Origin of the sequence: Halorhabdus sp. CUG00001 (assembly GCF_009797925.1) — an archaeon.
Taxonomy (GTDB): Archaea; Halobacteriota; Halobacteria; order Halobacteriales; family Haloarculaceae; genus Halorhabdus.
In genome coordinates, this window is the sequence record NZ_VOLB01000001.1 from 2,539,810 (window position 1) to 2,594,815 (window position 55,006).

Genomic DNA, 55,006 nt, shown 5'->3' on the forward strand with positions numbered 1-55,006 from the left:
GGAAGCGACCAGTGAGGCCCTGCCCGTCTGGGAGCAGGCCCGCGAAGAGGATGATTTCGAGAGTTACGCACCCATCCTGGAGAAACTCGTCGACCTCCGCCGAGAGTACGCCCACGCGATCGACCCCGACCGGGACCCCTACGAAGTGCTCTTCGAGGAGTTCGAGCCGTACCTCGGGCTCGATACCGCCGAACGCGTCCTCGAACGGCTCCGGGACGAACTCGTCCCCCTGATCGACGACATCGCGAACAGTGACGTAACTCAGCCCCGGCCGTTCGACGGTACCTACGACGTCGAGGCCCAAGAGGCGCTGGTCCGGGACGTCCTGGAGGTCGTCGGGTTCGACTGGGATCGCGGCCGGCTGGACACCTCTGCCCACCCATTCACGTCGGGCACGCAGTTCGACGCCCGGATCACGACCCGCTTCGACCCCGAGAAACCGCTCGATTCGCTGTCCTCGACCATCCACGAGTTCGGCCACGCGAGCTACGCCCTCGGCCTGCCTGACGACGAGTACGGCACGCCACTGGGTGAAGCCCGCGACCTGACGGTCCACGAATCCCAGTCGCGCCTCTGGGAGAATCACGTTGCCCGCTCGGCGCCGTTCTGGGAGTACATTTTGCCGACCGTCAAAGAGCACCTCGGCGTCGAAGCCAGTCCCGAAGACGCCTACGGGGCGGCAAACCGCGTCTACGACGACAACCTCATTCGGGTCGAAGCGGACGAACTCACCTACCACATGCACATCCTCGTCCGCTTCGAGATCGAGCGCGACCTCATCGCCGGTGATCTGGACGTCAGCGAGGTCCCACAGGTCTGGAACGACAAGATGGAGGCCTACTTGGGCGTCCGTCCCGAGACCGACGCCGACGGTTGTCTGCAGGACATCCACTGGACGAACGGCACCTTCGGCTACTTCCCGACGTACACGCTTGGCAGCGTCCTGGCCGCCCAGCTGTACGACGCTGCCGACGACGAGATCGGCTCGATCGAGACGGACGTCCGCGACGGCGAGTTCGACCCACTCTACGAGTGGATGACCGAGCACATCCACAGCCACGGGAAACGCTACCGGACCGGGGAGCTGGTTGAGGAAGCGACGGGTGAATCCTACAATGCCGATCACTTCATCGACTACGTGACCGAGAAGTACGGCGCGCTGTACGACCTCTGAGGCGGCCTGTTCGCTCTTTTCGCACCGTGATCGGCTTTTCCAGCCAAGAGTTAAGTAGCGTCCCGAGCGTCCTGAAAGTGATGACAGACGACCCCGAGGAGGGGATGCTCTCCTGGGACGAGTCCGTCTTCCGGGACGAACACGTCTTCGAGATCGACCACGTTCCGGAGACGTTTCGCCACCGTTCGAGCCAGATGGAGAGCCTGAAGTACGCCCTCCGGCCGGCGGTGCGGGGCTCGCGACCGCTGAACGTGATCGCGCGCGGGCCGCCGGGGACCGGCAAGACGACCGCGATCCAGAAACTCTACGGCGAGTTGCGCGCCGAGACGGACGTCCGGGTCGCCCGCGTCAACTGCCAGGTCGATTCGACGCGATATGCCGTGTTCTCGCGGCTGTTCGAGGAAGTCTTCGAGTACGAACCGCCGACCAGCGGCGTCTCCTTCAAGAAACTGTTCGGCCAGATCACCGAGAAACTCGTCGAGGACGAGGAGGTACTGACGGTCGCCCTGGACGACGTGAACTACCTCTTTTACGAGGGCGAAGCCTCCGATACACTCTACTCGTTGTTGCGCGCCCACGAGGCCCATTCGGGAGCCAAGATCGGCGTCGTCGTCGTTTCTTCGGACCTCGATTTGGACGTCATCGAGTCTCTGGACGGGCGCGTCCAGAGTGTCTTCCGCCCCGAGGAAGTGTATTTCCCGAAGTACGACGAGCCCGAGATCGCCGATATCCTCGACGAGCGCGTCACACGCGGGTTCCACGACGGGGTGATCGACGCGCCGACGCTCGATCGCGTCGCCGAACTGACCGCCCAGCAGGGTGGGGATCTCCGGGTCGGGATCGACCTGTTGCGCCGGGCTGGACTGAACGCCGAGATGCGCGCAAGCACGGCAGTCCAACGCGAGGACGTCGAAGACGCCTACGAGCAGTCCAAACACGTCCACCTCTCCCGATACATCAAGGGTCTCTCCGAGAGCGAACGCGCGCTGCTGGCAGTGTTGGCCGAGCACGATGGTGACCTCGCGGGGGACATCTACGAGACCTTCCAGGCCGAGACCGATCTGGGGTATACGCGCTACTCGGAGCTCATCAACAAACTCGACCAGCTCGGACTGATCGAGGCTACCTACACGTCCGTCGACGGCCGCGGCCGTTCGCGGGAACTCTCCTTGGCCTACGAGGCCGACGCGATCACCGACCGGCTGTAGGAGCCGGTAGCGACGTCATCCGTGCAGTGAACGCCGGGCGATGGACGGAGACGGGCATCGACAACCATGGCTTTCGACTGCCAATCCGTTAGACGTTGGTGTGGGTTCGGCGTCGTAGTCCCGTAGATTCTTACTGCTCGTGGCCCTACCACAGACAGATGCGCCTCGACGACTACATCGAGGGATTCGAACGTGACGAGGCGGCCCAGAAGCGTCGCCTCGCCAAGGAGAAGTCCTACGCGATCACCGACCACCTCGAAGACGTCGAGCGCCAGCTGGAGGAGACGCTGTCGGGTGACGCCTTGTTTGGCTCGACGGCCCCGGAAATCTTCGTCGGCCGGTCTGGCTATCCGCAGGTCAACTCCGGCGTCCTCTCGCCCGTTACCGACGACCACGACCCGACCGACTTTGCCACGAGCGGGAACTGGTACGCCAAGGGGCTGGGCATCGAGGACGTCCTCCAGCGCCGGACGGGGCTGCTCAACTCACAGCGCTCGGCCAAGGTGGACGTCGAGGACGTTTGGGACGGGTTCGTCGGCACCCAGCGTGAGGTCGCCATCGCCGACCGGCCCGTCGACGTCGAACTCGGACTGGACTCGACGCCCGAGATCGACCTGAGTGTCGACGATATCTCTACGCCCACCGGTCCCCGCGCTCGGGCCGAGTCGGCCGACCTCGCCGAGAACCCCCACGTCCCGCGGCCGGTGAAAAAGACCCTCTCGGACGACGACTGGCGGGCCGAGGGCGCGATGACCTACCTCTATCGCAAGGGATTCGACGTCTACGACGTGAATACGATCCTCTCGGCGGGGGCGCTGGGCCAGGGGGCCAATCGCCGGCTGGTCCCGACGCGCTGGTCGATCACCGCCGTCGACGATACCGTCGGGCAGTACCTTCGGGGCCAGATCCGAAATGCGCCGACGATCGACGAGACGCAGGTCTGGTACAACGAGTACATGGGCAACAACTACTGGATCGTCCTCTCGCCCGGGCAGTGGGAGTTCGAACTCGTCGAGATGAAAGCCCCCGAAAGCGTCTGGAATCCAGTCGGCGAGGCCCACTACCTCGCCAGCGCCCACGAGGGCTACGAGGGCCGGACGGGCTACGTCGCGGAGACGGCCGGCGCGTATTATGCTTCGCGGCTGGGCGTCCTTGAACACTTGACTGACCTGGGTCGACAGGCAAAGTGTCTCGTTCTCCGTGAAGTCACCGACGACTACTGGGCCCCCGTTGGCGTCTGGCAAGTCCGGGAGGGTGTCCGCAACGCCTTCGACGATCCCGGGGGATTGCCAGAAGACATTGCGGGTCGGTACGGCGTCGCCGAGACGTTCCGCGAGGCGGTGACGGGCGTCGCCGAGCAACTGCCCGTCTCGCTGGCCGCCCTCCGCCGCAAATCGGAGATGGTCGCCGGCCTGCAGGCCCAATTGAGCGATTTTTGAGGACGCTCACACTGTTTGGGGTCCCTGCGTGACCGTGAGACGTCAGAGGTTCCCGTAGGCTTCCTCGACGAATTCGCCGGTCTCGTCGATGATCTCGGCCATCTGTTCGTCGTCGGGGGCTAGCCCGACCAACCGTGCGATTCGCATGATCGAGACGTGATAGACTTCCTGGACGCCCGGCTCGATCTCGTGGATCACGACGTTACACGGGAAGAGACCCCCGATACGACCCTCGGTGGCGTCCAGCGTTCGATCTGCGATGGTCGGGTTGCAGGCTCCGAGGACGTGATAGGGGTCTCTGTCGGCGTCGATTTTCTCGTTCAGCAATTCCGAGGGGGAGAACTCCGTCGCGACGCCGAATCCGGCGTCGGTGAACGCCGTCCGGACGTGCTCGATCGCTTCCTCGTGGGCCATTTCCAGTGTCGCGCGTTCTTGACCGATGTCCGCGGGATCGATTTCGGTCGGGTCGATCGGAAGTGCCATACTGTCCCACACGGCCGGCCGGGAGAAAAGTTTCCGTGTCTGTGGAGCACTGGCTCGTCGAAACACTGCGGTGCGTACCGTTTCTGTCTCCGATATGCTTGTCTCGTTCGAGCCGACACGTGTCGTCGATACCGCGCTCGAAAGTCTCCCGATTACGCTCGTCGCGATAGTGGCCCTCTGGGTCGTTGTCCGTGAGTTCGGTCCAGCGTGGCGGCTTCGCCGGCAACTGCTGTCGTCTCGTCTGTGAAAACCACTTACGAGCGATGTTGGGAGCACGCGAGTACTTACGTGTCTTGGCCTCCTCGTGTATCGTATGGCGACATATGTGAATCAGTACCGAGTTGACGCAGCCTTCGCGGAGACGATCGAGACGGTGACAGATGCACTCGCCGAGGAAGGGTTCGGTGTCCTAGCCGACATCGACATCCAGGCGGCCTTCGAGACGAAACTCGACGAGGACTTCGACCGATATCGGATCCTCGGTGCGTGTAATCCGGCTCTCGCGTCCGACGCTCTGGACGCCGAGTACGAACTCGGGGCACTGTTGCCCTGCAACGTCGTCGTCTACGAAGACGAGGCGGGCGTCGGCATCAACGTTGTCGATCCGGCGACGCTGTTCTCACTCACCGACAGTGACGGTCTCGAAGCGATCGTCGACGACGTTGCTTCGGGACTCGATGCGGCGATGCACGCTGTCCCCGAAGCGACGCCCGTCTCGCAGACGGACGCCTGACGACGAGACAGCCGGCAGCAGGCCAGATTCACTCGGTCGGCACTGGGCCGGTGCCGACGACCTCCCGGACGGCCGTCTCGAAAGACTGGCGGCGATCGAAGTACGTCTCGTCGAGTTCGTCCAGTACAGTCCCGAGCGGTTGCGGGCCGTCTGGCGTCCGGATCTCTGTCTCGCCCGCGCGTCGTCGGACCGTGCTCTTCTCGATCCCGTAGGACAGACGCGAGGACACACGCGCCAGGGGAACACCGGAGACTGATTTCCCCTCTCCCAGCGCCACTGCGGGACCCTCGCTGTCTTCGTCGTTGTCTTCGGCCATGTGCCGCGGTTGGCCGCCACGGCGATTAGTGTTTTCGGCCGCGACACTCCAGGGTCGTCCCTGGCGGGCCTCTCCCCACTCTGCGTGAGTGGAGCCAACCGATCCTGGCACGGTCAGCGATGCTGCAGGCCCGTCGTGTGTCATATCGCATGCCGGACGTCTGACGCAGAGTTTAGTGGATCCCCGTGGTAGGAGGCCGCATGACCAGTTTGACGGCCGTCTATCGGCACCGGGTGGGGGCGGTTGCCGATCGTCGTCGTATCCTCGTGGGCGGTGGCCTCTTCGGGCTCGGTGTGACCTTGACAGCGGCCGGTGTCGTGTTGGCAACGGCGGGCGTGGGCTCGTGGTTCGATCTGGGGACGTACGGAGCCCGCGAACTCGCTGGCATTCTCGCCGGGTTCGGCCTGCCAGCGACGTTCGTGGGTATCTTCACTGTCCTCCCGTCCAGTCGCGTGACACGTGCCGCAGCCGCTATCGGTGCCAGTCTCTGTGTGTTCGGGGTTGCTCTGTTCACGCATGCTTATCCGACTCAGTGGCCCGGTGCGCCGGCCGCCGATCCATTGCTCACACTGACGACGCTTTCTGTCTATTTCGTCGGCGCGGTCACGACCGGCTGGTGTCTGTTCGTCGCCGTGGCGACGTTCAAGACCCGCAAATCACCCGGCGGGACAGCTGAAATGCGAATCACCCAGGAAGGACAGATCGAACTCGTCCGGGAGACCGACGGGGCCGCCACGGCGACGGGTGGGGTCGGGCTGTTCGGGACCGATCCCGACGGCGAGGTGCCGACCCAGACCGGGCCAGTGGGACCGGCTGACCGGGAACACGAGGACTCGAACCGCGCGGCCAGCGATGGCGGCTCCGCGACGGCTGGCCCGGCCGATACCGAGGACACGGTTGTCGAGAGCGCGGCAACCCGCGGCCAGCCCGATCGCTACTGTGGCAACTGCGAGCACTTTCATTACGTTCGCGTCGACGAGGAGATCCAGCCGTTTTGTGCCCACGATGACCGATACATGGACGATATCGAGCCCTGTTCTGCGTGGTCGGCAAACAGCCACGACGATCGACGCTGAGTCGGCCCATCGACTGTCTGGTGAACTCCCGCCGACTCGATCGCCCTCAGGCGAGTTGTTCTTTGGCAAACTGGGCGAGCAACGGCACGTCCTGGACGTGGATCAACTTCGCGATCGCTCGCCAGCTGCCGTTGTTTGCGCGAGCCAGCGTCTCGTCGTCCAGCCCGTTTAGATCCAAGAGGAGCCGGTCGTACCGGTCGTTCGGGGCGAGATAGAGCATTTCAGTCAACCGCAGGCGCGCGTCCATCCGTGGGGCGACTTCCCGGTGCCAGAGCGTCTCGTAGAAGGCCATTGCCTCGGCGGACGTGTCCGGTTGGGCCGGTGTGAGTGATTGGTCGACAGTGACTGCTGCCGCCCGTCCGGATTTCATCGCGTTGTGGATGCCTTCGCCCCACAGTGGATCGATCGAGGGAACGGTGTCGCCGATCGCGATGAAGTTGTCCGTACTCATCTGGCCAGGGTGTTGGATGTGTGCTGACCCACGGTGTTGGTGACCTTCGATCTGCGTCGCGTCGGCGAACCGTGGATCGGTGTCGAGCCAGTGTTGGAGGTAGCCGTCGATCGTCCGATCGGTTTGGGCGTAGCGCTGATAGCTGTCGTTGTTGATGTAACACAGGCCAACTTTCGCCGTGTCTTGTCCGGTGTGGAAGATCCAGGCGTAGCCACCCGGCGCGTACTCGTGATCGAGCCGGAGCATCATCGCGTCGTTCAGGTCGGCATAGCCGTCGGGATCGAGATCGACGCCTGCCATCTCGTATTCGATACCGATCGCGTGTCGTTCCCGTTCGAGGTCCGACACACCGAGTTCCGACGCGATCGGTGCGGCCGGTCCCGTCGCGTCGATCACGACGTCGGCATGGACCTCTTTGGACCCGTTGTATCGGACGCCAGCGACTTCTCCGTTCTCCATGACTGGTCCGGAAACGCGGGCGTCGAACCGATAGTTCGCTCCGTTCTCGCGGCTGTCGGCGACGAGGAACTGTTTGAACGCAGCGAAATCAAGCACAGCCCCGGTCTGTGTTTGCCGGAGGTATTCGCTGGGCGATTCGATCACCACGCTATCGGTAAACTGCATGACGACGTCGTCCGGAATCCCGAACGAGGACAGCATCGACGGGAAGGTTCCGCCCGTGGACTTGTTGCTCTGTCTGGGAAAGTCGGCTTCGGCCTCCGTCTCGAGAACGACCACGTCGTAGCCCCGCCTCGCAAGGTCGCGGGCACATTGGGCACCGGCCGGCCCGGCACCGGCGATCACCGCGTCGTAACGCTCGGACATACATGGCCATCTAGCTTCGCCCTAATGAGTGTTCCTTCATCGTACCCCAATATTGGGGGGCTTCTTTATCTTCGATCGACACTGGCTGTGCTGTCGGTGGCCGCGTCTGATCGGTCACAGCGGACCTGCCGCGAGTACCGAGTCACTGTCTCCTCGGCTGTCCCACAGCCTCAGAACCCGATCGAGACAGCCGCCACCGGAGAGCTAGCCGTTTCCAGTGTCCCGTCGTGGACGGCTTTGCCCAACCCGGAGGAGTTTAGATCCCTGCTGACCTATCGGATGTGTATGCAGTGGCAACCGGACTGGGGCTTGCGCGGGCGCATGTTCGTCACCATGTTCCTGCTGTTCGTCCTGTACATCATCTTCGTCGGCGTCCTGGCGAGTGCCGGTGTTGGCCTCCTCGGGATCGTCGTCGTGATGGGACTGTTCTCGCTTGGTCAACTGTTCTTCAGCGACAAACTCGCCCTCCGGAGTATGGGCGCAACCACCGTCGACGAGAGTGAGTATCCCGATCTCCACCGAAGCGTCTCCCGCCTCTCTCAGCAGGCTGACTTGCCCAAACCCGATATCGCCGTGGCCGACTCGTCGGTCCCGAATGCCTTCGCGACGGGCCGCTCGAAGAACAATGCCACCGTCTGTGTGACGACGGGGATCATGCAGACTCTCGATCAAGAGGAGCTAGAGGGCGTGCTCGCTCACGAACTCGCCCACATCAAAAACCGGGATGTGGTCGTCATGACGATCGCCTCGTTTCTCTCGACGATCGCGTTCTTGATCGTCCGCTGGGGCTGGCTGTTCGCCGGCGGGCGGAACCGACGTGGTGGCGGTGGCGGGGTCTTCGTTGCCATCCTCGTCTCGATCGTGGTCTGGATCGTCTCGTACATCCTGATCCGTGCTCTCAGCCGCTACCGGGAGTACGCCGCAGACCGTGGCGGCGCGATCATCTCCGGCAAACCGTCGGCGCTGGCCTCGGCACTGGCGAAAATCGACAACCGCATGGACCGGGTTCCACAAGAAGACCTCCGGAGCGAGTCTGAAATGAACGCGTTTTTCATCATTCCCATCTCGAAAGGGATGATCGGCCGGCTCTTCCGGACTCACCCGACCACGGAAAACCGAATCGACCGCCTGCAGGAACTCGAACGCGAGATGGAAACGTCGTTTTGAACGGCGGGCACGGGCCGGCGCTGTCTTCATCTAGTCCTCGACGAGTTCGGCAAGCAGCGTCTCGAGATCGTAGGCTTCCAAGGCCCGCTGGCTATCCTGTAGCGTCGAGATGACGAACGTCGAGTTCGTTCGTTCGACCTCTTCTAAGGCTTCGAAGTCGCTGATGAGTCGTTCGACCATATCCGAGTCCGTCAGATGGGCGATCACGATGAAGTCCGTCTCGCCCATCGTCAGGTAGACCTGTGTGACGCCCTCGATCGCGCGGAACTTCTCGGCGACGGCGTCGTAGGTCCCACTGTACTCGGCGAGCACTTCGACGATGACTGTCACTCCCAGTCCGACCGCATCCAGGTCGATATCGTTGAGGTCGTTCTCGATCACGCCGTCCTCACGGAGATTGTTCAGTCGGTAGTGGATCGTCGAGACTGGAATGTCCGTCTCCTCGTGGAGTCGCTCCGGACTGTCGGTCCCGAGGTCGGCGATCGCCTTGAGGATCCGTACGTCGCGTTCGTCCATGCCTGGCACGGTCGGCGGTGATCGGTAAGTAAGCTCCGCTCCGCTTGCTCGAACTGTCTGCCGGCCCCTGTTCGGGATCCGACCCACATGAAATTGCCATTCATCCTCGCCCAGCTAGTTGAATCTATTTCGAGGATACGTTAGATTCTTATAGCTACATCCGGAAATACTGCGTAATGCGATCGAAGTCTCTCGTGCTCTCGCTGGTGGTCGGCGTCCTCTGGGGGAGTTCGTTCCTCGCGATCGACGTCGGCCTGTCGTATTTCCCGCCGCTGCTGTTTGCCGGGCTGCGATACGCGCTGGTTGGCGTCGTCGTCGTCGGCTTTGCGGCACTGTTGGTACAGCGGTGGCATCCACAGTCGTTGGCCGACGTCGGGAGTATTCTGGTCGCCGGGGCGTTCATGATCGCCGGCCACCACGCGTTTCTCTACCTCGGGATGGATCACCTCTCGGGGTCGAGTGCGGTCGCAGCCATCGTCGTCAGCCTCTCGCCGGCGTTGACGGCTGTGTTTGCCAGCGCGTTGCTCCCGGACAGTGATCTCACCGCGCTGCAGGTTGTGGGACTGCTCGTCGGGCTCGCGGGCGTCGTCGTCATCTCCGATATCGGCGTGGGCACAGTCGCGAGTGCGGACCTTCTGGGCGTGGGGCTGGTCATGCTCGCGACGGTCAGTTTCGCCTTTGGCTCGGTCGCGACGCGCCCCCTCCGAACGGATCTTTCGGCAGTCGCTTTGCAGGGCTGGGCAATGCTTCTGGGAGCGGGCCTGCTCGGGGTGACCAGTTACGCGACCGGAGAATCGGCCACGACGATCGTCTGGACGCCGCTTTCGGTCGCCTCGCTCGCGTTCCTCGTCGTCGGGCCGGGCATTATCGCGTTCTCGCTGTATTTCAGCCTGCTCGATCGGATCGGCCCGACCGAGAGCAATCTCATCGTCTACTTAGAGCCAGTCGTCGCGACCGCGCTGAGCTGGCTGGTCTTTGGCGAGGTGATCGACTCCCAGACAGTCGTCGGGTTCCTGGCGATCTTCGTCGGATTCTTGCTGGTGAAACACCGGTCGCTGTTACCCTCGTGGCACCGTGTTCGCGACGGCCTCGGATTGACCCACCCCGAAACGGGGTCGTCTTCCTTCGAGAACTCGGACTGAGCCACTTTTGCCTGCGTGGCCAAGGCACGGGACTGTAGCGTTTCACTCGCCTCCCTCGCCGGGCGTGACACAGCACAGGCGACTGGCCCACTACACTGAGATCCGCAGACGATCGCCCGGCAATCTGAGTCGGTGATCCCGCGGCTCCTAAGTACGTACCGTAGAAACAAACGCTATGGGACTGTTCGACGGTATCAAGTCTGCCCTCGGGCTGAAAGCCGAGGCGGACGCGACCAGCGCGGCCGATCCCGAGGATCTCTTCGGGATGAGTACCGCCTCCGTGACGATGGCGGCCGACCTGGGCTATGAGTCAGCGGGCGAGGCGGCGCTGTGTTTCTCCGAGGTCGACAGCACGGATTTCCGGGACGCTATCGCGGAGGTCCGACAGATCTTGGCTGCCGGCGAGGTCGAGACCGGCACGAGCGCCGAGTTCGTCGAAGACGCCCACGGCTACACCTGGGTCGTTCTCGAAGACACGGACGTCGAAGATCTCCTTACGAGTGTCCACTTTGCGGCGGACACGCTCGTCGAGAACGGCTACGGGTCACGGCTGCTGGCGGCCGTCTTTGCCTTTGCCGATCCCGAGGAGGCGACCGCCTGGGACGAGAGTGGCCGGTACGTCTACTGGATCTATTCGTTCCGGCGTGGGGCGTATTACCCGTTCGCGCCCGAACCGGGCGAGCGCGAACGCGACGCGACCGCGGAGTTCAAACTCCAGAGCGTGCTCGATGGCGAACTCGACCTCGAAGACGACGAGGCCTACTGGTATCCACTCTGGCCAGAGGACGAGGGCCATCCCTGGGAGTGACTGCGATACTCTCAAACGCCGGCTACTGCGTTTCGAGTAGTGATTCGACGGTTTCCTTGACGCTTTCACACACTGCCTCGGGCGAGCGCGTCGCGTCGATCCGGACGAAGCGCTCGGGCTCGTCGGCGATCAACCGCTCGTAATTCTCTCGGACGGCCCGCAACTGCTCAGTGCGTTCGAATTTGTTGGTGGCTCCGCTACGTTTGGCCCCTGTCTGGGCGTCCACATCGAGATAGATCGTCGCGTCCGGCGGCCGCGTCCAGGGCTGGTGGATCTCCCGGACGAATGCCAGCGGCTCGTCCAGCCGGTCGGCAAGCGTCGCACCCTGATAGGCGTACCGTGAGTCCGAGTAGCGATCGGAGATGACGACTTCGCCACGATCGAGCGCTGGCCGGACCGTCTTCGCGAGGTGGGCCGCGTGGTCGGCGGTGTACAGAAACAGTTCCGCCATCGGATCGGCGTCGTCGTCGCGGATCGAGCGCTGGACGGCCTCGCCGTACCACGTTTCGGTCGGCTCCCGGGTGAACGTCAGCGTCGCGTCGACGTCGGCGCGACGCTCCTGAAGGAACTCCTGGGCGGAGGTTTTCCCGCTCCCATCGATTCCTTCGAGCGTAATGAGCATACGGGATCCACGCAGTGGGGCCACGTAAACACCCTGTCTCGTCACCAACTCGCCCTCGCGCCCCCGTCGACTGGTGATTTCTCCCAGCGATTGCCGGGCACCGTACCTTTAGGGTTGTTCGATACCATGACACATACATGCACGTGCTCGTCACCGGCGGCGATGGCTTCATCGGACGGTATCTCTGTACCGAACTGGACGAACGTGGTCACGAGATCACCGTGCTCTCGCGGGCGCCGGACGACGACGTGTTGCCCGCCCGCGCTAACACCGTCTCCGGGGACGTGACCGATCCCGACACCCTCGAGGGGGCCTTCGAGGGCGTGGACGTGGTGGTCAACCTGGTGGCCCTCTCACCGCTGTTCATCCCGAGTGGCGGCAACGAGGCCCACGAGCGGATCCACCTCGGCGGCACCGAGAACGTCGTCGCGGCCGCCGAGGCTGCCGGCGTCGAGCGTCTCGTCCAGATGAGTGCCCTGGGGGCTGATCCCGAGGGATCGACCCACTACATTCGGGCGAAAGGGCGCGCCGAGGCAGTCGTTCGGGACTCCGAGATGGCGACCGTGATCGTCCGTCCGTCCGTGGTCTTCGGCGAGGGCGGTGAGTTCGTCTCGTTTACGAAGAAACTCACGCCGCCGCTTCTCGCGCCGCTGCCGGGCGGCGGGAAGACCCGCTTCCAGCCGATCTGGGTCAACGACCTCGCGCCGATCCTCGCCGATTGTGTGGCCGAGGAAGCGCGGGCGGGCGAGACGTACGAACTGGGTGGCCCCGAACAGTTGACGCTGAAGCAGATCGCCAAACTGGTCCGGGGCAGCGTCGCCGTCGTCCCGGTCCCGATGGTCCTGGCCGGGGTCGGGCTCTCGATCGGCGGGGCGATTCCCGGGTTCCCGATGGGCAAAGACCAGTATCGGTCACTGCGCTTTGACAACACGACTGCCGACAACGCCGTCACTGACTTCGGTGTCGATCCCGACGACATGCTGACGCTTGGAGCGTACCTGAGCCGACAATAGCTCGATAGCGGCTCTTTCTCGGCGAATCTGAACCGCAACGATAGACCCGAGCCCAATCCGTCAGAGCTATCTGTCAGATGCACGCACCCGAGATTATGCCGTCGATTCCTCGTCAGCTGTGGTCCTATCGGCGCGAGCGGCCGGTTTTCGTCCTGGTTTCGGTCGCGACGATTGTCACGCTGCTGTGCTGGCTTCTCGTCGAACACCACTTGCGACAGGGCGGGATCGGCCTGACCTACACTTTCAACGACTTCAGTGCCTACACGGGCGCACTGAACGGCTGGCTCGAGAACGGGCAGATGTACGTCGAACAACCCGACGGGGGCTACTTCGGGGAGTATCTGTATCCGCCGGTGTCGGTGCTGGTGTTTTACCCCTTCGAGACGACCGGCTTCGACGTCGGGGCGATGCTGTTTGGGTTCACGTCGATCGTCCTGCTGTGGCTCGGTCTCGACGCAGTTGCTCGGACCCTGGGGTACCAGTTGCGTCTCTGGGAGCGACTGGGACTGTTGGTAGCGATCTTCAGCTTCCAGCCTGCGATCCGGAACTTCCGGTGGGCCCAGACGGCGACCTTTCTGACTGCCTTCCTCTGCTTTGCTTTTTACTTTCAGGAACGAGCCGAGAGCATGGCGTCGCCGTACAGCGATAGCGAAGTCAGCGAGCGCACTCGGTCGCTGTTTCGCTATGCCAGCGGCGCGGCGACGACGATCGGGAGTAGCTTCAAACTGTTCTATGCGACCTCCGGAGCGCACCTGCTCCGTGATCGCAAGCGCTTGGCCGGCGCGATCGGGGCAGGGATCGTCTTACTCGTTGCTTCTCTTGGCATCTTCGGCCTCGAGACGAATCTGACGTACATCGATGTCCTCACCTGGGGGAAAGGCTGGGGCGAGAGCAGAGCGCTGTATCTCTGGGACACTGCTGCGGCCTATCGCCCGATGCACGTTTTCGGCGGGTTCGGGCTGTACCTGAAGATCCTGGGCATTCTCGGCGTGATCGGATTGACGCTTGCGACACGGGCCGAGGAGTCGGTCGCCGCGCGCCGGCTGACGTTCGCGCTCGGGATCGCCGTCATCCCGCTGTTTGCACCCAAGGCAGACAGCCACGATCTCATCGTCATGGTACTGCCGGCCGTGATCCTCCTCGCCCACGAACTCGACCGCCCCGATGGACATGCCTGGGTCCCGGTGCTCTCGGTGTTGCTCTTGCACCTGCATCGCTACGCCCTCGAACTCCTCACCAAGCCCGAAGGGAACTTTCCGGGCGCGGCGACGCTCTACGATGTCGGCGCGTTCCTCCAACCGGGCATGTGGGGGACTTTCCTCCTCGTGGGACTGGTCGGATATCGGGTCGCCGAACACGCAACTGTTCCCGATCTGCGAGCCGCCCTCGGCAGCGACGGATAGCGCGTGCCCGTCTGACGGACTGGTGAACTTAGGCGGGCTGGTCGGGATCTCTCGCCTTTGGCCGACTGCTACCATCCTGATAGTTACGTCTGTTGGTAGGATTCGTCGGTTGTGCAGTTCTCCCAGCAGGCACGCACACGTTTGCTGTATCGCGGGAGAGACGCGCACGCACGCTGGCAAAAAGCTTATACCCGTAATCCGACTGTCTTCACGACAAGAGAATCACTTATGAAACTCGCCATGATCGGCTTCGGGCAGGCCGGCGGGAAAATCGTCGACAAATTCCTGGAGTACGACGAACGAACCGGCAGCGGGATCGTCCGCTCGGCGGTCGCGGTCAACACCGCGAAAGCCGACTTGCTCGGACTCGACCGCGTTCCGGAAGAGAATCGCGTCCTGATCGGCCAGGCCCGCGTCAAGGGCCATGGCGTCGGGGCAGACAACGAACTCGGCGCGGAGATCGCCGAGGAGGATATCGACGAGGTTCAGGGGGCCATCGATAACATTCCGGTCCACGAGGTCGACGCGTTCCTCATCATTGCCGGTCTGGGCGGTGGGACCGGCTCGGGGGGCTCGCCCGTTCTGGCGAAACACCTCAAGCGTATCTACACCGAACCGGTCTACGGACTGGGGATTCTGCCCGGGAGCGACGAGGGTGGTATCTACACGCTGAACGCCGCTCGCTCGTTCCAGACGTTCGTCAGAGAAGTCGACAACATGCTGGTGTTCGACAACGACGCCTGGCGCAAGACCGGCGAATCCATGGAAGCCGGCTATGCCGAGATCAACGACGAGATCGTCAAGCGCTTTGGCATCCTCTTTGGCGCCGGCGAGGTCGAACAGTCCGGCGAGGTTGCAGAAAGCGTCGTCGACTCCAGTGAGATCATCAATACGCTTGGCGGTGGTGGCGTCTCGACGGTCGGGTACGCTGCCGAGGAAGTCGATCTCGACGATTCGGGGAGTGGCTTACTCTCGCGGTTCCGTGGCGACGAGTCCAGAGACAGCATGGACACGGCAAATACGACCAACCGGATCACCTCGTTGGTTCGGAAAGCCGCACTCGGTCGGCTGACCTTACCGTGTGAGATCGACGGTGCCGAGCGTGCGCTGCTGGTTCTTTCCGGTCCGCCCCGGGAACTCAACCGCAAAGGCATCGAACGCGGTCGCAAGTGGCTCGAAGAACAGACCGGAAGCATGGAAGTTCGCGGTGGCGATTACCCCGTCACCGACTCCAGTTACGTCGCGTCGGTCATCCTCCTGTCGGGCGTCCACAACGTCCCTCGCGTCAAGGAACTCCAGCAAGTCGCCATCGAAGCCCAGGACAACATCGACGATATTCGAGACGAAAGCGAAGAGAACTTAGAGGCGTTGGTCGAAGACGAGGAAGATGAGTTGGATCCGCTCTTCTAAGGGCGTTGCCCTGTTGGCGGTGCTGGTGCTCACGTTCGCTGCGGTCGGCGCAGTGACTGCCGCGTCCGTCCAGACGGACACACCAGATGAGGCACAGGTCGGCGAGGAAATTACGGTCTCGGCCACGATCACGAACGTCTATGAGACGTCCGATCAGTGGCGGCTCAACGGGACAACTGCACTCACAAACGTGACCGGCTGGACGGTGACGAAAGTCACACCCAGCGGCGAGGAGAACACCACCCAATTCGACGGGGCCACCGACTTCGAGGTGGCAATCAGCGGCGAGGAGAACCTCAAGCACGTCAACGTGACGATCACTGGTGACGTCCCGCCCGTCGAGGCGTATTCGTACGATCCGCCTCAGTCGTTCACTGCTGCCCAGTTCGATCGCGTCCAGGGCAACAACGTCAACGAGATCCGGACGATCTCTGTCCATCACTACACGCCGGACAGTCAATCGGCCCGCCAGTTGATCGACGAGGCCGACCAGGCCGTCAACGATTCCAGCAGCGACGACGCCCGGAGCGACCTGAACAGCGCAATCTCTGCTTACGAAAACGAAAACTTCCCGAACGCGGAGAACCTCTCACAGAGTGCGATCGACGCCGCCGAATCGGCTGAACAGTCCGCCCAGACGACCCAGTTGATCCTCTACGGTGCCGGTGGTTTGGTCGTTCTGGTACTGATCGGTGGCGGCATCTACTACTGGCGCTCCCAGCAGGAGAGCTACGACAAACTCCGCTAACCTGGCGGATTCCGCATGCGCGTTTTCGTTCCGTTCGACGCGAGCGATCCCAAGACCAGACTCACGTCTATCCTTTCGCCGGCCGAGCGATCGTCGTTCGCTCGAAGTATGTGCCGTGACGTCGTGCGTGCTGTCCGGGCGGCTGGCGGCCAGCCGGAGCTGATCGCGACCGATTCGATCGACAGCGACGCGCCCGTCACGGTCGACGACCGCCCGCTCTCGGCCGCTGTCAATGCCCGACTTCGCGAAATAGACGAACCAGCCGCCGTGATCGTCGCTGACTTGGCACTCGTAACACCTGCGGCGATCGAACGGCTGTTCGCTGCGGACAGTGGTGTCGTCCTCGCGCCCGGTCGCGGCGGGGGGACCAACGCCATCGTCGCTCGGCATCCTGACTTCCGCGTCGACTACCACGACGCCTCGATCCGTGATCATCGGGCGATCGCCGCCGACGTGGGCGCGGACGTGACGGAGGTCGACTCCTACAGGCTGGCGACCGACGTGGACGAGCCGGCCGACCTCGCGGAGGTCCTGTTACACGGCCAGGGCGAGGCGGTCGCGTGGCTTCGTGAGGCAGGCTTCGAACTCGCCGTCGAGAGCGGTCGCGTCGGCGTCGAGCGGTGAATATACCCCGCTGGCAGAATGCTTTTGTCCGGGCTGTGCCGAGCCACTGTATAGAATCGTGATCCCCAGCGCCGAGGCCGACGATGTCGGCCTCGAAATCGACCCCGACGAGCAGGAGCGACTGCTTTCGGTCGGTCCGGCGGACGTCTCGGCCGCACCGGAGTTGACCTTCGCCCGGAACGTCTTCGTCCCGCTGACGACCGCGTGCCGGTACACCTGCACCTACTGCACGTACTACGATCCGCCAGGGGAGGCGTCGCTACTCTCTCCCGAGGAACTGCGAGAGATCTGCCGGGAGGGTGCCGGTGCCGGGTGTACGGAAGCCCTGTTTACCTTCGGTGACGACCCGGACGATCGCTACGAGGCGATTTACGAGCAACTCCAGTCGTACGGCCACGACTCCATTCACTCCTATCTCCGGGAGGCCTGCGAGATTGCGCTCGAAGAGGGTCTCCTGCCTCACGCCAATCCCGGCGATCAGACCCGCGAGCAAATGAGCCAGGTCGCCGACGTCAACGCAAGCATGGGCGTGATGCTGGAGACGACCGCCGATGTCCCCGCTCATGCTGGGTCGCGCCGGAAAGAACCGGGTCAGCGACTCACGACGATCCGGACGGCCGGCGAACTCGGGATCCCTTTCACGACGGGGATCCTCGTCGGCATCGGCGAGGACTGGACGGATCGGGCCGAGAGCTTGCTCGCGATCGCACAACTCCACGAGCGATATGGTCACATTCAGGAGGTGATCGTCCAGCCCGTCTCGCCGAACGAACGCTGGGACGGTGGCCGACCCGACCTGGCGACCATGCGTCGGACGGTCGCGATGGCCCGGGCGGCATTGCCCGAAGAAATCAGCGTCCAGGTCCCGCCCAATCTCGCCCGGACGCGGGAGTTACTCGACTGTGGGGTCGATGACCTGGGTGGCGTCTCGCCGGTTACCGACGATCACGTCAACCCCGAATATGCGTGGCCGGCACTGGCGGAATTGCGTGCCATTGCCGATTCGGCTGGCGTCCCCCTGCGTGAGCGACTGCCGGTCTACGAACGCTACGTCGACGAGGCGTGGCTTGGAGAACCCGTATTGGAAGCGATCCGCGCAGAGGACGACGCTGGCGAGCGGTTCCGGGCGGTTCTAAGCGAGCACGACGGCTGAAACGGATCGACTGGGACGTGATTTGATACGTTCGGCGGCCCTAGCGCACGTATGCGCGAGTCACTCCGGAAGCAATTGATCTGGCAGGGGGCTGCGCTTGTGAGCTATTTTGCCGGCATGATCCTGTTTCTCGTCGTCGTGATGCGCATCGTTGGTGCGCCCGGGCAGTCACTGGCGACGCTGAGGACTGGTGATCTGCTCGCTCTCGTGGTGAGTGTGTTCCTCCTCGGCCTCGGTGGCTTGCTCAGCAGGAAACGCGGCGGGCCTGTCGGGGGTGGCATGGGGCCGATCCAGATGGATCCCACCCGAGGACCCGAACAGTCGAAACTCGAAGCACTGGGCTATCAGATTCCGCCCGAACACCCGGCCGAGAGCGAGCCGGCTCGTGACCAAACCATCGGCCACGACGAAGTTCGCTGTCCCGAGTGTGGCGTGGGGAACGACCGATCGTTCACCTACTGCAAGCAGTGTTCGAGCGAGCTTCCCGAGTAAGCGTCGCGCTTGACGCCTGTCGCCTGCTTACTCGATCAGCGGCGTCCCGTCGGCCTGTGGGCCGAGTCGCGGCCCCGGAGGTTCGCCCCGGATCGGTTCGCGCTGCCGGTAGTCCGTCGATCGTTCGACCGGAATCCGGCCGACCGACCGGACCAACTCCGCGTAATCCCCAAACGATCGAAACTGGCCGAACTCCCCGCCGGCCCGCGTCGTAATCTCCTCGGAGAGGATCGTCCCCATGAAGTCGTCGGCGCCACAGGAGAGCAGTTTCAGGCCGAACTCGTCGCCGTACTTGACCCAGGACGACTGGATGTGTTCGATATTGTCCAGGAACAGCCGCGAGACGGCGATCATGAGCTCGTCTTCGGCCCGGGTGGCACCGCTCTCGACCATCCCATTCTCGGCAAGCGGTGTGTTTGGATGGACAAACGAGAGCGGCACGAACTCCGTGATCGCGCCGGTCCGATCCTGGAGATCACGGACGCGCTCGAGGTGAATCGCCCGGTGGGCTTCGTTCTCGACGTGGCCGTACATGATCGTCGCAGTGGTGTCTAGGCCCACGTCGGCGGCGGCCTCCATCGCTGCGAGCCACTCGCTACTGTCGATTTTCGCCGGACAGATCACGTCCCGAACCTCGTCGACGAGGATCTCGGCGGCTGTCCCGGGCACGCTGTCGAGGCCAGCTTCCTGCAGGCGACGGTAGACCTGCTGGTAGTCCCAGTCGGTCCCCCGCTTTGCGTGTGCGGCCTCCTCGGGCGTCATCGAGTGGACGTGAACGCCGCCGACGGACATGGCCTCGATCTGCTCGACGTACGTGCCCGGATCGGTACTGTAGGTACCTGGCGATCGGTAGTTTACCCCCTCCTCGTCGCTCCCTTCGAGGATCGCGCGGTGTTCGTCGTCTAGCCCGAAGGCAGGGTGCAGTCCAGAGACGGACGTTACCTCGTAGATCCCGCGTTCGAGGGCTTTGGCGACGATCTCCCGGGACTCGGCGGGTGTCTTCGTAAATCCCGGATGATCGTCCGGCCGGTCGGCCCGGAACTGCTCGGCGCTGTCCTTGAAGTTACAGAACAGACAACCCGTATCACAGGCGGTCGTGACGTTGTTGTTGAGGTTCGCGACGACGGTCACCTCCTCGCCGACTATCTCGGCTCTGCGGCGATCGGCCGCTTCTAGGACGGCTTCTTTGCGTTCGGGGTCGATACCGTTGTGTTCAGAGCCAGTCGTGAGTAATTCGATCGCGTCCGCGACGGTCAACCGGTCGCGGTCCCGTGCCTTCCGGAGGGCGTTCTCGAAGTGCTGATCGCTCGTGGAGTGACGATCGAAGTCGAACTCCCCGCGTGGAACGTTCGTGCCGACCTGCTCAGCAGCCATCGGTTAACGACGGGTCGTCAGACACTTTAACATCGGGGGTCGCGTCGTCAAACGCCGGTGTCGAAGACACCAGTATCGAGGCACTAACACAACGTTAATCCCGCAAACTCTCCTCGATTAGGGCGTGACTGACCCTCCAGCCGACGGTGACCCATCGGCGCCCGAGACAGCCGATGGCGACCCACCGCCGGACGCTTCGCAATCGGACGGTCCGCCACCCGAGACACCGGCGGCAGAGTCGCCTGCCGACGACGCCGACGATCCGGACGACCACGGGAGCTCTTCGGATTCGATCACCGAGGGGGGACTCGTCCGCCCGTTGGTCTCTCTCGCCTGGCCGATCGTCGTTATCCAGCTCCTACAGGTAACGTACAACATCGCCGATACACTCTGGCTTGGGCGACTCTCATCGGATGCCGTCGGTGCGATTAGCCTCGCCTTTCCGCTGATTTTCCTACTGATCGCCGTCGCGGGCGGGTTCACGACCGCCGGCGCTATCCTCGTCGCCCAGCACACCGGCGCGAAAGGCGACCGGTCGGCCGGCCTCGTGACCGGCCAGACCGTCAGCTTCGTCAGCTTGCTATCGGTCGTCATCGGGGTTGTCGGCTTCTTCTACACCCGCCCGGCACTCGAAATCCTCCCCAGCGACGCCCAGACGGCTGCCTCGGTCATCCCGCTTGCGGCCGACTACATGGAAGTCATCTTCATGGGCATCCCGCTGATGTTCGGCTTTTTCGTCTTCTCGGCGCTCATGCGTGGCTACGGTGATACGCGCACCCCGATGTTCGTCATGGCCGTCTCGGTCGGCCTCAACGTCTTTTTGGATCCGTTTTTCATCTTCGGATTCGCGAACAACCCGCTGTTCACGTGGCTCGGTCTCGGCGGCTTGGAAGCCACCTTACAGGCTGCAACCGGCTTTACGGGCCTCGGTATCGAGGGGGCAGCACTGGCGACGATCCTCTCGCGTGGCGTCGGGACCGCAATTGGCCTCTGGCTGCTGTTTGGCACGGGGATCGGCCCCGCGGTCACGTTCGAGCATCTCCGGCCCGACTTTGGCGTCATCGAGGACATTGTTCGCCTGGGGACCCCGAGTATGGTCGAACAATCGACCAGCGCCCTGGCGATGATCACGCTGACGGCGATGATCGTCACGTTTTCGCCGCCGATCGTCGCCGCCTACGGGCTTGGCAACCGACTTATCTCGTTGGTTTTCCTGCCGGCGATGGGACTGGGCCGAGCCATCGATACGATGGTCGGCCAGAACCTCGGGGCCGACCGGGCCGATCGGGCCTCGCGGGCGACCTGGCTGGCCGCCGGGACTGGCGCGGCGGTGATGACAGTCGTCGCCGTGATCGCTGTGCTGTTCACTGAACCCATCATCGCCGTGTTCATGGGTGACGTTCCGGACGCGGCCGCGACGATCGCAAACGGCGTCGAGTACGTCCAGATTCGGTCGGTCGAGTTCGCGTTTATCGGCGTCAGTCAAGTCATCCTCGGCGCGTTCCGTGGCGCGGGTAACACTCGGACGGCAATGGTCATCTCCATTTTGACACTGTGGATCGGTCGTGTCGGAAGCGTCTACGCGCTCGTGTTCGTCTTCGAGTGGGGTGCGACCGGCGTCTGGGTCGGCATGGCCCTCGGCAATATCCTCGGCGCGGTCATCGGCGTCGCGTGGTTCCTCCGGGGCACCTGGAAGGATCGCTACATCGACGAACCGGCTGTCGAAGCCGACGAATCTGCCGTTTGAGAAGCGACGACGGACTATTTTAGGTGTTTGGCAGTAGATCGATGCCGACGTCGAGAGTTTCGAGGATCACCCAGCCGACGAACAGCACGTAGATCCCCAGCAGTCCGATCGCTTCCCGATCCGACAGCGAGAGATCCGTCCGGAGGACCGTAAAGAGCGCGATCGTCGCCACGGTGAGCACGCCGAACATCGGAACGGCCATCGCGAAGTCGATCGTCTCCTCGCCGACGAGGAGCACCCCGACGGGAATCGCCACCAGCAGATCGAAGGTGTTCGAGCCGAGGACGTTCGCCAGCGACGCGACCGGCCGATTGGCGCGGGCCGCCCGAACGCTGACCAGCGAGTCCGGCAGGCTGGTCGCGCCAGCGACGATCGTCACGCCAAGCAGGAACTCCGGCACGCCGAAGGTGACGCCCAACGAAGAGACAGCCTCGACGAGGAAGTGTACCGCCCCGACGATAGCGAGCAAGCCAGCCCCGAGCCAGCCCCACTGTCGTTTCGGATCGACGTTCACGGGACTGTCTTCACCCGGTACGTGATCGGCCGTGTCCTGATACTGGATGAAGACGTACAGTCCGTACAGCGCCAAGGGAAGCAATGCGAGGGGCCGGGTGATCGTCCCTTCCAAGCCGTCGCCGGCGGGGTAGTAGATGACGCCCAACGCAAACGTGATCAACAGCGCCGAGACGGCGAGCATGTAGAACTGGGCCTCCTTGTAGACGAGCGTCCGGTTGGACTCGATCGGGTCGTCGGTCAACAACCCCGCGAGCCCGGGGATGACGAGAACGTTGAAGATCGCCGAGCCGACGATCCCGCCGACCCCGATGGCCAGCGAGCCGCTCAGCCCGGCGATCACGACGGTTGCGAGTTCGGGCATGCTCGACCCGACGGCGACGACGATAGCCCCCTGGACAACCTGTGGGAGGCCGTAGTAGGCGGCCAAGCGGTCGCTGGCTTGTTCGAGCCAGCCGCTCCCGAGCCAGATCACTCCGGAAGCGAGAGCGATGATCGCGATATCGGCGAGCACTCCACCAGTACTCATCGGGAAGCACACTCCAGGTGTGGGCTCATAAGTGTTGGCCGAAATCGACTCACTGCTCTCGACAAAAGTCCATCCCCTCGCGGACGGCGTCGTCTTTCCCGAGGAGCGTCACCTTGTCACCGGACTCGATCGTATAGTCGGCGTCCGGAACGATGGTCTCGCCGTCGCGACTGACGAGCGCGACCAGACAGGACTCGGGGAGTTCCGGCCCAACCTCTCGGAGGGGGCGACCGAGTATCTCCTCGTTCGTGACCGTCACCTCCTGTACGTCGCCGAACCGATTCGTATCTGTCATCCAGTTGGCGATCGCCGGGCGTTCGATCTGGTTGTCGATCGCCCAGGCCGTCGCCATCGACGACGAGATCGTCTGGACGCCCAGATCTTCGAAGGGCCGAACGTTTTCGGGATCGTTCACCCGAGCAATCACGTCTTCGACGTCGAAGTGGGCGTCTGCAAGCTGGGAAACCAGCAGGTTGACATCGTCGTCGCTGGTGGCGGCGATGATCGTCTTCGCGTTCTCCGCGCCGGCGTCCCGCAGGACGTCCATGTCCGTCCCATCACCCGAAACGACGGTGTAACCGGCGTTGCGGACGGTCTCGATCTGTGACTCGTCACCTTCGACGATGACGACGTTTTCTCCCCGATCCTCCAGTCGTTCCGCGAGGGCCCGGCCGACGCGGCCGCCCCCGACGATGATCACTCGCATCGGTATCACGTCCAGGTATTGTGCGACGAAACGCGCCAGGCCGCCTTCGACTGCAGCCGTGACGAGAATAACTAGAAAGACGGTCCCGATGAGGATGTCCGCTTCGGTCGCCATCCCGACGCTGGGTGACTGCAACTGCAAGGCAAACAGCGTCGCAACCGAGGCAGGAATGATCCCCCGTGGACCGACGAAGCTCATGAACGCCCGTTCCTCCAGGGTGAACCGGCCGCCGACCGTCGAGAAAAAGACCAGTGCCGGTCGGATGACGCCGGCGACCGCGACGACGACGAGCAATCCGGGGACTCCAACTTCCACGAGCGTGTCAACCTCGAGAATCCCAGCGAGGACGATGAACACGAACGAGAGAACGAGTAGCGTCACGTCGCCTTTGAATGCCGTAATCTCTTCCTCGTAGGGATGGTCGGTGTTGCCCAGCAGAATGCCCGCCGTCGCGGCGGCGGCGACGCCCGCCTCGCTGGCGAGATAGTTCGCACCTGCGAACGCGAAGATCGCCCCAGCGAGCACGAGCAAGCGCGCGTTCCGGGGGGCGTCTCCCGGCGAGAGATCGACGTACCGTAGCAGGTAGAACACGACTGCGGCCACGATGATCCCGACCAGCAGTCCCTCGCCGAGCCGGGTCGCAAACGCCGTGATGAACTCTTCGGTGCTTGCCCCGCCCAGCAGGATCACCTCGAAGACGACGACTGCCGTGATCGCGGCCGTCACGTCGTTGACGATCCCTTCGGTCTCGAGGACCGCAGCGACCCGATCCCGGACGGGCACGACCTCGAGGATCGGGCTGATCACCGTCGGCCCGGTTGCGACCAGTAGCGCGCCGATCAGAAAGGCCAACGGCCAGGCGATCGGGAAGGCGAGTTTCGCGGCGATGGCTGTCCCGACGAGGGCGATTGCTGCCCCGGCGGTGACCAGTCGTAACGTCGCTGCCGGGGCTTCCCGGAGCCGCTCGATCCGGAGGTGGTAGGCCCCTTCGAAGACGATGATCGCGACCGCGAGCTCGACGATCGCCGCCAGCGGATCAGGGCCAAAGGTCGACAGCGAGAACGGCCGCCCCGGCAACGCCAAGCCGAACAGCTGATCGGGTATCAGTTCCCAGACTGGCCCGATGAGCAACCCGGCCACGATGTAGAAGATAATACTTGGGAGGCGAAGCCTGGCCGCCAACAACTGGGCACCGACGCCGAGTGCGAAGATGGCCGCGACCAGCAACACCACGATGTCGACCCCGGCACTCATTTCGACTCCTCCATTCCCCTCTGGATCCGCCGGCCGCAACCATAAAACGGACGGATGCGACGCCCGATCACGCCGTCTCGTCGAGATACTGGAGGACGCCCCGGACGTTCATCGCCGTCTCGCCACGCCCCTTCTCGTCCCCCCAGATCTCCGTCGCCTCGGTCTCGCTCGCGAAGTGTTCGATCACACTCTCGTCGTCCCCGAGCTTCTCCCGGGCCGTTGTGACGCTTTGCACCCACTCGCCCAACCGGCGCGCGTACCCATCGAGCTGGTGGGTCCGTCGAGCCGGCCCAAAGTGGGAGTACAGGAGTGTCTCCGGCGCTAACTCCTGTAGCATCTCGACGTCCTGTAGGGCCTGCTCGAGGTCGAAATCGGGCGGCGGCGAGGTTGGTTCTGCCCGATCGCGCTCGGGGACGTACAGTCCCGCCGCGTCGCCGGTGAAGACCGCGTCGTTGCTGGGGTCCTCGAAGACGACCTGATGGGGGGCGTGGCCCGGCGCGTGGTGTGCGATCAGGGCGTGATCACCGAGGTCGATCTCGTCGCCGTCTCCGATCCCGTGGACGCGTTCCTCGGGTACGGGGTCGGGTTCGACGTAATGCGTGATCTGGTCACCGACCGCCTGCTTGGTGCCTTCCCAGAGCCGACTGGGATCGACCAGGTGTGGCGCGCCGAGTTCGTGGGCAACAATCGTCGCCGACGGACACGCTTCGGCGAGAAACCCGGCTCCCCCCGCGTGATCCAGGTGGACGTGGGTGACCGCGAGTACTTCGATTTCCTCCGGAGCGAGACCAACGGCATCGATCGCGTCGAGAATCCGGCCGTGGTGGGTCCCGATCCCCGTCTCGACGATCGCCGGGCGCTCGGCGTCGACGATGTACACCGATCCGTAGTTTGGCACCTCGTACATACCGGTGTCGACGTAGTAGAGATCACTGCAACTGCCAGTAGTCACGTCGGTCACGTCGCCGATAGCCATGTCCGAACGGCGGCGAGCGTGAGAGAAAAGCCTTCCCAAACCCAGTGTGCTCGGAGTTCTCGCCGATCGCGTCTTCAGGCGCTACGGGGTTCTTTGGCCTTGGGCCGGAGATTCGCGTAGCCACACTTGCGACACTTCTCGGCGCGCTTTGGGTTGCGGGCGTTACAGCGCATGCAGATCTGTTTCTCGAGGGTGCGTCCCTCTGCTTTTTCGAATCGTGCCATCGTGCACCGGGCTAACCGGCGGGCGCGTTTAAGCGTTTCCGAGTCGGTGCGTCCCGGCCGGTCCATTGATTGCGCTCCCGCCCACACACCGTCGCATGGACTACGAGCGCGTCGCGGACCTCCCGGTGACTATCGACGGCTACGAGCTGTCTCAACACGACCGGCACACGTCGAGTGGATTCGAGCGGGTGACGACGACGGTCACACTCCGCGGTGAGGGGCTCGTCGGTCGTGGCGAAGACGTCACCTACGACGCCGAGGACCACCACGCGTTGGCGGCGAGTGCCCTGCCGGCACTCGCTGGCGAGTACACGATCGACTCCTTTTCCGAGACACTGAGTGAGATGAACCTCTTTCCCAGTGGCCCCCAGCGTCCCCCGTCCCGCCGATACCGACGCTGGGCCTTCGAAAGTGCTGCCTTGGATCTCGCTTTGCGCCAGGCCGATCGCTCGCTCGCGGACGTCTTCGAGCGCGACCCCGATCCGGTCCAGTTCGTCGTGAGTACGCGACTGGGTGAACCACCGACGATCGATCGCGTCGATCGCCTTCGTGAGGTCTCTCCCGATGTCGCACTCAAACTCGATCCGACAGCCGACTGGACGGCGGCGCTGATCGACGATCTTGCCGAAACTGAGGCCGTCGAGATTCTCGACTTGAAAGGCCAGTACGCCCACGCGGACGTCCACCAGCCGGCCAACCCACGGCTGTACGAACAGCTCCTCGCGGCGTTTCCCGAGGCGATCATCGAAGACCCCGCGTTCAGTGAGGGCACTGCATCGCGGCTTCGGGCACACGCTGATCGCCTCTCCTGGGACGTCCCGATCACGGACGCCAGCTCACTCTCGACGCTGCCCGTCGACCCGGCTTGGATCAACGTCAAACCGTCACGGATCGGAACGATCGAAGCTCTCTGTGGTGTCATCTCCTACTGTACGGACCACGATATCTCGATGTACGGCGGCGGGCAGTTCGAACTTGGCGTCGGCCGGACACAGATTCAAACGCTGGCTGCGCTGTTTTACCCTACTGGCCCCAACGACGTCGCGCCGGCGGTCTACAACGACCCCGACGTTCCCGAATCACCGCCACAGAGCCCGCTCGACGTCGACGTACCAGAGAGCGGATTCACACCGACCTGATCGGGACGCAGGCGAACCGACGGACGGTCTCCGGGGGCGCGGGTGGCCTTTACAGTGCTTTGCCCAGGCCGAGCCCGCGGCAGTCTTTTGGCGGGGCGACACGAACCCTGTCGATAGTGCTGGGCTTGTTACCGGTCGGGAACACGATTTCGACGGACCCACTCGGACGGGACTGACAGCGGCGATCGAGTTGGGTTCACTCGTGGTGTCTGAGATTGCACCACTCCCCGTCAGTTTTCATCGGCCAGATACTCCTCTTGGACGGCCACGACCGCGGTCGAGTCAGCACAGTCGGCGTAGCGGGCCAGCGGCTCCTCGTTGAGTTCCAGGAACGTATGTCCCCAGCGGAACTTCGAGAGCAGTTTTTCGGCCTGTTCGCGCTCGCCGACAATCGCGAGGCCCCCCGCGAGTGCCTCGACTGTCGTCAACTGGAACGGCGTGCCGTAGTTGACTGGGTTTGCGGCCACCAGAAAGGGTAACGATCGTTGAATTCCGTCCAGATCGAAGGCTTCGCGCTCTGCGGTCTCCCAGGAGCAATCGAGGGCGATGAGTCGCTCGCGGTCGGCATCGGCCGGCGATAGCGCCTGCTCGGCGAAAGGGTTGAGCACGATCCCCGGTGGCGTCGCCCGCACGGAGTCGTGTAACGTCGCCAGGTCGAACTTGGCGAGTTTCCGGGCTGTGCACTTCTCGGGATCGTCGTCGCCTTCGTACCGGACGTGCAGTTCCACGCGGTGGGCTTTTTCACGCTGCGATAAAAGTCGACCGGAGAGGCACGCTTTTGAGGGCTGACGAACAACCACTCTCACATGCTTCGGGAGGGGGCTGATGCCCTGACCTTCGAGTTGCCGGCGGTCGAGGACGACGACGTCCGGCAACTCTCGCTTGGGGAGTACGTCGGCGAGCAGATCGTGGTGTTGGCGTTCTATCCCGGCGACTTCAACCCGGCTTGTCAGGACGATAGCGATCTGGCAGCACTGGATCTCTTTGCAATGCAACCCGATGTCGCCGTCGTCGCTGTCGGCCCCGATACGGTCTACAGTCACCGAGCGTTCGCTGCCGAATACGATCTGGCTATCCCACTGTGTGCCGATACGCGTCGCGAGGTCGCTGCGGCCTACGAAGTCGTCTTCGAGGACGAGTACGGCCAGCGACGCCCCGAACGGGCCGTCTTCGTCGTCGATCTGGACGGCGTGATCAGATACGCGTGGTCGACGCGGGATCCCTTCGAACGGCCGGACGACCAGGCCATCCAGCGTACCGTCGCAGACATCGGTGGCGATGCGGCGGCCGTCTCGCGGTATCGCGTCGGGCACGCCCACTACGTCGAGGGACGCCGGGCGTTCACGAGTGCGATGAGCGCCTTCGAGGATCACGACTGGATGGTCGCCCGGAGTGACTTCGAGCGCACTCGCGAGGAGTTTACGACCGCCGCCGATCAGTTCGCCACGTCGGGGCGGTTCGTCGATGCGGCCCAACTGGACGAACACTTCGAGCGTGCTCGAATGAAAGCGACCGCCCTCTGGCAGGCTGCAGATTGGCTCGCGGAGGCTGCCGATGCTTTTTCCAGCGGTGACGGAGAAGAAGGCCAGGCCTATCGGCAGGACGCCGAGTCCCCCCTGGAAACCGCCCGGGACCTTGCGGAACCGCTGGATCCAGACGAGATCACTGTCACTGAAGGCGGCGTCGAGATCCCCGATAGCGCGATTGGACAGGCTGATGAATCGGTGATGGATGCCATTCGCGGCGACGACAGTGTGGCTGGCGGTGTCGATCTCGACGTGGCCGAGACGCCTGCCGATCTCGGTGAGGAAGACGCCCAACAACCCGATGACGGGCCGGATACCGACGCCGCCCGTCGACTCCGGGAGTACGCTGGTGTGGGTGTCGACATCGACGAACCCGACGGCGCCGAGGACGACCAGATCGCCGACGCGCTCGCGGACGCTGACGCGCCGACCGGCGATGAAACGAGTGGGACCGATGACACCGAATCTGCCACCGACGCTCGCGACACGGAGACACTCGAAGACGTCCCAGCGGTCGACGAGCCAGCAGTGGGCGAGTCGGTCGATCGGAACGATCAGCCGGGTTCGTCCGCGGATGAATCGCGTCCAGCAGACCGGGCAAACGAGCGGAGCCACGACTCGACGGGGACCCAGCCAGGTACGGCTGAGGCCGACATCTCGGAGGCAGAGATCGAGGAAATCGCCGAGGAGTTACAGGCCGCCGACGGCGAGACCGAGACTTCCGATTCCGGGACAGACCAACCGGCCGACGGGACGAGCAGCCCAGAAGATGGACCGTGAGCCACTTCCGAGTGTGTTCGGGACAACGCACCCCGAGCCGTGGCTTCCTTCCGTCCTGGCGCCGTGAGTGGGCCTATGACTGAGGACCCTGTCGCGGACGTGCGGGCCTATTATCGGGCACTCGACGAGCACGATTACGACCGCCTCCAAGCCTTGCTCGCGCCCGCGTTCGTCCACCGACGCCCCGATCTGACGCTCGATGGACGCGAGCGATTCGTCCAGTTCATGCGCGAGGAGCGGCCCGACGACCGGACCACCCACCCCATCGAGGCGATCTATCGTGATGGCGAGGACGATCTCGCTGCTTGCGGACGGCTGCTCGACGAAGACGGGGCAGAGATCGCGGCCTTCGTGGATCTCTTCAGGTTCGGCGAGGCAGGGATCGAATCGGTCCGGACCTACACGCAGTAGCCGGTCGATTCCTACACTGGGCTGGAAAATCGGTCGCTACCAGTCACTCGCCCAGCGTCAACTGGTCGACGACTTCCTCGGGGTCGAACGGGTCGAGATGTTCGTAGCCCTGGCCGGTGCCCAGAAAGAGGATCGGCTTGCCCGTCACATGCGCGATCGAAATTGCCGCCCCGCCCTGTGGGTCAGTATCGGCCTTGGTGAGGATCGTCCCGTCGATCTCGGCGGCGTCGTCGAACTCACTCGCGCGGGTAACGGCGTCTTGGCCGGCGACAGCTTCGTCGACGAACAGGGTCATATCCGGGTCGATGACGCGATTGATCTTCGAGAGCTGGTCCATCAGCCCCTCGCTCGTGTGGAGTCGACCCGCCGTATCGCCCAGCACGACATCGACGTCGTTGGCCTCGGCGTACTCGACAGCGTCGTAGATGACCGCAGCCGGATCGCCACCCTGTTCGTGGGAGATGTAGGGGACGTCCAGGTTCTCGGCATGTTCCCCGAGTTGTTCGTTCGCGCCGGCCCGATAGGTGTCACCGTTAGCCAGTACCGACGTGTACCCCTGTTCTTCCAGATAGCGGGCGAGTTTCGCGATCGTCGTCGTCTTGCCGACGCCGTTGACGCCCGTAAAGACGATCACGACCGGCTTCTCGGCGTCGGCGAGCCGCTGGGTAAAATCGAACTGGCCGACGCTGATGACGTCGTACAACGCCTCTCGAAGAGCGTCCTGGGCCAGGTTGCCCGTGCTCTGGAGGCGTTTTCGGGTCTCCCCGACTAGATTCGTCTCGACACCGCTGAGGATCTCTCCGGCAACACTCATCTCGACGTCGCTGCTCAGAAGCGCGATTTCGAGTTCGTCGAGATGATTCTGTAGGTCGTCCTCGTCGATGACGGTCTTCCCGGTGGCAAACAGCTTCGCCCGCTCGGCGATCCCACGGTCCTCTTGCCCGTCCGCTGGCGTGTCGCCGTCTGCTTGCCCGTTTGCTGGGTCGGGCGCTGCCTCGCCTTCGGTGTCGGGCGCTGCTCCCGTCTCAGCTTGTGACTCGGCTTCGGGTCCGGCCGTAGCCGATTCCGCAGGACCGGTCGCTGACTCAGTGTTCGGTTCTTCCTCGGTGTCTTCTTCTTCGACATCCTCTTCGACGTCGTCACTGAATCGACCGAGTTTTTCGCGAAGTCCGTCGAACATTGGGCCCTACTCGTCGCCTTCTTCCTGCTGTTGCATCGCCTGCATCTGCTGTTGCATCTGCTGCTGTTGCATCTGCTGGGCGCGCTCTTCGAGTTCGTCACTCTCGGCGTCGAGTTCCGCGATCTCTTCGTTGACTTCCTCGATGCGCTCGTCGATAGTGTCTTTCTTGTTCTCGAGGACGTCGACGGCGTCGTCTTGGCCCTGCTCGGCTGCGTAGTCTGCGCCGAAACCGACGATGATCTCGTCGATATCCTGAATCTCGGCGCGGACGTAGGCGTCCCCACCCAGCGGCACCTGAACGGTCGAGCCGCTTTCGAGAGTATCGATCGCTTCGATTGCCTCGTCGATTTCGGTCTGCTCCGTTCTGAGCTCCTCGATTTCGGTCTGTAGGGCTTCTTTCTCGTCTTCGATGGCTTCGATCGCCTGTGCCAGTTCCTGCAGTTGCTGCTGACCGCCGCCGCCGCCGCCACCACCGAGGCTCATGCGTCGACCCCCTCGATCTCGATCTGGGCACGCTTTAGCCCGTGCTGGGAGCCAAACTCGGCGTAAATCCGTTCCTCGGCGACGTTTTCGTTCTCCGCTTCGATCTCCTTTTCGAACGTCTGCCAGCCGTCGCGGGCCTCGAACTGCCCGTTGACTGTAAACTCACTCATGTGCCAAATTGCGGTGGCCGACGGGGAAGTATCTTCCCATCCACCTTTTTCCGAAGTGGGTTTCCTCGCGCGCTCTCCGAGCGCGCTGCGGGAACCCACTCCGCAAAAACGTGGGCGAAAAAGGCGGATTCGCAGCGTCGCTGCGAATCCGTGAAACGCCTCGCTATGCTCGGCGTACGCATACACCCCTCCGATTGCATGAAGGTCACAGCCACGAAAAGATGCCCGATCAGTCGATATAGTCCAGCGCGCTCTCGATCCGGCCCAACTCCGGGCCGGTGGTATCCTGGCCGACGACGTACCCGTTCGCGTTAGCGACCAGGCCGGACCCGACTAGCGGCCCGCCGTAGTTGATCGTCCCGACATCGGCCGGGACGTCGAGGACCTCCTCCAGTCGGTCGAGTTCTCCGTCTGTCGCCTGCGGGTGGGCGAGCACGCCGCGATTCGTCGCAACCGCGGCTGTCCCGATCGTCTGGACGCCCCCGAGGTCGTCGCGTTCGACCGGCACGTCCAAGGCGTCTTTGACGGCCTGGATGGCGTCTCGTGGCAGATCTGGATGCACGACTGCCCCGTTGTCGTTGGCTAACACGACGTTGCCGGCGGCGTTGATCCGACCCGGGAGCTCGACGACCGGGGCGTCGATCGTCTCCGTGAGTCGATCGCGTTCGCGGTCGGTGATCCGACTGGTCACCAGCAGGCCGTTTTCGTTGCCGGTCGCGAGTGCGCCGACCGTGCCTGCCCCGCCGATCGTTGTCTCGACAACTGGGACGGTAAGCTCCTCGCCGAAGGCAGTTGTCAGTTCGTCGTCGGCATCGGGGCGGATCAAGAGATACTCGTCAGTAGCCGAGGCGTAGACGCCGACGTACGTCGAACCGGCGAAGGCCGCGCGGAGCAAAGTTACTCTGCGGGTTCGGCTTCGACGATGTTCTCGCCCGCTTCCTCGAAGCGGGCGGCGCGAATCCGGATCTTGCTCGGGGGGTTTGCCCGCCCCTGGTCCCAGACGGCCTCGTTGACCGAGGGATCGAGCCGGATTGCGTCCTCTGTGACGGAGAAGTGCTGGGCGAGGTGCTCACGGATGAGCGCCATCGCCTTTCCGGCACGGTCGCCCTCCGGAACGGCTTGCACGTCGCGAAGCGGGACTGTGACGACCCGCTCCTCGAAGTCTTCGGCACTCATTCGTCTGTGTCACTACGTCGCCAGTGGCGTCGCTTCGGATTGCGCTGTACGTCCTGGTCGGTCTTCATGATGACCCACGCCGGGACACGGCTGTTCTGGCGTTCGAGCTTCGCCAGACGCTGCTTTTTGCCCTTGGATTTTTTGCCCATGGTGTCCGCGTCTTCGCCGTGGCAGTTTAAATGATTGTTCTTTTGGCCGGAGTCACGGGACCGTTCGTCTCCGTCGTTGACTTCTCCTGTTGTGGCAATGGTCGTCTGCTATCTCCCTGTGAATTCTGCAGGGCTGGTTATCGGGCGTTACCGATCATTGTCTCTCCTTCGAATGGATAGGTGGGACAATACATTCAATACAATCCGATACAAAGAATCGGGCATGCCGATCAGCAAGGATCGATTTCAGGACCTCTCCGACGACGAGACAGGGGGGCCACGGCCGGGAACCAACGCGGCCACAATACTGGACTTTCTCCGGGAGAACCCCGAGAAAGCGTTCACGCAAAGCGATATCGCGGCGGCGACCGACGTGAAGACGGGGTCGATCGGGCCGACGCTCGTTCGATTGCGCGAGCGTGGTCGGGTCGACCACCGTGGGACGTACTGGCGGGTCAGCGATCACGACCGGAGTGTCGAGGCGGCAACCGATCACGCGGGAGCGAGTCTCGCCGACCGGGAACGTGATGGAGAGACGCCATCGTACGACGAGTGGCAGGCGTACGCGGTCGATCCACGCGAGGAGTCGGATGAATAACGATCCGTTCGATGCAGGGGACGTCTTTTGGGCACCGGATCCGTACAGTGCTGGGGAGAACCCTCGCCCGTGGCTCGCTCTCACAGCCGAGGGGATCCCGTACGGTGGCGAGGAATATCTCTGTGCGGGCCTCACCTTGAGTGACCTGCCCGAAAACATCGAAATTACCGACGACGACTGGCGTACAGGGAACCATCCTGAGCGCACGTCCTATTGCTCGCCCTGGGTCCTCGCGACGGTCAAACACGACGCGGTGGCGAACCCCCAGGGAACGGTGACCACGGATTCCAGGGAACGCGTTATCGGGCGCAGTGTCGACTATCTCACGGCAGATCTCGACGTGTCGCTGCGGTGACGATCACACCACCGCCAGCGGCACCATCAACGCGATTCCGGCGGCCAGCCCTTCGACCAGTTCGCGATAGCCACCGCCGGGCAGCGACGCGCCGGTTTCTAAGGCTTCCGGGATGAACTCCGTCGCCACCAGATAGATCATCGCGCCGGCCGCAAAGCCAAAGCCATACGGCAAGAAGTCCTGTGCGAGGCGGACGAACGCGAACGCGAGGACAGCCCCGATGGGCTGTGGTAAACTGGAGAAGACGGCCCACCAGACCATGCGCCACTCGGAGATCCCCATCGAGCGCAACGGGATCGAAATGGCCACGCCTTCGGGGATGTTGTGGATCGAGATCGCGATCGTCATGAAGATCGCCAGAATCGGGACCGTCGCGCCGAACAGAAGCGGTCCCTGGGCCCCGTCGAGACCGAGTTCGGCGAAGGAGACACCGACGGCGACACCCTCCGGGAAACTGTGGACCGTCAGAATGCCCAGGATGAGCACGAGCTTCTTGAAATCGGCTTCTGCGTACTCTTTGGGGTCGAAGTCGGTATCGTCGAGCACTCGATGCGCGACGATGACGAGGAGGACACCCGCCAGCATGCCGACGGCCACTTCGATCAGTGTCCCTCCCGCGGATAACCCTTCCATGATCAGCCCGAACAGCGACGCCGCGAGCATGATTCCCGAGGCCAGCCCCCACAATCCGACGTACCACCGATCGCTGATGTCATCAACCAGGAAAAACGGGATCGCGCCCAACCCCGTTGCTAACGCGGTGATCAATCCCGCGACGAAAACCAGCGTGAGATTAGCCAGCAGTGCCATCGGCTGTTCGTTGGGTCGTGGACCACTTAATAATTATCACTTTCCATACCAATTTTGGCCAGGCTAAGTACTTTACCCAGCCTAAGTCGGCGGTGCGTACCACTTAGCGCCCCGAGTTCATATCAGAGTTCAAATGATTCGATGGTCGCATACGCTGGACCGTCGTCGGTCAGAACACTCTCGGTCACCCGAATGTCTTGGACTTGGAGGGTACCGACCGTCGGATCCTTCTCCTGGAGCACGTTCTGAACGAGTTCTTTCCCGCCCGCGTGATTCAGGCGGGCCAGCGTGACGTGTGGGGTGAAGTCGTGCTCTTCGGGATCGAACCCCATCTCGACTGTACGTTCCTCGATTGCCTCGTGCAGTCGGGTGAGTTGCTCGCCCCCTTCGCGGACACCCAGCCAGACGACCCTGATGTAATCCGTGCTCGGGAACGCGCCCAGGCCGCCGAGCTCGGTCTCGAATGGCTCGACGCCGCTCTCATCGACCGCGGCCGCGAGTTCGTCGGTGAGTTCGGGCACTTGGTCGGGATCGGTGTCGCCGAGGAATTTCAGTGTGACGTGGGTCTGGTGTGGGTCGACGACGTTCAGGCCCGACACAGCCTCGAAGTGTTCTTGGACTGGGGCGACCGCCTCGCCGAGGCCGTCGAGGTCGACGCTGACGAACAGTCGCTTGCTCATACGTCCTTCTCTAGTGCTGTCTTTTTCAGCGTTACACCAGATTTGTTTGTGTCAATCATCATGCCCGAACTGTTACGATTCCTGCTTGCGAAACCACTGGGCAACTTCCTGTTGAAACTGTTCGAACCAGTGCAGGTCTTCATGAAGTACCTCGTACACTGTTTCGTGATCTACGTCCCCATACCGATGGGCGAGTACATTTCGGAACCCGACGGCTTCTTCGAGTCGTTCTTGCGTCTCGGCGGAGATGATGCCTTCTTTGCCGAGAGCTTCGATCTCTTCTTTCGATGTCCGCGCCGCCGTCAGATCCTCGGCGGCACGAATATGCTGGGCAAGGTCGATGCACGACTGAATCAGATTCATGAACGTCCGCTCGACCGCCCGCTGAATCACGATATCCGAGACGTACTGGTCCTTCGACAGCCCACGCATCTCTTCGAGGTCGTGCGCAAATTCGTTGACCTGTTCCAACTTGGTCACGACTACTTCCTCGTCGACCATCTATAACTCTCCTTTCGCCAGACGATCGATGAATTCTCGACGTTCCTGCTCTCGTCGCTCAGCAGACGTCTCGTACTCGGATTCGACCCGCTTGCGGTACGCGTCAATCTCCTGTTCATCACCGACGAGTCGAATTCCATCCCGGAGTGCCGCACGTGCAACGGGTACTGGTAGCGCTTCGATATCACTCACGTCGACGAATCGCTCGGCATACGTCTGTAGTTCGGCGTCGAGTCGATTTCGATGCCGAAAGCGTTCTTTTGGCGTCATCTCGTCCGGAAACTGGAGTGCTACGTCGACATCGGAAGATTCGTGAGCCGTGTCGCTTACGAGCGAGCCGAACAGGACCGCAAAGAGAACGTCCGAATTCCGCAGATATCGGCGGATTCCCTCCACATCCACAGCATCGTCGACCAGGTCCGCCACACGGTCGTCCGTCATAGTTTATATTACGGCCCGGTGTACAAAATGATTCGGCCGCTGCGCGGACGTAGCCCTTAACCATTCGACTCGCGTAGACTGTTTCATGACTGATGACTCCGAAGACCATCGTTTCTCCGAGGGCCAAGGCTTTTCCGACCCCTACGAGGGGTTCGATCTGGAACCGCCTGAACTCGCCGTCGATCCGGATGCGGTCGATCCCGTCGACTCGCGGGTAGTCGGGGATCTACTGGACGAACATGCGATCCCTGACGAGGAAGTCGACGCCGAGAGTTTACTCGACGTGGGCCTAGAGTACACGCGCATCCAGCGCTTCGAGGAGGCCACCGAGGCACTCGAACGGGCCGCTCGCTTTGCCGACGACGACGCGATCACCCAGGAGGCCTGGGTGAACAAGGGTGTCGCCCACGCCGAACTCGAGGAGTACGACGCGTCGATCGGTGCCTACCGGGAAGCGTTGAACATCGACGCCGAGTCCGAACACGCCGCGACCGCGGAGACGAACCTCGCCTACGCACTCTGGGAATCCGGCCAGTCCGAGCAGGCCTTAGAACACGCCGAACGGGCCGTCGAGATCGACCCCCGCTTCGCCCAAGCCTGGTACAATCGCGGCTTTTTCCTGCTGGAACGCGGGCTCGCCGAGGACGCCATCGATGCCTTCGACAATGCCGTCAGACTCGGCTTCCGGAGCGCGGACCTGCTGGAACAGAAGGCCCGTGCCCACGAACAGGTCGGTGAGGACGAACGCGCCGAAGAACTCGTCGAGGAGGCCGACGAGTTGCGCCAGGAAACCGAAGAAGAGATGATCGATCAACGCCAGCAGGAGCTGCGCGAGTAGCATGAGTGAGAACGCGAGTGACGGTCTGTTAGTCTCCGAACGCGAGACTGAAGACGGACTGCTCGTCGCCGTCTGTGACGCCGATATTCTCGGCGAGACGTTCACCGAGGGCGATCTCTCTCTTTCGGTCACCGAGGACTTCTACGGCGGCGACGTCGCCGACGCCGAGCGCGTCGCCGCGAGTCTCGCGAAGTGTGACACGGCCAACCTCGTCGGCGAGACAGCCGTCTCGATTGCCCTCGAGCAGGGCTTTGTCGACGAAGCCAACGTGCTGGATATCGACGGCACGCGTCACGCGCAGTTAGTCTGGATGTAGATTCGGTCCAAGCCCGTCTCGCTTCCTTGATTGACGCTTCGGGTGACTCTGTGTCGAGATTGACGACCATTCCATGCCCCCGTGGGTCTGGTCGTCGCCACGAACCGCGATATAGGCGCCGCTCTCCGGGACTTCGCTCGTCCCAGAGCAGGTGAAACAGCTATGGCCTGTTCGTCTGGCCGGTCGAGTCGGTCCTGATTGTTTCTTGGTGTCGTCTTGGGCTACGAGAGCACTTGCCCGGCGCGAATCCGCTTGCTCTTCCATTTCGCACTCACGACGGCCCGTTCGCTGTCGCTCACGGTCGCGACGTGGGGTGAAAAGTGGGCCGGCGCGAATGTCGAACTGAGCAAGACGGTCGCGCTCACCTCGTTCGCGCGCTGCGACTTGCTGGCTCGAATTCTTTCGGCAGCATGTACTGCCCGCTCACGAGTTTGTTTGCGGGCAGAAATGGGCCGGCGCGAATTCGAATCGCGGTTACGGCCACCCGAAGGCCGAAGGATACCAAGCTACCCCACCGGCCCGCAGTCGAACTCTTGCCGGCGTTTGCCTTTAACTCTTGCGAGACACGTCCAGTCGGGCGAATTTGTCGGCGCGCGGATTGTTAGTGCTGAAACACTTATCCCCTTCTCGCGCCTCTGTTCACCTATGCCAGAAGAAGTGCTCTTCGAGACGGAACGTTCGCTGTCCCGTGACGAAATTGCCTCGTATCTCCGGACTGTCGCCGACAATCTCGACGGTGGCGACCCGATTTCGCTGTCGGCCGGCGACCAGTCGGTCACCATGGACCCGCCGGCACGGCCGACGTTCGAAGTCAAGGCCGAACGCGAGGGGCCGGCTGATGGCCACGGTGAACTCAGCGTCGAATTCGAACTGGAGTGGGACGAAAACGCCAGCGATGACGGTGGCGATCTCCGGATCGAGTAACGGCCGTCGATCGGTCAGAAGGTTTCGAATCCGTCCGTGTCGAGATAGTTCTGGGCGACAGTGATCGCGTGATCGGCGTGGACCGCGGTCGGCCCCAGCCGAATTCGCCTCGCGTTCAACTCTTCGAGTAGGCCCTGTTCGGCGTCGGTGAAGTCCTGGTGATCCGAGAGTACGAACACCGGATCGGCCGGAACGCCCCCGTCGATTATCGGCGTCCCGTCCTCGTGGAGTTGCAGGAGTTGTCCCTCCGCGGCAGCGTCACGCAGGGCGGCCTCGACACCGCGTCGCGAAAGATAGATCCCGGGCGACGTCTCGACTGCCTGGTGGCCGATCGCCTCGTCGCGGCGTTCTAGGGTACTCCGGATCCGGGCGGCCGTGCTGCGCTCGTCGGGGTTGAGGCCCTGTAGCTCGCGCCCCTCCAACCGGAGCGTGAATTCATCGCCCAACACCAGGCGAACGCGAACGTCTTCGCGAATGCCGTGCGATCGAAAGAAGGCGGCGTTCAGACACCGACAGAGCACGTCGAGGCGGCCCGCCGAGCCCGGCAAGTCGTCGAGCGAGAATTCGGGCGTCGTCGGGGCCTCGTGGCCGAGTACGACGAACTGGCGCATAGACGGTTCTCGGACGCGAGTGTGTTTTAGCGCGTCGACTTGGTTCCACTGAGACGACAGTGACTCGGTTCGCGCCCAGAACAGTTACGTACGCACTTCCAGCGTCCCGCGAATGAACGGCTGTACGGGCGGCACTCCCATCTCCAGGGTCGTCAGTTCCCGGACGTCGAAACGATCGTGGCCACGCAACGTGGCCTCGGTGTCCCGGTTTAGGTGGCAGCCGGCCGCCGCGCGCTTCCAGACCGGATTGACGGCAGTCTGGAGGTGTCCGGTCCAGCCGTCGGCGGCGACGTGTTCGAGGAGCCGCAACTCGCCACCCGGCTTGAGGACGCGGGCGACCTCATCGAGTGCCGCTTGCACGTCGGGGATCGTACAGAGCACGAGCGAGGCGACGACGGTGCTAATCGAATCGTCGTCGTCGGGCAGCGATCCCGCGGGATCCGGTCGGATATCGATCGCCAGATCGAGGTCCTTGGCCCGCGACTCGGCCCGCTGTCGCATGTGTGGATCTGGTTCGATCGCGTGGCAGTCGAGACTCGATTCGTCGGTTGCGGCGGCCGCGAAATAGGGGAACATCGCGCCGGTCCCGGCCCCGAGATCCAGGACTGAGCCGTCCAGCCCACGCGCGAGGTACTCGCGGTGGTCACCGAGCAGCCGCTCGTCGAAGGGCGCGGTCAGCGGATCGTAGACGGCGGCCACGAGCCGGTGGCCTGTATCGTCGTCAGTCATCGTCTTTTCACCTGTGTCCCGCTGTTCATCTACCTTTCTTAGGGGATCGATCCGGTTGTGGGTTGGGTTCGGGGTAATTGGAACGGAGTCACAGCGGGCAGCCCTCTCCAGGGGGCGACCACCTCAAACCGGGAACAGAATACCTTTAGTGGCCATTGGCTCAGTACAACCTAGATGAAACCGACCGTCGTCGTCGGCCTCGACGGGGCCAACTGGCCACTGTTAGAGCCCTGGATCGAGGCGGGCCACTTGCCGACCATCGAACGCCTCCGCGAGGAGGGGGCCTCGGGGGTCTCCCGCAGCCACCTCCCGCCGGTCACCTGCCCGAACTGGAAGTGCTACGCCTCGGGGAAGAACCCGGGCAAACTCGGCGTCTACTGGTGGGAACGCATCGACACCGAGGATCGCTCGATGCACCTGCCCGACTCGACTGACTTCCGGAGTCCGGAACTGTGGGACTACCTCAACGACGCCGGCCACCGGACGGGCGTGGTCAACCTCCCGATGTCCTACCCCCCGCGGGCGATCGACGGCCCAATGGTCGCCGGCGGGCCGCGCTCGGGCGAGGACGACTACACCGAACCGCCCGAGTTGCAGGCCGAACTGGAAGATCGCTTCGACTACCGCGTCCACCCCGCGAACGTGCTGACGTCAAACGAGGACGCCGACCGCGAGGTCGAGATGGTCCACGACCTGCTTCGGACCCGCCTGCGAACGGCCCGAACGTTACTGGAGGAAGACGAGCTGGACTTTCTGCACGTCACGCTCTTTCACCTGAACGTCCTCCAGCACTACTTCTGGGACGGACCCGAAACACGCGAGGCCTGGGAGATCGTCGACGAGGAACTGCGCCACTTCCTCGAGGGTGAGTACAACCTCGTGTTGATGTCCGATCACGGTTGTACGGAGATCGACACGGTGTTTTACGTCAACCGGTGGCTCGAAGAGCAGGGCTACCTCTCGACGACCGCGAGTCTGGCCTCCCGGCTGCACGACCTGGGCTTCACCCAGGAGCGAATCGCCGGGATCGTCCGCTCGTTGGGCCTCGAACAATACATTCGGCCGCTGGTGCCCCGGCGGATCATCGAGCGCTTCCCCAGCGACGAGGGCGTCCAGCGCGAGGCCAAGTTATCTGCAGTCGATTGGGAGGAGACGACGGCGATCGGCAGCGGGCAGGGATTGGTCTACGTCAATGCCGACGACGAGGCCGAACGCGAGTCGATCCTGCAGGATCTCCAGGCTGACCTCGCCGACGCGACGAGCACGACGGGCGAGCCGATCGCCAGAGAGATCTACCGGCCCGAGGAGATATATTCCGGGCCGTACGTCGATCTCGCGCCGGACCTGGTGTTCGACCAGCGGCCGGGCGTCCACACGAGCGGGGCCATCGGCGGGGACAGCGTGGTGACTGAACCCGACGACTGGCGCGCCGAGAACGTGCCCGCCGGAATGGTCCTGTTCCACGGCGAGGACGTTGCTACGAATGATCTGGGGACGATCCGGATTTCCGATATCGCGCCGACCGTGTTGCACTGGCTGGACCAGGCCGTGCCGGCTGATATGGACGGCCAGCCCGTTCTCTCGGCGTTCGAGGCGGACAGTGACGTGGCAATGCGGGAAGTACGGACGCGTGAACCGATTCCCGAACGTGGTTCGGCGGGCGGTGACGGGCGTGAGGACCTGGACGAGGATGTCGAGGAACGCTTGGAAGATATCGGCTATCTGGCGTAGCTGTTGGCGTAGCGGTTGCGGGCAACGAGCTATTATCTGCCGTCGAAGACACGCAATCCAGGATTGCCATCGACGGTCCAGACGACGATTGCGACGACGACCAGCGCCAATTGGCCGGTAAACCACGGTGTCAGGTCGATACCCATCAAGTGGGCGAGAAAGCTCTGGGTTGTAGGATAGTCGATGGGCGGTATCAGCGGCCAACCGAGAAAGCCAACGTGGTGTATCTGACCGACTGTCAGCGGATAGACTATATCTCCTAATAGATGAGTGACGTGTCCAGTTCCGAGTGCGACGATCGCCGTCCGATAGCGGCCGCTCGAGCGATAGGCCGCGACGAGCAGCAACGGGACGAGGATGAGGAGTGAGTGACCGAACGATCGGCCACTCGGTAGCACCTGGAGCGTCCAGGCCAGTGGTTTATCAATCAGATCCGGCAGTTGCGTTCCGACGACCAGCCAGATCGTCGCGAGGTCACCGGGCGGATGGTCGGTCAGCACGCGTTCGAACGCCGTGTATAGCAGGTATCCAGCAGCCAGGTGTCCCCAGGGCCACATCACGAGTCGAAACGCGAGTGGGACGGGTAACCCTTGTGACTCGCCCGACTGGCTCCGAGCGTTTAATACACTTCTCGCTGGTGGGTCGGATATGGCTGACGTCCGGGAGGCGACCGACTCCCTTCTCGAAGAGAAACCCTATCTCGCGGATTCGTTCCGCGAGTTAGTGGAACTTGACGAGAAGGAGCCGTGGTCGTTTGACGATACGTCCCTTGATTCTGGGGATTTCGGTGAGATCGTTTCCAGGGGTATTGTCACGGAAGGCGATAACGGCTACCGGCTTGCCGATCGGGATGCAGTACTGGCGGTACTCGATGGGACGGAACCCCCCGAAAGTACTGACGAAAGCCAGCTCGGAGGCTGGTCGTTTCCCTTTCAAGCCCCATCCGTAGACCGTCGAACGGCGGCAGTTCTCTGTGGCGCACTCCTCGTGGTGGCTTTCGCCCGAATTGGTCTTGCATACGGGAGTGTATTCCGCAACGGCGACGTCGTCCTCGCTGGCAACGACCCCTACGGGTACCTGTACTGGGTCGAGGAACTGCTCCGTACGAGCAGTGCGTTCGATTTCGGGGCGTTTTCGGAACTGCCGACGAGCGGATACGCACGGGACACACTGACAGTCGTCGTGCTGTGGTGGGCGAGTGCGCTGGTCGGCGGGGCTCCCGACGTCGCCGGTCGAATTCTCGCCTGGTATCCGCCACTCGTTGGCGTCGGGTCTGCGTTTCTCGTCTATCTGTTGAGTGTTCGACTCACCGCGGATCGCCGGATCGGCATCGCGTCTGTCCTCCTTCTCGCTATCACGCCTACACACGCGTTCCGAACCATGCTCGGCTTTGCCGACCACCACGCGTTCGACTATCTTTGGCTCAGCCTGACAGCCTACGGTCTCGTGGTGCTCGCGACTCAGCGTAGCCGTCGCGGGGCGGATAGTCGTCTGTTCCGGACGATGAATTGGGACGGCGTCGCCGCCGTTGGAGTGGGGATCACGGGCAACACGCTCGCTTGGCGAGGTGGCCCGTTGCTGATCTTTCCGGTCGTCGTCGTCCTCCTCACGCTGGCCGTTCTTGACGCTTGTGAGGAGCGAAGTCCTCTCGTTTCCAGCGGTCCAATGCTCGCCGCTGTCGGAGCGGGTGGCCTGCTCACGGTGATCCCACATCTCCTCTTCGGGTGGGCACCGTTCTATCGAGCTGTGTCTCCGCTACTCCTGTTTGCCGGCGGTCTCGGCGTCGCCCTATTCGGCAGTCTCGCGCTCGAGGCCGGTTTGTCGGCGCGCTCGACGGCTGCCCTCGAAGTGAGCGCAGGATTGGTCGGTGCAGCGAGCGCGTTCGTCTTCGTGCCCGCGATCGGTGACGCTGTGAACTCAGCATACGGGTATTTCGTCCGGACGGGACAAAGCGGCATCGCGGAAACCTACTCTATCTTTAGTGGGGAGATCGGGAGTATCGTTGGCCCGATTCTGCTGTTCGGGCTCGTGCTTTTGCTCGCGCTCCCCTACATGGCCTGGTTCAGCTGGCGGGCCTGGCGTGGTGATCGCCCCGACTGGCTGGTCGTTTCCGTCTACGCCTGGTACTTCTTCGTTCTCTCGATCGTCCAGATTCGGTTTGCTGGACAACTGGCGTTGTTTACGGCGGTCTTTGCAGGCGTCGGGTTCGTCCACCTGGCGAACGTCGTCGACCTCGCTGCACCCGTGTCGTCGTTCTCGGTCGACGATCGACAGCGGATGTCGGACGACGAGCGCACTCGATCGTTGGCTCTCCCTGATCGACGGACTGTTTTCCTGCTCGGTGCTCTCTTCTTGCTCGTCGGCAGTCTTGGATTCGTCCAAACGCCCGTCAAGCAGAGCCAGTTAATGGTCGACGGCGAAACGTATCGAACGGCCACTTGGACCGACACGTACGCTGAGGAGCAGGGGCTAGCGTATCCGGAGAACTACGTCTTCAGCGACTGGGGACGGAACCGCGTGTACAACTACTTCGTCAACGGGGAGTCCGAATCGTATCGCTATGCCCAGGACAACTTCGAGGATTTCCTGACGTCGAGTGAACCAGAGGAGTGGTCCGAACGTCTACGAGACGATGGGCGGAATGGATTTGTCGTCGTCGACGCGAGGGATAATGGTTCGATCGCCCGGACTTCGACGCACACACGACTCTCTGAGTACTGGGGGAGTCGTGATGGGGATGTCCCCGGTGTCTCACACTATCGCGGTGTGTACGCCGACGGGGATCGAAAAGTGTTCGAGGTCGTCCCCGGGGCGACGTTGATCGGCGTCGCCCACTCGAACGCGACGCGTCCCGTTTCGACGTCTGTCTCGGTCCCAGGCGATTCGTTCACCTACGAGCGTCGTGTGGAAGGAAGTGCCGGCGACGCGTTCGCCGTGACCGTCCCGTACGCCGGCGACTACGCGATCGGTGACGGGCAGGCGTCGGTCCCGGAGGGAGCAGTTACAGATGGCAGGTACGTCGTGGACGAACGGCTGAAGGTAGACGGTGATCGGGGCGAGGTTACGCGCTGGACCTTCGACGAACGACTGGACGAGCACGTCGTCGACCGAGTGGGTGACGCACACGCCCAGGTCCGGGGCGATCCGGACTTCGAGCCCGGCGTCGATGGGGCGGCGATCGCATTCGACGGCGAGGACGACGATCTTGTCGTGCCGGACTCCCGGGCACCAGCGATCGGGAACGGTTCGTTCTCACTGGCGTTCTGGATCAAGGGGAACCTGAGTGCGTCGTCCGAGCGGTATCCGACAGTCTTGAACACGATTCAGGACAGTGGACTCGGGATCTGGGCCCGGACCCAGACGGGTGATTTCGGGGTCCGGATGGTGGGTACTGACGGGGCTGTCGTCCGCAATTTCGGAATCAAAACCACGCAGTTCGACCAGTGGACACACGTCGGGCTGGTATTGGACCGTGAGCGCGACGAGTTGCGCCTCTACCGGAACGGCACGCTCGTTCAAACGACCAACACGGACGCGCTCAACCGGATTTCGGGTAGATCGCTTACTTTTGGAAGTAAGAGCGGATCACAGCATGCCCCGATATCGCTGGATACAGTCCGTGTGTATGAGCGACCGCTAACTGGGTCGACGCTTGCTGATCTAGCGAGCGAAGACGCCTGATACTCTCGCCTAACGAATTCCTGTACGTTCAGGCCGATTCAGTCGACGTCACTGCGGTCGTTCGTGTGACGTCGGGTGCTACCGCGCCGTCGGTCAACAGTCGGTAGTACCGATCGATCGACTGAGTCTTCGTAAAGTACGACTCGAAGGCAGCTCTTGCGTTCGCCCCCTGTTGTCGTCTGTGCTCTGGATTCGACCGCCAGGTATCGATGGCCTCGACGAAACCATCGACATCCCCCTGTTCGACGTGGATTCCGGCATCGAACGCGTCGATGATGCGCGCCTCGTCGTCTTCCGGCTGGACAATACCTAACACGGGCATTCCGGCTGCCATCGCCGTGTATAATTTGCTCGAGACACAGATCCCTTCGAATCCTTCTCGGACAGTCACAACGGAGACGTCCCCCGACGTCAACGACTCCGGGAGTACGTCACGAGGCTGGTAGGGGAGAAACTCGACAGTCTCTCCCCGGGTGCCGTTGGCTTCAGCTCTGTCGACGATCGACGCTTTGTTGTCTCCTTCCCCGATGATGAGAACCGTCACGTCGTCATCGTTGAACCGCGCGGCCCCATCGACGACGGTTTCCAGATCGTGGAACTCACCGATATTACCGGAGTACAAAACGGTGAACGAGTCTACGAGGTCGTGTTCCTCACTGAACGTATTTTCAGACTTCTCCTTTGGTTCGATGAAGTCAGCGTCGGCCCAGTTGTGAATGATGGTGACGGTGTCTTTGTCGAACATCGGACCTGCCTGGGCGGCGATTCGTGCTTCCATTCGTGGGCCGAGGGCAACGACGTTCGTCGCTGCCAGAAGTGCGCGGCCATTCAACGCTGCCCAACTTCGATGTATCAGTCCATCCTCAGATAGGTAACCGAGCTCGACTGGTTGATCCGGATAGAGGTCATAGACGATGTACGTATAGTCCCAACCCCGGATCCGACAGACGATCCACATCGCGATCGGCAACATCGGCGGATTCGATACGAACAGGACTTCTCGATCACCGTCCGATCGGCTGACCAGCAGTACGAGAAACATCCAGATCGTGAACACGCCCCAGTTGAACAGACGGCGTGGGAGTGACGACTGGCGTAATTGCGGTGCTCGGATCCGATTGACAGAGACTCCCTGATGGGTAGATTTGCGCGGCTGTCGCTCGTTTGGGCCGCCCCGGTAGTTCGGCTGGCCTGTGTAGACGGTCATATCGAGTCCCCGGTCCTTGAGGCCGACCGCTAGATCAGTCATCAGCTGACCGGTCGATGCCGTGTCCGGGTGGAAATACTCGGTGACGAGGACGTATTCCGTCTGATCGTCCGTCATCGAGATGGAGTCAGCGTTCGTACAGGAGCGTCTCGAGGTTTTCCCGGACCTCCTCCTCGTCGCGGTTTTCGACGTACCACTCGACAGTGTTGGCGATCCCCTCTTCGACGGTGTACTCGGGTTCCCACCCGAGCAACTCCTCGGCGCGTGTCGTGTCGGCCGCGCGATGCCTGACACCGACGGGTTTGTCCGTCAGGTAGTCGATATCGCCGGGCTCCCAGTCGAAGGCCGCAAAGACCGCTTTGGCGGCCTCGTTGATCGTCACGTAGCGGCTAATGCCGGCGTTGATCGGCGTCGCATCGGTAACGTTCTCGGCTGCCAGGCGGAGTGCACTCGTGATGTCCTTGACGTACGTGAAGTTGCGCGTTTGCTCGCCGTCCCCCCAGATTTCGTAAGGATCCTGCTGGGCGAGGGCCTTCGCCATCAGGGCAATGATCGCGTGGGTCTCGTTTTCCCGTGGTCCATAGGCGGTGAAGATGCGGACGATGCTGGCGTCAATGTCGTACTGCTCCTCGTAGGCCATCAGCGAGCGCTCGCCCATGAGTTTCGCCCAGCCGTAGACCTCGTCGGCGTAGGCGCCGCCGCGCTCCTCGAAACTGACCATGTCCTCGGCCAATCGCTTTCGTTCCTGCTGGATGTCCGTCGGATAGGTGCAGGCACTGGAGGCAAAGCAGATGCGTTCGACTCCGTTCTGGGCCGCGGTCTCGTAGACCATCGTGTCCAGGGCCATGTTCGTCGCGCAGTTGGCCGGGTAGCTAGAGATGTATCCGCGGCCGCCGTGGTCGGCCGCGAGGTGAAACACGGTGTCGATGCCCGCCGATGCCTCCTCGGCGACCTCCCAGCGCCGGAGGTCTCCCTCCAAGATCTCGATGTCGTCTTCGACCGCCGAGAGGAACTCCCGTTTCCCGCTCGAGAAGTCGTCGGCGACGCGGACGTCTGCTCCTTCGGCTACCAACTCTTCGACGAGGTGTGACCCGATGAACGATGCGCCACCGGTCACCAGGACGGACTCTCCGTTCCAGTTCATCAGTTTGCCCTCCCGGCCGGATCGCGCTTAGTCCCTTCGAGTTCGCGCTCGGCCCACGCGTAGACTGTCTCAAGCCCCTCCTCGAGGGGTGTCGCCGGTTCCCAGTCGAGTTCCCGGCTCATCTTTGTCATGTCACAGGCGTACTTGTCGGTGCCGGTCGGCTTCGAGAGGTCGTGCTCGATTCCGATGTCTTTGCCGCTGATTTCGATGATCTGCTCGGCCAATTCGTTCATCGTGACGACCTCCTCTCCGTTGCCCAGGTTGATCGGCTCGCCGTCCGTCTTGCGTTCCATCGCCCGGATCATCCCTTCGACGAGGTCGGTGACGTAGATGAACCCCCGCTCCTGGGTGCCGTCGCCGAACAGCTCGATCGAGTCCCCGTCTTCAGCCTCGATGACCTTCCGACACAACGAGGGGATGACGTGACTCGACGCCGGATCGAGACTTTCGCGTGTCCCGTAACAGTTGAAGATACGTACTGCGCCGGTGTCGACGTCGGTGTCGGTGTGGTAGGCGTCACAGGCCACCTCGCCGAGGATCTTCGCCCAGCCGTAGGTGCTGTGGGGATCGGCGGGGACTGCCTGGTCCTCGCTGAACCTGTTGAGGTCGTCGTGTTCCTGCCGATAGATACAGGCGCTGGAGGCGAACATGAACCGATCGACGTCGTTGGTCGTTGCGGCCTCAAGCATCTGCTGGTTCATCAGAACCGACGGGGTAAGTCCGCCCACGTTCTCCCGCTGGATGTAGTGGATGCCGCCGACAGAGGCCGCCAGGTGGAAGACGTAATCCATCCCTTCGGTCGCTTCAATACACCCGCGGGGCGTCGTGAGATCGAGCGGTTGCAGGTCGATCTCGTCCTCGACGGTCGCCAGGTTCGCCGGGTCGCCGCGCTCGAAGTTGTCGGCCACGCGGACGTTTGCGCCGCGTTCGACGAGCTCCTCGGTGAGGTGTGACCCGATGAAGCCGGCGCCGCCGGTCACCAGGACATCTGTGTCTGTCCAGTCGATTGGCATACGTCGGGTGACGACCAGCGCGCGTTAATAGCTTGTGTGACGCACCCGTCGCTACAGATACCCCAGATCTTCGAGTCGCGATTCGACGTCGCCCTCCACCTCTTCGGCGAGTTGCGTGGCCTCGACGTCGAGTACGTCCAGCCGATTGCGAACGATGCGCCTGACGCGGGCTGGTCCCTCCCCTTCGGCGTCGGCGGCTACGTGCTCGAACCCCTCACGGAGATCGAACAGCCGGTGTTCGTCGCGGATCTCGTCGGCTTCGTAGAGCCACGCCGCCGAGCGAGCCCCCACGATCACCTCGTCCTCGACGGCGTGTTCGGCGAGGACGTATTCCCGCGGATCGCCGACGCCCGGCCGGCGCCCCTCGTAGGCGCTGGGGATGTCGATTTCGAGCGCGTCGTGAATCATCGGCGGGACGTCGAGCAGGCTCACCAGGTCATCAGTGGCATCTTCGAGGTGGTCGGGTCCGTTGGTGACCCACAATGGCACCCGGAGGAGTTCGTCGTACAGTCGTTCCGGCTTGCCGTACTGTCCGTGATCGCCGAACAATTCGCCGTGATCCGAGGTGACGACCACGAGCGTCTCATCGAGGCGCCCGTCGTCTCGAAGGCGCTCGATCAGCCGGTCGGTCTGGTCGACGGTATAGTCGATCGCCGCGTGATAGAGGGCTTCGAGATCGGCTAGTTGGGCTGTTGTCAGCGCGCCAGGGTCGCTGACCAGGGCACTGTAGGACTCGGCGACGTCGGCCTGCTCGATGTCCGCGACGCCGTGGTCGGCCCGGTACTCCCGGGGCGGGAAGCAGGGATGGTGGACGTCCATGTAGTGTGCCCAGCAGAAGAACGGCTCGGAGGCACCGGCAAGCCATTCGACAGCATCGTCGGTGACGACTTCTGCGCTGACGTACGGTCGTGGTTTCCCGGCGACCAGTTGATAGGTCCACTTGATCGCGTCCGTCAGGTGGAGGATGTCGTCGATGGCTCCAAGTCGGCCATCGAGTTCGATCCCCCGGGGGAAGAGTTTCGTCGCGACACCCATCAGCGGATGCTGGTAGTCCTCGAAGATGTCGAACCCACGGTCGTAGTTGAAGTGTTTGGAGAGGAACGGATTGCATTGGAAGCCACCCGTGGCGAATCCGGCGTCCTGCAGGTGTTCGGCGAGCATCGGTCGCCCCTCGGTGAGCGGGCCGAGGCCTCCGTGGGAGAGAGGGAGAGTTCCCGTTAGGATGCCCGGGAACGAGGGTGACGTACCCGGACCGGTGGCGAAAGCCTTCTCGAACCTGAGTGGATCGGAGAGGGACAACCGCTCTAGTGGGTCTACAGTGTCATAGCGCAGGGAATCGATGGTTATCAGGAGGACGTTGCGGGGGCAATCTGTCATTACTTTGGGCGTCGGCACCCCTCCTAATCAACGTGTTCACCTCTCTCGACCAGCCCCGCGAGCAGTTCCCGGTATGGTTTGAGGGTCTGCCCCCAGGCGAACTCCGTCTCGGCGAGTTCACGGCCGTTCCGGGCGAGGTCTTTCCCGGCTGACGGCTCGGACAGGAGTCTGTCCGTGGCGGCGACGAGTTCCGAATCCGTCTCGCGAATGATCGCGTGCTTGCCGTCGACGAGCGGCAACCCCTCGGCCCCGACCGTCGTCGTCACGACGGGCGTCCCGGCGGCGAGATATTCGAGGATCTTCAGCTTAGTTCCCGATCCCGCACGCAGCGGCACGAGAGCGAGGTCGGCGCGGGCGATATGTGCTGGGAGGTCATCGATCAGCCCTGTCACTTGGACTCCGTCTATGTCAAGCTCGGGGGGATTTGGACCCACTAGGACCAGCGTCGCTTCCGGGTGTATCCTCCTGATCTCGGGGAGAAGTGACTCGACGAGGCGCTCGACGGCGTCGCCGTTCTGGGCGTTCCCGAGGTTGCCGTGATAGACGATGACCGGCCCGTCGGTGTCGTAGGTGACCGCCCGGTCGGCCGCCGCGGGAGCGTACCGGTTGACGTCGACGCCGTTGGGGGCGACGCGGATCGGCGTCCGCACGTCGCGGTCGAGGGTCCGCCTGTCCGCCTCCGAGACGGTGACGACGGTGTCGACGCTGTTGGCGACGGTCGTCTCGAAGGGCTTCAGGAGACCGGCACCCCCGATGTCGAGGCGCTCGGCGAGTGTGTACTCGACGTTGTGCTCGCTCAGGACGACTGGCGCGTCCAATCCGCGGGCGGCCGCGAGGGCGACCGGCGCCAGGTACGGCATCTCGACCACGACTGCGTCGGGATCGGCCTCGCGGAGTTTCGATCGCAGCGTCGGGTAGAGCCACGGATGGGTCTTGTAGAGGCCTCTGAGTGCGGAGTAGGAGGGAACGACGCTGTCGAGGGTCGAGAGGAGCGGGTTCTGGATGCCGACCCGCTCGAACCGACAGGTCTCGGGGGTGCGTCCGTCGGTGGATCGCTGGCTCGGCTCGTCCGGGTAGTAGAGGGTCACGTCGTGGTCGGCGCCGAGCGTCTCCCCGAGTTGATAGATGCGCTCCATCAGGCCGGAGTAGATCGGGATCGGATCCCGGGGGGCGAGCAGTGCGATCTGCATGCGTGGGGGATCTAGCTCCTTTTTCCGGGGCACGGGAATAAATGGGTCGTCTTGCTGGCTTCGGAGGAACGTCCTTGCGGACCCACACCAGTCGTGTGGGATGGTGAAACGACGGATGTCAGATAGATCAAATTAAGTTCCTACGAAAGGTTATGCTGCCGAACGAAATTCGAGGGCTCTGACGCAAGTCATTTGTGTATCTCTATCGCACATCAGGTATACGACATGGCGACTCGACCGCTGTTGATGCAGGCGCGGGCGACGGCTCTGGGTCTCCTTCAGGAACTCCGTCCGAAACAGTGGTACAAACAGTCGCTGCTGTTCGTCGGTATCGTCTTTTCAGGTAACCTCTTTCACCCCGGCCATTTTCGCGAAGTCGCAGTCGCCGTCGTCGCATTCTGTGCAGCTGCCGGCGCCGTCTACATATTCAACGATATCGTTGACCGTGAAGCCGATCGCAATCACCCCACGAAACGCCATCGCCCGATTGCGAGCAGGCAGGTGTCCGTTCCCGCTGCGAGTGCTTTCGGTCTGACGCTGGTGGGGACAGGGGTGTGGCTCAGTATGGCCCTCGATTATGCGTTTTTCGTCATCATTGCGCTGTATCTATCTCAGAACGTCGTCTATTCCCTGTTCCTGAAGCGTGTACCCCTCCTTGATGTCGTTGTCGTGGCCACCGGATTCTTGTTACGGGCGATCGGCGGGGTGGTCGTCATTCAAGCGACGATTAGTCCGTGGCTCGTTCTCTGTACGTTTCTGCTGGCGTTGCTGATGGCGCTGGGGAAGCGCCATCACGAACTCGCTACGGTCGATCAGACCTCCCGAGATGTTCTTGAAACCTATTCACGGCCCCTGTTGGAGCGTGTGATGACTGCTGTCGGTATCGCCTTGCTCACTAGTTACGGACTCTATTCGGTCCTCGGGCGAACACCCATGTTGGTCGTGTCTCTCCCGTTCGTATGTCTGGGAGTCATCCGGTTTTTCAGACTGATGTCGCTCAGGGGGCGAGCACCGCTGCCGCCATCACTACTCAAAGACGCTCGATTCTTCGTATACGTGACTGGCTGGGTGATCAGTATCGTCGCGGTGATTTACTTTGTCCAGGGTGGTTCCGGATGAAGAAGTTCGACCTACAAGTGCATACGAACGCTTCCCCATGCTCGAGCGCCACCCCTTCCGAGATAGCAACAGCGGCCGAAAAACGGGGACTCGACGGCATCGCCATCACGGACCACGACACGATGGCAAACGTCGAGGCAGTCCGAGACGCCGCCGGGACTGATCTGCGCGTCGTTGCCGGCGTTGAAGTCAGTACCAGTCAAGGACATATCCTCGCTCTCAGTGTCGATAGTGTTCCGTCGCGCGGAGAGCCACCGGCGGTCATCGATGCGATTCACGATCAGCACGGCGTGGCCGTCCTGTCACATCCGTTCGACTCCTTCAGGGAGTCGTTGGGGGAATCGTATCGGTCTGTCCAAGCCTCCATAGACGGCATCGAGACTATCAATTCACGTTGCATCCGATCGGCGTTCAACCGACAGGCCCGACATGTGGCTGCGTCGTTGTCCCTCTCTCGGACCGGGGGAAGTGACGCCCACTTCCCGTTCGAGGTGGGGCGGGCCTATACACTGGTCGAAGACGATCCGGTACGTGACATTCGTGCTGGCAATACCAGGGTAGCCGGACGAGGCAGGTACCTGTCCGGCCACGTGGTTACGAAACTTCTCGATCTACAGCGTTTTCTCGGACTCAGGTGAGGGGATCTCCCCGGAGAATGTCGGCATCTCTCGCATGCAACACCGTGTATATCACAGCGCCGACGATGACGACGCTGGCTATCGTTATGGCACGGTCCAGTAACAGCAACGCGGCTCCGCTCTCTCGGGTGACGCCGAACGCGAGAAGGGCAACCCCTCCACCCACCTCTACGGCACCGATCCCGGCGGGCGTATACGGCAGCCCGGTCAGAAACGAGATCAGTAGTGCCACGAATATCACCTCGACGTGGCTGATGCCGATGTCGAGTGCCACCGAGAGGAGATAGATCCGGCCGACGTTGCCACCCCAGATCACCACTGAAAGCAACCCCACCGAGCCGAGAACGTAACTGCTCTCGATGGACCGGATTCCCAACAGAAAGTTTTCGAGGTCGTTCCGGACGCGTCCCGGCAGCCATCTCACCGGTATCCGCAACAGCACCACCACGGCGACGACAGTAACTGTGAGGACGACGCCGGCGACAACACCGACGTTCGTCGCCTCCTGGAACGGGTTTATCAACACTACCATCGATAGGAGGAGGCCGCCGCTGAGGAGGATGACGTCGAGTATTCGCTCGACTGCGGTCGTTCCGAGGACGCTCGCCCGCGAGACGTCGTACCGGATCCCGACGACGTGACTCTTGTAGATATCTCCTGCTTTTGCGGGGAGAATCGTATTGAAAAAGAGACTCAACATCACCACGAGGTTACCGACGACGTGGGGCAACTCCAGATCGACCTCTCGTAACAGCACTATCCACCGGTACGTTCGTAACGGCACTGTCACGTAATACGTTACGAGTGCCGCCCCGAACAGGACAGGATTCCCGTGAGAGAGCGTCGTCACGAGTTCGCCGAGATCGATCGAGGTGAACAGCACGAACACCAACAACGCGACCAGCACGAGGGTGAGCCCGTACTTGAAGACGAGACCCGAACGCCCCCCGGACCACGCGGTCATAGTTGCTGCTCGGATACCACGTCCGCACACGCCTTGACGATGTGCTGTCCTTCCTGAAGTCCACACGACTTCGCATCGGTGAGTTCCGACATGTATCGACGGAGTTGTTCGTCCGTGATGGGCGTCGATTCCCCGGCTTCGAGATCGTACACTGCTTCGCGGTCGTCGTCCCGAATGTATTTCGTCCGCCCACCACGGACCGCGATGGAATCTCCGTCGAACGTCCGCGAGACGACGAACTGGTCGGTTGCATCCGGATTCACCACCAAGCCCGTTTCCGACACGTCGAACAGGTCACAGAGAGATCGCAACGAGAACGGCCGTTCTACGCTTCCGGACGCATCCGTGTTTGCCACGACGAGCGGGACGTGAATGTTCTCCTCGTATAGGTACGAGTTGTACTCCTGGCTCCCGTGTTCGCCCAGGGCACCACCGTGGTGTTCGTAGGTCCCGTGTTCACCGAACGCCTCCCCGTGATCTCCCGTGATCGCGAGGATCGGATCCCCTTTCAGTTCCGTTCGCATTCGGTCGAGGAACGCGTCGACGTACCGGATCGAGTCGTCGTACGCGGTTACCAACGTTTCCGCGACGGGGTCGGAAAACGGTGGCTCGTAGTTCTGCCTCCGCAATTCCAGATTCGCACGCAGTGTCTGGAAGGTGCTCTTCGATCTGTACGACCGGGGAGGGAGATACGGATGGTGTGCGTCCATCAGAAAGACCCACAGGAAGTAGGGCTCTGGCGCCGTCTCCACCCACTCCAGAACGTCGTCCACGAAATGCTCCCACCGCTTGAACACTTCCTCTTTGGCTAGCCAGTTCAACAGGACACGTGCGGGCATTCCCACGGTACTGTCGGACAATCGTCCTTCGACTAGCCACTCGTAGAACTTTCCCCGCGATCCGTCGAGGAAGTCCTCGTAGTAGTCGAAGCCACTGTCGAATCCGAAGTACCTGGTCGTGAACGGGTTCGGCGTGAATCCCGCCGTCGCATACCCGTGC

59 protein-coding genes and 1 tRNA gene (2 of these 60 running past the window's edge) are annotated in these 55,006 nt (G+C 62.7%); 28 read left to right on the plus strand and 32 right to left on the minus strand.

Annotated elements, in window-relative coordinates; all coding sequences use genetic code 11:
* The 3 genes from FR699_RS12640 to nreA form a co-directional block, all read left to right on the plus strand.
* Positions 1-1,174, plus strand: partial view of a carboxypeptidase M32 gene (locus FR699_RS12640; RefSeq protein WP_158855631.1) — the 3' portion only. The gene continues 317 nt to the left of window position 1, outside the view; only the last 1,174 of its 1,491 coding nucleotides appear in the window; its start codon lies off the left edge, out of view; the stop codon is at positions 1,172-1,174.
* Between the two features lie 80 nt (positions 1,175-1,254).
* Positions 1,255-2,382 (plus strand): ORC1-type DNA replication protein, encoded by a 1,128-nt coding sequence (locus tag FR699_RS12645; RefSeq protein ID WP_158855632.1) that lies wholly within the window; start codon positions 1,255-1,257, stop codon positions 2,380-2,382.
* 158 nt (positions 2,383-2,540) lie between these two features.
* The gene (gene nreA, locus FR699_RS12650) at positions 2,541-3,821 is read left to right on the plus strand and encodes a DNA repair protein NreA (RefSeq protein ID WP_158855633.1); all 1,281 of its coding nucleotides are present in this window, start codon (positions 2,541-2,543) and stop codon (positions 3,819-3,821) included.
* A gap of 42 nt (positions 3,822-3,863) precedes the next feature.
* On the opposite strand, the gene FR699_RS12655 is transcribed toward nreA, so the two are convergent.
* Positions 3,864-4,304, minus strand: coding sequence for a DUF302 domain-containing protein (locus tag FR699_RS12655; protein ID WP_158855634.1), 441 nt, complete (start codon positions 4,302-4,304; stop codon positions 3,864-3,866).
* Positions 4,305-4,617: 313 nt separating this feature from the next.
* Here FR699_RS12655 and FR699_RS12660 point away from each other — a divergent pair, with 313 nt between their 5' ends.
* On the plus strand, positions 4,618-5,037 hold the full coding sequence (locus FR699_RS12660; protein WP_158855635.1) for a DUF302 domain-containing protein: 420 nt from the start codon (positions 4,618-4,620) through the stop codon (positions 5,035-5,037).
* 28 nt (positions 5,038-5,065) lie between these two features.
* Here the strand turns inward: FR699_RS12660 and FR699_RS12665 are convergent, their stop codons facing one another.
* The gene (locus tag FR699_RS12665; protein WP_154552449.1) at positions 5,066-5,353 is read right to left on the minus strand and encodes a DUF5789 family protein; all 288 of its coding nucleotides are present in this window, start codon (positions 5,351-5,353) and stop codon (positions 5,066-5,068) included.
* 200 nt (positions 5,354-5,553) lie between these two features.
* Between FR699_RS12665 and FR699_RS12670 the strand changes: the two genes are divergently transcribed.
* Positions 5,554-6,429: a hypothetical protein gene (locus FR699_RS12670; RefSeq protein ID WP_158855636.1), complete on the plus strand. Its 876-nt coding sequence runs from the start codon at positions 5,554-5,556 to the stop codon at positions 6,427-6,429.
* A 46-nt stretch (positions 6,430-6,475) separates the two neighbouring features.
* Here FR699_RS12670 and FR699_RS12675 read toward each other — a convergent pair whose 3' ends face one another.
* On the minus strand, positions 6,476-7,705 hold the full coding sequence (locus FR699_RS12675) for a digeranylgeranylglycerophospholipid reductase (protein ID WP_158855637.1): 1,230 nt from the start codon (positions 7,703-7,705) through the stop codon (positions 6,476-6,478).
* Positions 7,706-7,990: 285 nt separating this feature from the next.
* Here FR699_RS12675 and htpX point away from each other — a divergent pair, with 285 nt between their 5' ends.
* A complete protein-coding gene (htpX, locus tag FR699_RS12680) occupies positions 7,991-8,872 on the plus strand; it encodes a zinc metalloprotease HtpX (protein ID WP_158855638.1) in 882 nt (293 codons plus the stop codon).
* A 30-nt stretch (positions 8,873-8,902) separates the two neighbouring features.
* On the opposite strand, the gene FR699_RS12685 is transcribed toward htpX, so the two are convergent.
* Positions 8,903-9,388 carry an Lrp/AsnC family transcriptional regulator gene (locus tag FR699_RS12685; RefSeq protein ID WP_154552445.1) on the minus strand — a complete coding sequence of 162 codons (486 nt, stop codon included), beginning with the start codon at positions 9,386-9,388 and terminating at the stop codon, positions 8,903-8,905.
* Positions 9,389-9,564: 176 nt separating this feature from the next.
* On the opposite strand from FR699_RS12685, the gene FR699_RS12690 reads away from it, so the two are divergent.
* Together FR699_RS12690 and FR699_RS12695 are read left to right on the plus strand one after the other, a co-directional pair.
* A complete protein-coding gene (locus FR699_RS12690) occupies positions 9,565-10,530 on the plus strand; it encodes a DMT family transporter (protein ID WP_154552444.1) in 966 nt (321 codons plus the stop codon).
* Between the two features lie 175 nt (positions 10,531-10,705).
* The gene (locus FR699_RS12695) at positions 10,706-11,338 is read left to right on the plus strand and encodes a hypothetical protein (protein ID WP_154552443.1); all 633 of its coding nucleotides are present in this window, start codon (positions 10,706-10,708) and stop codon (positions 11,336-11,338) included.
* A gap of 22 nt (positions 11,339-11,360) precedes the next feature.
* Here the strand turns inward: FR699_RS12695 and tmk are convergent, their stop codons facing one another.
* Positions 11,361-11,960 carry a dTMP kinase gene (gene tmk / locus FR699_RS12700; RefSeq protein ID WP_154552442.1) on the minus strand — a complete coding sequence of 200 codons (600 nt, stop codon included), beginning with the start codon at positions 11,958-11,960 and terminating at the stop codon, positions 11,361-11,363.
* Between the two features lie 137 nt (positions 11,961-12,097).
* On the opposite strand from tmk, the gene FR699_RS12705 reads away from it, so the two are divergent.
* The 7 genes from FR699_RS12705 (at position 12,098) to FR699_RS12735 (ending at position 18,803) form a co-directional block, all read left to right on the plus strand.
* On the plus strand, positions 12,098-12,973 hold the full coding sequence (locus FR699_RS12705) for a complex I NDUFA9 subunit family protein (RefSeq protein ID WP_154552441.1): 876 nt from the start codon (positions 12,098-12,100) through the stop codon (positions 12,971-12,973).
* A 95-nt stretch (positions 12,974-13,068) separates the two neighbouring features.
* Entirely contained in the window at positions 13,069-14,376 is a 1,308-nt protein-coding gene (locus FR699_RS12710; RefSeq protein ID WP_158855639.1) for a glycosyltransferase family 87 protein, read from the plus strand.
* A 228-nt stretch (positions 14,377-14,604) separates the two neighbouring features.
* Positions 14,605-15,786: a tubulin/FtsZ family protein gene (locus tag FR699_RS12715; protein WP_154552439.1), complete on the plus strand. Its 1,182-nt coding sequence runs from the start codon at positions 14,605-14,607 to the stop codon at positions 15,784-15,786.
* Positions 15,764-16,534, plus strand: coding sequence for a hypothetical protein (locus FR699_RS12720; protein WP_199268320.1), 771 nt, complete (start codon positions 15,764-15,766; stop codon positions 16,532-16,534). The genes FR699_RS12715 and FR699_RS12720 overlap by 23 nt, the downstream gene beginning before the upstream one ends.
* Before the next feature lie 15 nt (positions 16,535-16,549).
* Positions 16,550-17,158, plus strand: a complete 609-nt coding sequence (gene cofC, locus FR699_RS12725; RefSeq protein WP_154552438.1) for a 2-phospho-L-lactate guanylyltransferase — start codon at positions 16,550-16,552, stop codon at positions 17,156-17,158.
* A gap of 58 nt (positions 17,159-17,216) precedes the next feature.
* Entirely contained in the window at positions 17,217-18,311 is a 1,095-nt protein-coding gene (gene cofG, locus FR699_RS12730) for a 7,8-didemethyl-8-hydroxy-5-deazariboflavin synthase subunit CofG (RefSeq protein ID WP_158855640.1), read from the plus strand.
* A 51-nt stretch (positions 18,312-18,362) separates the two neighbouring features.
* On the plus strand, positions 18,363-18,803 hold the full coding sequence (locus FR699_RS12735) for a hypothetical protein (protein WP_158855641.1): 441 nt from the start codon (positions 18,363-18,365) through the stop codon (positions 18,801-18,803).
* A 27-nt stretch (positions 18,804-18,830) separates the two neighbouring features.
* On the opposite strand, the gene cofH is transcribed toward FR699_RS12735, so the two are convergent.
* Positions 18,831-20,177 (minus strand): 7,8-didemethyl-8-hydroxy-5-deazariboflavin synthase subunit CofH, encoded by a 1,347-nt coding sequence (gene cofH, locus FR699_RS12740; RefSeq protein ID WP_158855642.1) that lies wholly within the window; start codon positions 20,175-20,177, stop codon positions 18,831-18,833.
* A 124-nt stretch (positions 20,178-20,301) separates the two neighbouring features.
* On the opposite strand from cofH, the gene FR699_RS12745 reads away from it, so the two are divergent.
* The gene (locus FR699_RS12745) at positions 20,302-21,924 is read left to right on the plus strand and encodes an MATE family efflux transporter (RefSeq protein ID WP_154552434.1); all 1,623 of its coding nucleotides are present in this window, start codon (positions 20,302-20,304) and stop codon (positions 21,922-21,924) included.
* 19 nt (positions 21,925-21,943) lie between these two features.
* Here FR699_RS12745 and FR699_RS12750 read toward each other — a convergent pair whose 3' ends face one another.
* From FR699_RS12750 to FR699_RS12765, 4 genes are all read right to left on the minus strand, one after another.
* The gene (locus tag FR699_RS12750; protein WP_158855643.1) at positions 21,944-22,966 is read right to left on the minus strand and encodes a sodium:calcium antiporter; all 1,023 of its coding nucleotides are present in this window, start codon (positions 22,964-22,966) and stop codon (positions 21,944-21,946) included.
* 49 nt (positions 22,967-23,015) lie between these two features.
* Positions 23,016-24,926, minus strand: coding sequence for a cation:proton antiporter (locus tag FR699_RS12755; protein WP_154552432.1), 1,911 nt, complete (start codon positions 24,924-24,926; stop codon positions 23,016-23,018).
* A 67-nt stretch (positions 24,927-24,993) separates the two neighbouring features.
* The gene (locus FR699_RS12760) at positions 24,994-25,902 is read right to left on the minus strand and encodes an MBL fold metallo-hydrolase (RefSeq protein WP_158855644.1); all 909 of its coding nucleotides are present in this window, start codon (positions 25,900-25,902) and stop codon (positions 24,994-24,996) included.
* A gap of 74 nt (positions 25,903-25,976) precedes the next feature.
* Positions 25,977-26,126 carry a 50S ribosomal protein L40e gene (locus FR699_RS12765; protein WP_154552430.1) on the minus strand — a complete coding sequence of 50 codons (150 nt, stop codon included), beginning with the start codon at positions 26,124-26,126 and terminating at the stop codon, positions 25,977-25,979.
* A gap of 95 nt (positions 26,127-26,221) precedes the next feature.
* Between FR699_RS12765 and FR699_RS12770 the strand changes: the two genes are divergently transcribed.
* Positions 26,222-27,265 (plus strand): hypothetical protein, encoded by a 1,044-nt coding sequence (locus tag FR699_RS12770; RefSeq protein WP_158855645.1) that lies wholly within the window; start codon positions 26,222-26,224, stop codon positions 27,263-27,265.
* A 230-nt stretch (positions 27,266-27,495) separates the two neighbouring features.
* Here the strand turns inward: FR699_RS12770 and FR699_RS12775 are convergent, their stop codons facing one another.
* Positions 27,496-27,993, minus strand: a complete 498-nt coding sequence (locus FR699_RS12775) for a DUF367 family protein (protein WP_158855646.1) — start codon at positions 27,991-27,993, stop codon at positions 27,496-27,498.
* Between the two features lie 78 nt (positions 27,994-28,071).
* On the opposite strand from FR699_RS12775, the gene FR699_RS12780 reads away from it, so the two are divergent.
* Both FR699_RS12780 and FR699_RS12785 read left to right on the plus strand, forming a co-directional pair.
* The gene (locus tag FR699_RS12780) at positions 28,072-29,571 is read left to right on the plus strand and encodes a redoxin domain-containing protein (RefSeq protein WP_158855647.1); all 1,500 of its coding nucleotides are present in this window, start codon (positions 28,072-28,074) and stop codon (positions 29,569-29,571) included.
* A gap of 75 nt (positions 29,572-29,646) precedes the next feature.
* On the plus strand, positions 29,647-29,982 hold the full coding sequence (locus FR699_RS12785; RefSeq protein WP_154552426.1) for a nuclear transport factor 2 family protein: 336 nt from the start codon (positions 29,647-29,649) through the stop codon (positions 29,980-29,982).
* A gap of 43 nt (positions 29,983-30,025) precedes the next feature.
* Here the strand turns inward: FR699_RS12785 and ftsY are convergent, their stop codons facing one another.
* From ftsY to FR699_RS12815, 6 genes are all read right to left on the minus strand, one after another.
* A complete protein-coding gene (ftsY, locus tag FR699_RS12790) occupies positions 30,026-31,162 on the minus strand; it encodes a signal recognition particle-docking protein FtsY (protein WP_158855648.1) in 1,137 nt (378 codons plus the stop codon).
* Positions 31,163-31,168: 6 nt separating this feature from the next.
* Complete coding sequence (pfdA, locus tag FR699_RS12795) at positions 31,169-31,645, minus strand: prefoldin subunit alpha (RefSeq protein WP_158855649.1); 477 nt, start codon at positions 31,643-31,645, stop codon at positions 31,169-31,171.
* Positions 31,642-31,815, minus strand: a complete 174-nt coding sequence (gene rpl18a / locus FR699_RS12800) for a 50S ribosomal protein L18Ae (protein WP_154552423.1) — start codon at positions 31,813-31,815, stop codon at positions 31,642-31,644. The genes pfdA and rpl18a overlap by 4 nt, the downstream gene beginning before the upstream one ends.
* Positions 31,816-32,044: 229 nt before the next feature.
* A complete protein-coding gene (locus FR699_RS12805; protein WP_154552422.1) occupies positions 32,045-32,710 on the minus strand; it encodes a translation initiation factor IF-6 in 666 nt (221 codons plus the stop codon).
* 2 nt (positions 32,711-32,712) lie between these two features.
* The gene (locus tag FR699_RS12810) at positions 32,713-32,991 is read right to left on the minus strand and encodes a 50S ribosomal protein L31e (protein ID WP_154552421.1); all 279 of its coding nucleotides are present in this window, start codon (positions 32,989-32,991) and stop codon (positions 32,713-32,715) included.
* The gene (locus FR699_RS12815) at positions 32,988-33,140 is read right to left on the minus strand and encodes a 50S ribosomal protein L39e (RefSeq protein WP_154552420.1); all 153 of its coding nucleotides are present in this window, start codon (positions 33,138-33,140) and stop codon (positions 32,988-32,990) included. Before FR699_RS12815 ends, FR699_RS12810 begins: the two co-directional genes overlap by 4 nt.
* Before the next feature lie 223 nt (positions 33,141-33,363).
* Here FR699_RS12815 and FR699_RS12820 point away from each other — a divergent pair, with 223 nt between their 5' ends.
* Positions 33,364-33,738 carry a MarR family transcriptional regulator gene (locus FR699_RS12820; protein ID WP_154552419.1) on the plus strand — a complete coding sequence of 125 codons (375 nt, stop codon included), beginning with the start codon at positions 33,364-33,366 and terminating at the stop codon, positions 33,736-33,738.
* On the plus strand, positions 33,731-34,093 hold the full coding sequence (locus FR699_RS12825; RefSeq protein WP_158855650.1) for a hypothetical protein: 363 nt from the start codon (positions 33,731-33,733) through the stop codon (positions 34,091-34,093). Before FR699_RS12820 ends, FR699_RS12825 begins: the two co-directional genes overlap by 8 nt.
* Positions 34,094-34,096: 3 nt before the next feature.
* On the opposite strand, the gene FR699_RS12830 is transcribed toward FR699_RS12825, so the two are convergent.
* The 4 genes from FR699_RS12830 to FR699_RS12845 form a co-directional block, all read right to left on the minus strand.
* Complete coding sequence (locus tag FR699_RS12830; protein WP_154552417.1) at positions 34,097-34,903, minus strand: ZIP family metal transporter; 807 nt, start codon at positions 34,901-34,903, stop codon at positions 34,097-34,099.
* Between the two features lie 122 nt (positions 34,904-35,025).
* The gene (gene thpR / locus FR699_RS12835) at positions 35,026-35,583 is read right to left on the minus strand and encodes an RNA 2',3'-cyclic phosphodiesterase (protein ID WP_158855651.1); all 558 of its coding nucleotides are present in this window, start codon (positions 35,581-35,583) and stop codon (positions 35,026-35,028) included.
* Positions 35,584-35,655: 72 nt separating this feature from the next.
* Positions 35,656-36,084, minus strand: coding sequence for a DUF86 domain-containing protein (locus FR699_RS12840; RefSeq protein ID WP_154552414.1), 429 nt, complete (start codon positions 36,082-36,084; stop codon positions 35,656-35,658).
* Positions 36,085-36,525 carry a nucleotidyltransferase family protein gene (locus FR699_RS12845; protein WP_158855652.1) on the minus strand — a complete coding sequence of 147 codons (441 nt, stop codon included), beginning with the start codon at positions 36,523-36,525 and terminating at the stop codon, positions 36,085-36,087. It abuts the gene before it with no gap.
* Between the two features lie 85 nt (positions 36,526-36,610).
* On the opposite strand from FR699_RS12845, the gene FR699_RS12850 reads away from it, so the two are divergent.
* Both FR699_RS12850 and FR699_RS12855 read left to right on the plus strand, forming a co-directional pair.
* Positions 36,611-37,363, plus strand: a complete 753-nt coding sequence (locus FR699_RS12850; RefSeq protein WP_158855653.1) for a tetratricopeptide repeat protein — start codon at positions 36,611-36,613, stop codon at positions 37,361-37,363.
* A gap of 25 nt (positions 37,364-37,388) precedes the next feature.
* Positions 37,389-37,679 carry a DUF424 domain-containing protein gene (locus tag FR699_RS12855; protein ID WP_195837652.1) on the plus strand — a complete coding sequence of 97 codons (291 nt, stop codon included), beginning with the start codon at positions 37,389-37,391 and terminating at the stop codon, positions 37,677-37,679.
* 448 nt (positions 37,680-38,127) lie between these two features.
* Here the strand turns inward: FR699_RS12855 and FR699_RS12860 are convergent.
* Positions 38,128-38,200: transfer RNA gene (locus tag FR699_RS12860), tRNA-Pro, on the minus strand.
* Between the two features lie 124 nt (positions 38,201-38,324).
* Here FR699_RS12860 and FR699_RS12865 point away from each other — a divergent pair.
* Positions 38,325-38,603 carry an amphi-Trp domain-containing protein gene (locus FR699_RS12865; protein WP_154552410.1) on the plus strand — a complete coding sequence of 93 codons (279 nt, stop codon included), beginning with the start codon at positions 38,325-38,327 and terminating at the stop codon, positions 38,601-38,603.
* Positions 38,604-38,617: 14 nt separating this feature from the next.
* Here FR699_RS12865 and trmY read toward each other — a convergent pair whose 3' ends face one another.
* A complete protein-coding gene (gene trmY / locus FR699_RS12870; RefSeq protein ID WP_158855654.1) occupies positions 38,618-39,214 on the minus strand; it encodes a tRNA (pseudouridine(54)-N(1))-methyltransferase TrmY in 597 nt (198 codons plus the stop codon).
* An 84-nt stretch (positions 39,215-39,298) separates the two neighbouring features.
* Positions 39,299-39,943, minus strand: coding sequence for a class I SAM-dependent methyltransferase (locus tag FR699_RS12875; protein WP_158855655.1), 645 nt, complete (start codon positions 39,941-39,943; stop codon positions 39,299-39,301).
* A 174-nt stretch (positions 39,944-40,117) separates the two neighbouring features.
* Here FR699_RS12875 and FR699_RS12880 point away from each other — a divergent pair, with 174 nt between their 5' ends.
* The gene (locus FR699_RS12880) at positions 40,118-41,674 is read left to right on the plus strand and encodes an alkaline phosphatase family protein (protein WP_158855656.1); all 1,557 of its coding nucleotides are present in this window, start codon (positions 40,118-40,120) and stop codon (positions 41,672-41,674) included.
* 32 nt (positions 41,675-41,706) lie between these two features.
* Here FR699_RS12880 and FR699_RS12885 read toward each other — a convergent pair whose 3' ends face one another.
* Complete coding sequence (locus tag FR699_RS12885; RefSeq protein ID WP_158855657.1) at positions 41,707-42,231, minus strand: metal-dependent hydrolase; 525 nt, start codon at positions 42,229-42,231, stop codon at positions 41,707-41,709.
* A gap of 91 nt (positions 42,232-42,322) precedes the next feature.
* Between FR699_RS12885 and FR699_RS12890 the strand changes: the two genes are divergently transcribed.
* Positions 42,323-45,355: a LamG-like jellyroll fold domain-containing protein gene (locus tag FR699_RS12890; RefSeq protein WP_158855658.1), complete on the plus strand. Its 3,033-nt coding sequence runs from the start codon at positions 42,323-42,325 to the stop codon at positions 45,353-45,355.
* Positions 45,356-45,383: 28 nt separating this feature from the next.
* Here FR699_RS12890 and FR699_RS12895 read toward each other — a convergent pair whose 3' ends face one another.
* Genes FR699_RS12895 through FR699_RS12915 form a run of 5 tightly spaced genes read right to left on the minus strand, consistent with a single transcriptional unit; the run spans position 45,384 to position 51,286 of the window.
* The gene (locus FR699_RS12895; protein ID WP_158855659.1) at positions 45,384-46,679 is read right to left on the minus strand and encodes a glycosyltransferase family 4 protein; all 1,296 of its coding nucleotides are present in this window, start codon (positions 46,677-46,679) and stop codon (positions 45,384-45,386) included.
* Positions 46,680-46,689: 10 nt separating this feature from the next.
* Positions 46,690-47,706 carry an NAD-dependent epimerase/dehydratase family protein gene (locus tag FR699_RS12900; RefSeq protein WP_158855660.1) on the minus strand — a complete coding sequence of 339 codons (1,017 nt, stop codon included), beginning with the start codon at positions 47,704-47,706 and terminating at the stop codon, positions 46,690-46,692.
* Entirely contained in the window at positions 47,706-48,719 is a 1,014-nt protein-coding gene (locus FR699_RS12905) for an NAD-dependent epimerase/dehydratase family protein (protein WP_158855661.1), read from the minus strand. Before FR699_RS12905 ends, FR699_RS12900 begins: the two co-directional genes overlap by 1 nt.
* 51 nt (positions 48,720-48,770) lie before the next feature.
* Positions 48,771-50,096, minus strand: a complete 1,326-nt coding sequence (locus tag FR699_RS12910) for a sulfatase (protein ID WP_158855662.1) — start codon at positions 50,094-50,096, stop codon at positions 48,771-48,773.
* A 23-nt stretch (positions 50,097-50,119) separates the two neighbouring features.
* Complete coding sequence (locus FR699_RS12915) at positions 50,120-51,286, minus strand: glycosyltransferase family 4 protein (RefSeq protein ID WP_158855663.1); 1,167 nt, start codon at positions 51,284-51,286, stop codon at positions 50,120-50,122.
* Between the two features lie 225 nt (positions 51,287-51,511).
* Between FR699_RS12915 and FR699_RS12920 the strand changes: the two genes are divergently transcribed.
* Together FR699_RS12920 and FR699_RS12925 are read left to right on the plus strand one after the other, a co-directional pair.
* Entirely contained in the window at positions 51,512-52,405 is an 894-nt protein-coding gene (locus FR699_RS12920) for a decaprenyl-phosphate phosphoribosyltransferase (RefSeq protein ID WP_158855664.1), read from the plus strand.
* Positions 52,402-53,043, plus strand: a complete 642-nt coding sequence (locus FR699_RS12925) for a PHP domain-containing protein (protein ID WP_158855665.1) — start codon at positions 52,402-52,404, stop codon at positions 53,041-53,043. Before FR699_RS12920 ends, FR699_RS12925 begins: the two co-directional genes overlap by 4 nt.
* Here FR699_RS12925 and FR699_RS12930 read toward each other — a convergent pair.
* Together FR699_RS12930 and FR699_RS12935 are read right to left on the minus strand one after the other, a co-directional pair.
* The gene (locus FR699_RS12930; protein WP_158855666.1) at positions 53,036-54,007 is read right to left on the minus strand and encodes a lysylphosphatidylglycerol synthase transmembrane domain-containing protein; all 972 of its coding nucleotides are present in this window, start codon (positions 54,005-54,007) and stop codon (positions 53,036-53,038) included. The genes FR699_RS12925 and FR699_RS12930 overlap by 8 nt on opposite strands.
* On the minus strand, positions 54,004-55,006 hold the 3' portion of the coding sequence (locus FR699_RS12935; RefSeq protein ID WP_158855667.1) for a sulfatase. Its footprint extends 305 nt past the window's final position; the window shows 1,003 of its 1,308 coding nt (coding positions 306-1,308); its start codon lies off the right edge, out of view — the gene reads right to left on this strand; its stop codon occupies positions 54,004-54,006. The genes FR699_RS12930 and FR699_RS12935 overlap by 4 nt, the downstream gene beginning before the upstream one ends.

Bases quoted from the DNA above. Each gene is read 5' to 3' on its own strand.
- FR699_RS12645 (WP_158855632.1), top strand. From the start codon at position 1,255: ATGACAGACGACCCCGAGGAGGGGATGCTCTCCTGGGACGAGTCCGTC.
- nreA (WP_158855633.1), top strand. From the start codon at position 2,541: ATGCGCCTCGACGACTACATCGAGGGATTCGAACGTGACGAGGCGGCC.
- FR699_RS12655 (WP_158855634.1), bottom strand. From the start codon at position 4,304: ATGGCACTTCCGATCGACCCGACCGAAATCGATCCCGCGGACATCGGT.
- FR699_RS12660 (WP_158855635.1), top strand. From the start codon at position 4,618: ATGGCGACATATGTGAATCAGTACCGAGTTGACGCAGCCTTCGCGGAG.
- FR699_RS12665 (WP_154552449.1), bottom strand. From the start codon at position 5,353: ATGGCCGAAGACAACGACGAAGACAGCGAGGGTCCCGCAGTGGCGCTG.
- FR699_RS12670 (WP_158855636.1), top strand. From the start codon at position 5,554: ATGACCAGTTTGACGGCCGTCTATCGGCACCGGGTGGGGGCGGTTGCC.
- FR699_RS12675 (WP_158855637.1), bottom strand. From the start codon at position 7,705: ATGTCCGAGCGTTACGACGCGGTGATCGCCGGTGCCGGGCCGGCCGGT.
- htpX (WP_158855638.1), top strand. From the start codon at position 7,991: ATGCAGTGGCAACCGGACTGGGGCTTGCGCGGGCGCATGTTCGTCACC.
- FR699_RS12685 (WP_154552445.1), bottom strand. From the start codon at position 9,388: ATGGACGAACGCGACGTACGGATCCTCAAGGCGATCGCCGACCTCGGG.
- FR699_RS12690 (WP_154552444.1), top strand. From the start codon at position 9,565: ATGCGATCGAAGTCTCTCGTGCTCTCGCTGGTGGTCGGCGTCCTCTGG.
- FR699_RS12695 (WP_154552443.1), top strand. From the start codon at position 10,706: ATGGGACTGTTCGACGGTATCAAGTCTGCCCTCGGGCTGAAAGCCGAG.
- tmk (WP_154552442.1), bottom strand. From the start codon at position 11,960: ATGCTCATTACGCTCGAAGGAATCGATGGGAGCGGGAAAACCTCCGCC.
- FR699_RS12705 (WP_154552441.1), top strand. From the start codon at position 12,098: ATGCACGTGCTCGTCACCGGCGGCGATGGCTTCATCGGACGGTATCTC.
- FR699_RS12710 (WP_158855639.1), top strand. From the start codon at position 13,069: ATGCCGTCGATTCCTCGTCAGCTGTGGTCCTATCGGCGCGAGCGGCCG.
- FR699_RS12715 (WP_154552439.1), top strand. From the start codon at position 14,605: ATGAAACTCGCCATGATCGGCTTCGGGCAGGCCGGCGGGAAAATCGTC.
- FR699_RS12720 (WP_199268320.1), top strand. From the start codon at position 15,764: ATGAGTTGGATCCGCTCTTCTAAGGGCGTTGCCCTGTTGGCGGTGCTG.
- cofC (WP_154552438.1), top strand. From the start codon at position 16,550: ATGCGCGTTTTCGTTCCGTTCGACGCGAGCGATCCCAAGACCAGACTC.
- FR699_RS12735 (WP_158855641.1), top strand. From the start codon at position 18,363: ATGCGCGAGTCACTCCGGAAGCAATTGATCTGGCAGGGGGCTGCGCTT.
- cofH (WP_158855642.1), bottom strand. From the start codon at position 20,177: ATGGCTGCTGAGCAGGTCGGCACGAACGTTCCACGCGGGGAGTTCGAC.
- FR699_RS12750 (WP_158855643.1), bottom strand. From the start codon at position 22,966: ATGAGTACTGGTGGAGTGCTCGCCGATATCGCGATCATCGCTCTCGCT.
- FR699_RS12755 (WP_154552432.1), bottom strand. From the start codon at position 24,926: ATGAGTGCCGGGGTCGACATCGTGGTGTTGCTGGTCGCGGCCATCTTC.
- FR699_RS12760 (WP_158855644.1), bottom strand. From the start codon at position 25,902: ATGGCTATCGGCGACGTGACCGACGTGACTACTGGCAGTTGCAGTGAT.
- FR699_RS12765 (WP_154552430.1), bottom strand. From the start codon at position 26,126: ATGGCACGATTCGAAAAAGCAGAGGGACGCACCCTCGAGAAACAGATC.
- FR699_RS12770 (WP_158855645.1), top strand. From the start codon at position 26,222: ATGGACTACGAGCGCGTCGCGGACCTCCCGGTGACTATCGACGGCTAC.
- FR699_RS12780 (WP_158855647.1), top strand. From the start codon at position 28,072: ATGCTTCGGGAGGGGGCTGATGCCCTGACCTTCGAGTTGCCGGCGGTC.
- FR699_RS12785 (WP_154552426.1), top strand. From the start codon at position 29,647: ATGACTGAGGACCCTGTCGCGGACGTGCGGGCCTATTATCGGGCACTC.
- ftsY (WP_158855648.1), bottom strand. From the start codon at position 31,162: ATGTTCGACGGACTTCGCGAAAAACTCGGTCGATTCAGTGACGACGTC.
- pfdA (WP_158855649.1), bottom strand. From the start codon at position 31,645: ATGAGCCTCGGTGGTGGCGGCGGCGGCGGCGGTCAGCAGCAACTGCAG.
- rpl18a (WP_154552423.1), bottom strand. From the start codon at position 31,815: ATGAGTGAGTTTACAGTCAACGGGCAGTTCGAGGCCCGCGACGGCTGG.
- FR699_RS12810 (WP_154552421.1), bottom strand. From the start codon at position 32,991: ATGAGTGCCGAAGACTTCGAGGAGCGGGTCGTCACAGTCCCGCTTCGC.
- FR699_RS12815 (WP_154552420.1), bottom strand. From the start codon at position 33,140: ATGGGCAAAAAATCCAAGGGCAAAAAGCAGCGTCTGGCGAAGCTCGAA.
- FR699_RS12820 (WP_154552419.1), top strand. From the start codon at position 33,364: ATGCCGATCAGCAAGGATCGATTTCAGGACCTCTCCGACGACGAGACA.
- FR699_RS12825 (WP_158855650.1), top strand. From the start codon at position 33,731: ATGAATAACGATCCGTTCGATGCAGGGGACGTCTTTTGGGCACCGGAT.
- FR699_RS12830 (WP_154552417.1), bottom strand. From the start codon at position 34,903: ATGGCACTGCTGGCTAATCTCACGCTGGTTTTCGTCGCGGGATTGATC.
- thpR (WP_158855651.1), bottom strand. From the start codon at position 35,583: ATGAGCAAGCGACTGTTCGTCAGCGTCGACCTCGACGGCCTCGGCGAG.
- FR699_RS12840 (WP_154552414.1), bottom strand. From the start codon at position 36,084: ATGGTCGACGAGGAAGTAGTCGTGACCAAGTTGGAACAGGTCAACGAA.
- FR699_RS12845 (WP_158855652.1), bottom strand. From the start codon at position 36,525: ATGACGGACGACCGTGTGGCGGACCTGGTCGACGATGCTGTGGATGTG.
- FR699_RS12850 (WP_158855653.1), top strand. From the start codon at position 36,611: ATGACTGATGACTCCGAAGACCATCGTTTCTCCGAGGGCCAAGGCTTT.
- FR699_RS12865 (WP_154552410.1), top strand. From the start codon at position 38,325: ATGCCAGAAGAAGTGCTCTTCGAGACGGAACGTTCGCTGTCCCGTGAC.
- trmY (WP_158855654.1), bottom strand. From the start codon at position 39,214: ATGCGCCAGTTCGTCGTACTCGGCCACGAGGCCCCGACGACGCCCGAA.
- FR699_RS12875 (WP_158855655.1), bottom strand. From the start codon at position 39,943: ATGACTGACGACGATACAGGCCACCGGCTCGTGGCCGCCGTCTACGAT.
- FR699_RS12880 (WP_158855656.1), top strand. From the start codon at position 40,118: ATGAAACCGACCGTCGTCGTCGGCCTCGACGGGGCCAACTGGCCACTG.
- FR699_RS12885 (WP_158855657.1), bottom strand. From the start codon at position 42,231: ATGTGGCCCTGGGGACACCTGGCTGCTGGATACCTGCTATACACGGCG.
- FR699_RS12890 (WP_158855658.1), top strand. From the start codon at position 42,323: ATGGCTGACGTCCGGGAGGCGACCGACTCCCTTCTCGAAGAGAAACCC.
- FR699_RS12895 (WP_158855659.1), bottom strand. From the start codon at position 46,679: ATGACGGACGATCAGACGGAATACGTCCTCGTCACCGAGTATTTCCAC.
- FR699_RS12900 (WP_158855660.1), bottom strand. From the start codon at position 47,706: ATGAACTGGAACGGAGAGTCCGTCCTGGTGACCGGTGGCGCATCGTTC.
- FR699_RS12905 (WP_158855661.1), bottom strand. From the start codon at position 48,719: ATGCCAATCGACTGGACAGACACAGATGTCCTGGTGACCGGCGGCGCC.
- FR699_RS12910 (WP_158855662.1), bottom strand. From the start codon at position 50,096: ATGACAGATTGCCCCCGCAACGTCCTCCTGATAACCATCGATTCCCTG.
- FR699_RS12915 (WP_158855663.1), bottom strand. From the start codon at position 51,286: ATGCAGATCGCACTGCTCGCCCCCCGGGATCCGATCCCGATCTACTCC.
- FR699_RS12920 (WP_158855664.1), top strand. From the start codon at position 51,512: ATGGCGACTCGACCGCTGTTGATGCAGGCGCGGGCGACGGCTCTGGGT.
- FR699_RS12925 (WP_158855665.1), top strand. From the start codon at position 52,402: ATGAAGAAGTTCGACCTACAAGTGCATACGAACGCTTCCCCATGCTCG.
- FR699_RS12930 (WP_158855666.1), bottom strand. From the start codon at position 54,007: ATGACCGCGTGGTCCGGGGGGCGTTCGGGTCTCGTCTTCAAGTACGGG.